The sequence below is a fragment of the Pseudomonas plecoglossicida NBRC 103162 = DSM 15088 genome (genome assembly GCF_000730665.1).
In the GTDB taxonomy this organism is placed as follows: domain Bacteria; phylum Pseudomonadota; class Gammaproteobacteria; order Pseudomonadales; family Pseudomonadaceae; genus Aquipseudomonas; species Aquipseudomonas plecoglossicida.
Genome location: NZ_BBIV01000008.1, coordinates 1 through 57,671 on the forward strand (window position 1 = coordinate 1; position 57,671 = coordinate 57,671).

The window sequence follows — 57,671 nt, forward strand, 5'->3', positions numbered from 1 at the left end:
CGTGGGGTCGCGTTGCGGCGGCCTTGAGATCGAGCGCCGCCCGCGCGGCGCATCGCGAGCTCTGCTCGCTCCTACAGTTGTTGAAACGTACCTATGCCTGATATGCCATGGCTGCGAGCCTTGAAGGCTCGACGCGATATCTCGGCGGACGGCAAAAGCGGAAAACCATGGCCTGACAGGCCATGGCACGTTGCAACAAACGTAGGAGCGAGCAGAGCTCGCGATGCGCCGCGCGGGCGGCGCTCGATATGCGCTGCGCCACCCCACCAACCCCAAGACAGGCACCCAGCTGCCGTCAATTTTTTGCTTTGCCGCTTTTGCCGCCCGCCAATTGCCGCTTTCTCATCTTCAAGCGGAAGCACATTGCCGCTTTTCTGGCATCGCCATTTCCCCCGCAGCCTCCCAAGCCCAGCATTCACGGGCTTTCAAGACCTTGGCACAGCTCTTGCTCTACCTTCGCCAACGACATTCCGGTCAACCTTCGAAGGTTTCCCCGACATGAGCATCAGTTTCGACAAGGCCCTTGGCATCCACGAAAAAGCCCTGGGCTTCCGCGCCCAGCGCGCCGAAGTGCTGGCCAACAACATCGCCAACGCCGACACGCCCAACTACAAGGCGCGTGACATGGACTTCTCGTCGGTGCTCGCCGCCGAGAGCCAGAAGCAGCAAAGCGGTGGCCGCTTCGCCATGGACCGTACCAACAGCCGCCACATCGAGGCCGAAGGCCTGGCGATGGCCGACGACACCCTGCAGTACCGCACCCCTACGCAGCCGTCGATCGACCAGAACACCGTGGATGCGCAGATCGAGCAATCGAACTACACCGAGAACGCCATCGGCTTCCAGGCCAGCTTCACCTTGCTCAACAGTAAATTCAAAGGGCTGGTTTCGGCCCTGCGCGGAGAGTAGTCATGTCCCTTGCCAGTGTCTTCCATATCGCCGGTAGCGGCATGAGCGCGCAGAACACTCGCCTCAACACCGTCGCCTCCAACATCGCCAACGCCGAGACCGTCTCGTCGAGCATCGACCAGACCTATCGCGCCCGTCATCCGGTGTTCGCCACTACCTTCCAGGACGCCCAGGCCGGCACCAGCCAGTCGCTGTTCGAGGATCAGGGCGGGGCGTGCAGGTCAAGGGCATCGTCGAGGACCAGAGCAACCTGGAGGCGCGTTACGAGCCCAATCACCCGGCGGCGAACAAGGACGGCTACGTCTACTACCCGAACGTCAATGTGGTCGAGGAGATGGCCGACATGATCTCCGCCAGCCGCTCGTTCCAGACCAACGCCGAGCTGATGAACACCGCCAAGAACATGATGCAGAAAGTCCTGACCTTGGGTCAGTGATAAGGAATCCAGACCATGGCAGTCGATAGCACCAACGGTGTGAACCTCAACGATGTCCTTTCGGCATCGGGTGTCGGTGCGCCCACCAAGAAGACCACCGATACCGCTTCCAAGACCGGCTCCGACGCGCTCGGCAAGGACGCGTTCCTGCAGCTGCTGGTTACCCAGATGCAGAACCAGAACCCGCTCGATCCTCAGGACAACAGCGAGTTCGTCGCCCAGTTGGCGCAGTTCAGCAGCCTCGAAGGCATCACCAACCTCAATGACTCGGTGACCAGCATCACCAACGCCCTGGCCTCGTCCCAGGCGCTGCAGGCTTCGTCGCTGGTCGGGCGCTCGGTGATCGCGCAGAACGACAAGGCGGTGGTCGATACCGCCGAAAGCTTCAACGGCCAGTTCATCGTGCCGCAGGCGATCAGCGAAGCGAAGATCACCATCAAGGACAAGGACGGCAACACCGTCAAGACCATCGAGCTGGGCGAGCAGAAAGCCGGTTATGCCGACTTCATCTGGGATGGCACCAATGCCAGTGGCGAGAAAGTCGACCCGGGCACCTACACCTTCACCGCCAGCACCACCGTCGATGGCCAGAGCGTGCAGATGAACACCCTGCTGCCGGCCAAGGTGACCAGCGTCAGCTTCAACGCCACCGGCGAAATGGTGCTGAACCTCGCAGGTGTCGGCAAGGTTTCCCTCTCCGACGTACAAACCATCGGTATCTAAGACCCGCTAGCGCGGCACAGGAGCAAATTCATGTCTTTCAATGTCGGCCTTAGCGGTCTGTACGCAGCAGAAAAACAACTGGACGTTACCGGCAACAACATTGCCAACGTCAATACCACCGGTTTCAAGTCCTCGCGCGCCGAGTTCGCCGACGTCTATGCCGGTGCCAACCGCCTGGGTGTGGGCAAGAACCAGGTCGGTGCCGGTGTGCGCCTGGCGGCGGTGTCGCAGCAGTTCTCCCAGGGTGACGTCAACTCCACCGGCAACGTGCTGGACATGGGCATCCAGGGCCAGGGCTTCTTCGTGCTGTCCGACAACGGTTCGCGCGTCTATACCCGCGCAGGTGCCTTCCAGGCGGACAAAGACAACTTCGTGGTCACCTCGGACGGCCTGCGCCTGCAAGGCTATGCCGCCGACTCCACCGGCAAGATCCAGAAGGGTGTGCTGACCGACCTGAAGATCGACACTTCGGCGCTGCAGCCCAAGGCCACCACCCTGATCGACCAGGGCATCAACCTCAACTCCTCGGCTGCCGACATTCCGCTGCAGGTCTATGACAGCAACACGCCACCCGTGCTGGTGCCGAACAAGGTGTTCGACCCATCCGACGAGACCACCTACACCAAATCGTTCCCGACCAAGGTCTACGACAGCCAGGGCAACGAGCACACCATGGAGCAGTTCTACCGCAAGACCGGCACCAACGAGTGGACCATGTACACCCTGGTCGACGGGCGCAACCCGTTCGACCCGTCGTCCACCACGCCGCTCACCGGTACCATCAACTTCAACAGCGATGGCTCGGTTGCCAGCATGACCGCCGATAACACCGGCCACCCGGCGGGTGCCTCGTTCACGGTGACCAACAACACCTTCACCATGACCGGCTGGGTGCCTGCCGTGGAAGATTCCGCGGGCAACTGGGCAGGCAACGGCGCCGCTGGCAATGCCGCAGGCATGAAGCTGTCGATGAACAGCACCACCTCCTACAACACCGAGACCGCGCGCATGTCGCAGTCCCAGGACGGTTATGCCACCGGCATCCTGTCGAGCCTGAGCATCGACTCGACCGGCGTGCTGTTCGCCAGCTTCAGCAACCAGCAGTCGCGTGCCATCGGCCAGGTGGCCCTGGCCAGCTTCGCCAACGAGCAAGGCCTGCAGCAGATTGGCGGTACGCGCTGGACCGAGACCTACACCTCGGGCATCCCGGGTATCGATGCGCCGAAGACCGGCACCCTGGGCAGCGTCGAGTCCAATGCGCTGGAAGGCTCCAACGTCAACCTGACCCAGGAGCTGGTCGAGCTGATCAAGGCGCAGAGCAACTACCAGGCGAACGCCAAGACCATCTCCACCGAAAGCACAGTGATGCAGACCATCATCCAGATGACCTGATGGTCGCTGCTTGATGGTGTGTGGACGAACCCCTTTGTCGTGAAGGGGTTCGTCGTTTTTGCCGGAGGACTCATGAAGAAGCTGCTGGTCGCGATGCTGGGTGCTTTCTGCCTGTACCAGGCGCAGGCAGGTACTGCGCCGTGGTGGCGTTGGGAGAGCCAGGTGGATGGGCGCCTGGTGTGCTCGCAATGGTCGCCGGGGGAGGGCTGGAAGCGGTTTGCCGGGCCCTACAACAATGGTGGCTGTCGCGATAGGTGATTGCCGTTCTGGCCTTATCGCGTTGCCGCCACCGGCAACCCGGCGCCGGATAACCGTCGTCCAGGCGCCCGCCCGATATCGCAAGGCCCGTATTCACGGGCTTTTTCACGCTTTCAAGAAGTTGGTTCGGAACTTGCTTTAGTGCCTGCACAGCAACGGCAGGCGGCAAACGCTCGCCAGTGCAGCGGAGGATGACTGTGGACAAGATGCTTTACGTGGCCATGACCGGCGCCAGCCAGAACGCGCTGGCGCAGAAGGCCCACGCCAACAACCTGGCGAATATTTCCACCAATGGCTTCCAGCGCGACCTGGAGCAGGCGCGCTCGATGCCGGTGTTTGGCGACAGCTTTCCGTCACGGGCGTTCGCCATGACCGAACGGCCGGCCACCGACTTCAGCGAAGGCCCGATGGTCGAGACCGGGCGCGACCTGGACGTGGCCGTGGCCGGGCAGGGCTTCATCGCCGTGCAGGCGCCCGATGGCAGCGAAGCCTATGTGCGTACCGGCAGCCTCAACATCGATGCCCTCGGCGTGCTGCGTGCCGGCAACGGCATGCCGGTGATCGGCAACGGTGGTCCGATCGCCATTCCCCCCGAGCAGAAAGTCGAGATCGGCGCCGACGGCACCATCAGCATCCGCTCCATGGGCGAAGACCCACGGGTGATGGCCGAGGTCGACCGCATCAAGCTGGTCAACCCCGACACCAAAGGCCTGAACAAGGGCCTGGACGGTCTGATCCACACCGAAAATGGCCAGCCGGCCGCTGCCGACGTCAACGTCCGGGTGGTCTCGGGCTTCCTGGAGGGCAGCAACGTCAACGCCGTGGAAGAAATGGCCTCGGTGCTGACGCTGTCCCGTCAATTCGAACTGCACGTGAAGATGATGAACGCGGCCAAGGAAGGCGACGAAGCCATGGCGCGTGTTTTGCAACTCGGCTAACCACACTTGAACGGGTGCCGTAAAACAGGCGCACGAGGAGAAAACTGATGCTTCCGGCTCTTTGGGTCGCTAAAACCGGCCTGTCCGCCCAGGACACCAACCTCACGGTCATTTCCAACAACCTGGCCAACGTTTCGACCACCGGTTTCAAGCGTGACCGTGCCGAATTCCAGGACCTGCTGTATCAGATCAAGCGCCAGCCAGGTGCCCAGTCGACCCAGGACAGCGAACTGCCGTCGGGCCTACAGGTCGGTACCGGCGTGCGCATCGTCGGCACCCAGAAAAACTTCCAGACCGGCAGCCTGCAGACCACCGAAAACCCCCTGGACATGGCGGTCAACGGCCGTGGCTTCTTCCAGGTGCTGCAGCCCGATGGCACCGTCTCGTACACCCGTGACGGTACCTTCCACCTGAACTCCGACGGCCAGATCGTCACCGCCAACGGCTTCGCCCTGGAGCCTGCGATCGTGGTGCCGAACGACGCCCAGACCTTCACCGTCGGCCAGGACGGCACCGTGTCGATCACCACCGCCGGCAACCCGGCCGCGCAGGTCATCGGCAACCTGCAGACCGCCGACTTCATCAACCCGGCCGGCCTGCAGGCGATCGGCGACAACCTGTTCCTGGAAACCGCCGCCAGCGGCGCGCCCCAGGTCGGTACCCCGGGTTTGAACGGTTTCGGCACCACCCTGCAGCAGACCCTGGAAAACTCCAACGTCAGCACCGTCGAAGAGCTGGTGAACATGATCACCACCCAGCGCGCCTACGAGATGAACTCCAAGGTCATCTCCACCGCCGACCAGATGCTTTCGTTCGTCACCCAGCAGCTGTAAGCCCAAGGCCTAGTCCCTGTTACACCGTGAGGTAAGCGTCATGAAACGTTCGTTGTCCGTCTTCGCCCTGGGGGGGGCGGTGTTGCTGGCTGGTTGCGTCGCGCCGACGCCCAAGCCCAACGACCCGTACTATGCGCCGGTCCTGCCGCGCACCCCGTTGCCGGCGGCGGCCAACAACGGTTCGATCTACCAGGCCGGCTTCGAGCAGAGCCTGTACACCGACCGCAAGGCCTTCCGGGTCGGTGACATCATCACCATCACGCTCAACGAGAAGACCTCTGCGAGCAAGAACGCCGGCTCGCAGATCCAGAAGAACAGCAAGGCCGACATCGGCCTGACCTCGCTGTTCGGCACCACCCCGAGCACCAACAACCCGTTCGGCAGCGGTGACCTGTCCCTTGAAGCCGGCTACAGCGGTGACCGCGCCACCAAGGGCGACAGCAAGGCGACCCAGGGCAACACCCTGACCGGCTCGATCACCGTCACCGTCGCCGAAGTGCTGCCCAACGGCATCATTGCCGTGCGCGGCGAGAAGTGGCTGACCCTGAACACCGGCGAAGAGCTGGTGCGCATCGCCGGCATGGTGCGTGCCGACGACATCGCCACCGACAACACCGTGCCGTCGACCCGGGTGGCCGATGCACGCATCACCTATTCGGGCACCGGCTCGTTCGCCGACGCCAGCCAGCCGGGCTGGCTGGACCGCTTCTTCATCAGCCCGCTCTGGCCCTTCTGAGTACGGATGAACATGTTCAACCTAAGGCAGCTGATTGCCGCGACCTTGCTTCTGTCCTGCGCGTTCGGTGCCCATGCCGAGCGCCTCAAGGACATCGCCAGCATCTCTGGCGTGCGTTCCAACCAGTTGATCGGCTACGGCCTGGTGGTGGGGCTCAACGGCACGGGTGACCAGACCACCCAGACGCCGTTCACCCTGCAGACCTTCAACAACATGCTGTCGCAGTTCGGCATCAAGGTGCCGGCCGGCTCCGGCAACGTGCAGTTGAAGAACGTCGCCGCGGTGTCGGTGCATGCCGACCTGCCGGCCTTCGCCAAGCCTGGCCAGGTGGTGGACATCACCGTGTCGTCGATCGGAAACTCCAAGAGCCTGCGCGGCGGCAGCCTGCTGATGACGCCGCTCAAGGGTATCGACGGCAACGTCTATGCCATCGCCCAGGGCAACCTGGTGGTCGGCGGCTTCGACGCCGAGGGTCGCGACGGTTCGAAGATCACCGTCAACGTTCCGTCGGCCGGTCGCATTCCTGGTGGCGCCTCGGTAGAGCGCGCGGTGCCGAGCGGTTTCAACCAGGGCAACACCCTGACCCTGAACCTCAACCGCCCGGACTTCACCACCGCCAAGCGCATCGTCGACAAGGTCAACGAACTGCTCGGCCCGGGTGTGGCGCAGGCCGTCGACGGTGGCTCGGTACGGGTCAGCGCACCGATGGACCCGAGCCAGCGCGTCGACTACCTGTCGATCCTGGAGAACCTCGAGATCGATCCGGGCCAGGCCGTGGCCAAGGTCATCATCAACTCGCGTACCGGCACCATCGTCATTGGCCAGAACGTCAAGGTCTCGCCGGCGGCGGTGACCCACGGCAGCCTGACCGTGACCATCACCGAAGACCCGATCGTCAGCCAGCCGGGGCCGTTCTCCAATGGCCAGACCGCCGTGGTGCCGCGCTCGCGAGTCAATGCCGAACAGGAAGCCAAGCCGATGTTCAAGTTCGGCCCGGGCACCACGCTGGATGAGATCGTCCGTGCGGTGAACCAGGTCGGCGCCGCGCCCAGCGACCTGATGGCCATCCTCGAAGCCCTGAAGCAGGCCGGCGCGTTGCAAGCCGACCTGATCGTGATCTGAGGAGCCAGCCGATGAACTCCAAGAGCCTGGTGTCCAGCAGCGCCGACAGTGGCGCCTACACCGACCTCAATCGACTGAGCTCGCTCAAGCACGGCGACCGCGATAGCGATGCCAACGTGCGCAAGGTAGCCCAGGAGTTCGAGTCGCTGTTCATCAGCGAGATGCTCAAGGCCTCGCGCAAAGCCGGTGATGTGCTGGCCGACGACAACCCGATGAACAGCTCGACGGTCAAGCAGTACCGCGACATGTACGACCAGCAGCTGGCCGTGAGCATGTCCCGCGAAGGGGGCGGTATCGGCTTGCAGGACGTGCTGGTGCGCCAGCTGTCGAAGCACAAGGGCGCTTCGGTCAACACCAGCCCGTTCCCGCGGATCGAAGGCGCTGCCCCGACGCTGTGGGGCAACAAGGTGGCCGAACCCGTGCACACCGCCCAGTCGGCCAGCCGCAATGACGTGGCCGCGTTGAATTCGCGCCGCCTGGCCTTGCCCGGCAAGCTTACCGACCGCCTGCTGGCCGGTATCGTGCCGTCCGCCGCAAACCCGGCCGCAGCCATCAATAGCGCCGCCGTGCCGGCCCGTGACGGGCAGCAGGTGGCAAGAGCCATCGCCGTGCCTGACAACGGCCTGCGCATCACCGGCCGCGCCGTGGCCCAACCACCGCTGGCGCCGAAGAAAGCTTTCGCCGACAGCGACGCCTTCGTCGCCACCATGCTGCCGATGGCCGAGCAGGCGGCCAAGCGCATTGGCGTCGACCCGCGCTACCTGGTGGCCCAGGCGGCGCTGGAAACCGGTTGGGGCAAGTCGGTCATGCGCAACAGCGATGGCAGCAGCAGCCACAACCTGTTCGGCATCAAGGCCACCGGCAACTGGGAAGGCGATTCGGCGCGGGCGATCACCAGCGAGTTCCGCGACGGCCAGTTCGTCAAGGAAACGGCGGCGTTCCGTTCCTACGATTCCTACCAGGACAGTTTCCACGACCTGGTCAGCCTGCTGCAGAACAACGCCCGCTATCAAGATGCGGTGAAGGCGGCCGATAAACCAGAACAGTTCGTGCAAGAGTTGCAGAAGGCCGGGTACGCCACAGACCCGAACTACGCCAGCAAGATCTCGCAGATCGCAAGACAGATGAAGTCGTACGAGCAATACGCAGCGCTCGGTACCACAACGAAACTTTAAGGGTATGGAACCATGGCGAGTCTGATCAACATTGGCATGTCGGGGCTTGGCGCCGCGCAGTCGGGGATGTACACCCTCGGCAACAACATCGCCAACGCCGACGTCGAGAGCTACTCGCGCCAGCAGAACGTGCAGAGGACCAAGGGCGGCCAGCAGGTCGGCCAGGTCTTCATGGGCAGCGGCACCACGCTGGCCGATGTGCGCCGGGTGTACAACTCGTTCCTCGAGAACCAGCTGCGCACCACGACTTCGCTGAGCAGCGATGCGTCCTCGTACCTGGAACAGATCTCGCCACTGGACACCGCCCTGTCCGGCAGCGACACCGGCATCACCGCCGCGCTGCAGAGCTTCTTCAGCGCCATGCAGGACGCTGCGGCCAAGCCCACCGAGGATGCCTCGCGCCAGCTGCTGCTGACCAGCGCCCAATCCCTGAGCAAGCGCTTCAATACCCTGTCGGCGCAGCTCAACCAGCAGAACAGCAACATCAACGCCAACATGGCGTCGCTGGCCGATCAGGTGAACAACCTGACCAAGACCATCGCCGAGCTCAATGAGCAGATCTCTCGCGTCAGCTCCATCACCGGCCAGCCCAACGACCTGCTCGACCAGCGCGATGGCGCAGTGCGCGAGCTGAACAAGCTGATCGGCACCGACGTGGTCGAGCGCGACGGCAACTACGACATCTACCTGAAGAACGGCCAGGCCCTGGTGCTGGGCAAGACCACCCAGACCCTGGGCGTTGCCCCGAGCGCGGCCGACCCGACGCGCATGAGCCTGATCCTCAATCGCGGCTCGACCAAGATGGACATCACCAGCAGCACCACCGGTGGCGAGCTGGGCGGCCTGATTCGCTACCGTAGCGAAACCCTCGACCCTGCGCTCAACGAGCTGGGTCGTGTGGCCCTGGTGGTGGCCGACGCAATCAACAGCCAGCTGGCCCAGGGTATCGACAAGAACGGTGAATTCGGCGCCGCGCTGTTCGGCGACATCAACAGCGCCAAGGCCATCAGCGAGCGCAGCATCGCCAAGAACACCAACAGCGCAGGTTCCGGCAACCTCGATGTGACCATCAAGGACACCGGCAAGCTGAGTACCAGCGACTACCAGGTGACCTTCACCAGCGCCACCGGCTACAGCGTGCGCAAGCTGCCCGAAGGCACCGACATGGGCAGCTTCGACCTCAACGACACGCCGCCGCCGGTCATCGATGGGTTCACCCTGTCGCTCAACGGCGGTGGCCTGAGCGCCGGTGACAGCTTCAAGATCACCCCGACGCGCAATGCCGCGGCCAACATCGAAACCACCCTGACCGACCCCAAGCGTCTGGCCATGGCGGCGCCGTTGACCGGTACCAGCGGTTCGGGCAACAAGGGCACCGGCACCATCACCCAGCCGAACCTGACCTCGAAGCTGGACATCTACGACTCGGCCCAGCGCGCGCAGCTGCAGACCGGCCTGAAGTACTCCACCCCGGTCAAGCTGGTGTTCGGCGACGATACCAGCTCGCCCCAGGCCTACAAGATGTACGACGCCAAGGGCACCGAGATCGGCAGCGGCACCATCGTGCCGGGCCAGGACAACAAGCTGCAGCTGTCGGTGCCGATGGTCGATGCCAACGGCAACTCGCTGGGCAGCAGTTTCACCTTCGAGATGAACGTTTCCGGCGCCCCGAAAAACGGCGACAGCTTCACCGTCGGCATGACCGCGGCAGGGTCGGCCGACAACCGCAACGCCCAGTCGGTGATCGACCTGCAGACCAAATCCACTGTCGAGGTCGGCGCCGATGGCAAGGGCATCAGCTTCACCGATGCCTACGCCAAGCTGGTGTCCAACGTCGGCGGCAAGGCCGGCCAGGCGCAGATGGACAGCGACGCCACCACGGCGCTGCACACCTCGGCGCTGGAAAGCCGCAACAACCTGTCGGGTGTGTCGATCGACGAAGAGACCGGCAACCTGATCAAGTTCCAGCAGTACTACACCGCGTCGTCGCAGATCATCAAGGCGGCCCAGGAAACCTTCGCCACCCTGATCAGCAGTCTTTAAGGAGCCGTAGATCGTGAGCGTACGCATCTCTACTTCGCAGTTCTACAACACCAACCAGGCCAACTATCAGAAGAACTTCGCCAACACGGTGAAGACCCAGCAGGAGGCCAGCGACGGTATTCGCGTGCGCTCGGCCAAGGACGACCCGGTCGGCGCCGCGCGCCTGCTGCAGCTCGAACAGCAGCAGAACATGCTCAGCCAGTACCAGGGCAACATCACCAGCGTGCGCAACGCGCTGGGTACGGCCGAGAGCACCTTGAACTCGATCGGCACCATCCTCCAGCGGGTCAACGAGCTGGCGGTGAGCTCCGGCAACGCCAGCTTCACCGACGCCGACCGCAAGGCCAACGCCGCCGAGCTGGACTCATTGGAGCAGCAGCTGTTCACCCTGATGAACAGCAAGGACGAGAACGGCAAGTACCTGTTCTCCGGCTCCAAGGGCGATACCCAGCCCTATGTGCGCAATGCCGATGGCACCTACTCCTACCAGGGCGACCAGACCCAGTTGAAGCTGCAGGTAGGCGACATGATCAGCCTGGCCGCCAACGAGACCGGTTATGACGCCTTCGAGCAGGCCCTGAACACCAGCCGCAGCGAGACGCATCTGACCGCGCCGAGCACCGACGACGGTCGCGTCAGCCTGTCCAATGGCCAGGTGGCGGGCAGCGCCACCTACAACGATCGCTTCCGCAGCGGTGAGCCTTACAGTGTCGAGTTCACCAGCAGCACGCAGTTCAAGATCACCGACGCCAACGGCAACGACGTGACCATGGAAGCCACCCAGGGTGGCAAGTTCGACCCGAACGGCGATAACACCATGGTCAGCTTCCGCGGTGTCGACCTGCGCCTGGATGTCAGCTTCAAGCCGGGCGACGAGGCCAACCCGGATGCCGCCATTGCCGGCCACACGTTCAGCCTGAGTTCCAAGGCCGACGAGATTTCCGGCACCCGCAGCGCGGGCAACCCCTCGTCGACCCAGGTCACGGGCGCCAGGATCACCGACCAGGCCGCGTACAAGGCGGCCTTCCCGGAAGGCGCGGTGCTCAAGTTCACCAGCGCCACCGACTTCGAACTGTATGCCTCGCCAGTCAGTGCCAACAGCAAGCCGATCTCCAGTGGCACCCTCAGCGGCACCACCGCCACTGCCATGGGTGTGGAGTTCGAGCTGTCGGGCGCGCCGAGCGCAGGCGACTCGTTCGCCATCAAGGTCGACACCCACCAGACCCAGAACATCCTCGACACCCTCAGCCAGCTGCGTACCGCGCTCAATACGCCAGTCGACGGTGATCCGGCGGCCGCGCAGGCATTCAAGGCCGCGCTGGACTCGGCCATCGGCAACGTCAGCAGTGCCAGCAACCAGGTCACGTCGTCGATCGCTTCCATTGGTGGGCGTGGCCAGGCGCTGGATGTCCAGGCAGAAACCAACGACGCCCTGAGCACCGAGAACCTCAAGACCCAGAGCTCGATCCGCGAGAGCGACCCGGCCGAGGTAATGGTGCGTCTGCAGATGCAGACCAACATGCTGCAGGCCTCGCTGCAGGCCTATGCCAAGGTCGCCGGCCTGTCGCTGGTCAACTACATCTGATCACGCTGCGTGCGTAGTCAATCGTGCGCCGCCACCGTCAGGTGCGGCGCACTTTTTTTTCCAAGGTCGTCAACGTGAACGAAAAAACCCTCGTCAGTATCGTCATTCCAACCTACAACCCACGTTTCTTCGCGATGGCCTTGCACAGTGCCTTGGGGCAGACCTACGAGGCGCTGGAGGTGCTGGTCTGCGACGACAGCGAAGGCGATGAAATCGAGGCCATTGTCGCGGCTGTAGAAGGGGAGCAGCGGGCGCGCCTGCGCTATGTGCGCAATGTGCAGCGCCAGGGCTTCGTTGCCAATGTCGTGCGTGCAGTCGAGCTGGCCCGTGGCGAGTTGGTCAAAGTGTTGTGCGATGACGACCGCCTGTTCCCGCAATGTGTGGAGCGTCAGGCCGAGGCCTTGGCGCAGCATGATGAAGTCGGCCTGGTGCTGTCCCAGCGTGTGCTGTGTGACGAGAATAATTTCATTTTGCCAATGCGCCTGGCCAATGCGCGTTTTGCCAATGTCGACAGCCTGTTCAAGGGCGAGGACATGCTGGCGCTGCTGGATGGGCGGCCGATCAACTTCATTGGCAATTTTTCTGCAGCCCTGATGCGTCGCGAACAGGCCCTGCAATGGTTGCAAGCATTGACTGGCGAAGGGCAGTGCTTCGTGGCGCTGCTCGACCTGGCGCTGTTCGCCTGTCTGATGCGCCGGGCCAACATGGTCATGCTCAGCGAGCCCGGGTTGATCGAGCGCCTGCACCCGCAGCGCCTGAGCAAGCAGGAAGCCCTCGTCCAAGGCGCGCCCCAGGAATGGCGCTGGCTGATGCAGATGCTTGCGGCGCGCAGCGGTGAGGCTGCCCCCGCCAGCGGTTGGGTGCGCTATGTGCCTTTGCTTGAAGTGCACCAGCAGCCGCGGCAGTGGCAAGAGCAGTGCGTGGCGCGGATTATCAGCAACTGGCAGACACGCTTGAAAGGGCGAGTAGGCAGCGAGTGCGAGAGCTACGCCGAGTTGTATGAGCAATGGTTGGCGGTGCGACGCTTCAGTGATGTCCAGCGTCGGCTGCTGCCACAAGTGGTTGCCGCCTGGCCGCGGCAACCGCGCATCGTCCCGGTGGTGCTGGATGTCGACGGCGACGCCAAGGCTGTCGAAGTCACCCTCGACAGCCTGGCAGGGCAGCTCTATCCGGTGCATGCCTGTGTGGTGCTGGCTGACCAGGTCCCGGTCAGCAGTATTCCCCTGATACAGCAGCCGCTTCAGGTTGACTGGCCGCGACAATTGAACCCGTTGTTGGCCTCTTTGGAAGATGCCGACTGGGTCTACCTGTTGCGCGCCGGTGATCGACTGAGCGAATCGAGCATCTTGCTGCTCGCCGAGCGTGCCGCGGTGTTCCCGAACCTGGCCTGCGCCTACAGTGACGAGGGTGCCTGGCTCGACGGCAAGCCCGGCGAGCCGGTCTTCAAGCCGGATTTCAACCTTGATCTGCTGCGAAGCTACCCCTATGTCGGCCGTACCCTGGCCTTTGCCCGCGAAGCCCTGCTCGAACTGGGTGGCCTGGATGGCGAGTTCGGCGAACTGGCGCCCCATGATCTGCTCTGGCGCCTGGTCGAAACGCGCGGGCCGCAGGTGGTCGAGCATATCGCCGAAATCCAGGTGCAATCGCTTTTGAGCTTCGCCCAATGGCTGTCACTGCCAGAGGTGGTCACGCAGAGTGAGCCGGTGTTGGCTGCACACCTGCAGCGGCTGGGTGTAGCGCACCGCATTCGGCATGACGATCTGCCGTTGCTCAATCGGGTCGATTACCTGCATGCAGGCGCGCCGTTGGTGTCGATCATCCTCCCTGTCGGTAGCGATCTGGCCCGCTTGCAGGCCACTCTCCAGGGGGCGATCGAGCGCACCAGCAACAGCCATTACGAAGTGCTGCTGGTGGCAGGTGCCGAGGTGGCGCCAGATATGGCCGCCTGGTTGCAAGCCATGGACGAACTTGGCGCCGGAATGTTGCGCGTGGTCCGCGCCAACACTGGCAAGCTGCGTAGTCAGCTGATTGACGCGGCCGTCGCCGAGGCGCGAGGGGAGTATCTGCTGTTGCTTGATGCTTCGGTGCAGGTACTGGAGGGCCAATGGTTGGACGAAATGCTGCAGCACGCTCAGCGTGCCGAAGTGGCCGTGGTCGGAGCCAAACTGGTCAACACCTCAGGGCGCGTGGTCGAGGCGGGCAGGGTGCTGGGCGTTTCCAGTGTCGCAGGCCCGGCCTTCGCGGGTGAGGACCTGCAGGCCCGTGGTTACCTGCAACGCCTGCAAGTGGTTCAGGATTGGAGCGCCGTTGGGGGTGACTGCCTGATGGTGCGCAAGGCGGTGTTCGAGGAGCTGGGTGGGCTGAGTGCCCAGCCGCTTGAGCAGGGTCTTGCCGAGTTGGACCTGTGCCTGCGCGCAGGGCGACTGGGTTACCTGGTGGTGGGCACGCCTCACGCGGTGCTGCTCAAGTCGGAGCCTGTGGCCTCGGTAGAGCCAGTCGATCAGCAAGTGCTGCTTGAACAGCAGCAGGTATTCTGCGAGCGCTGGTTGGGCAAGGTCGTCCGCGACCCGGCCTACAACCCCAGCTTGGGCCTGGCGACCGCCGACTTCAGCCTTGAGCCCAGCCTGCGCGGTAGCTGGAACCCACTGTGTGCACGTGCAGTGCCTGCTGTTCTAGGGTTGCCTATCAATGACACGGCGGTGGGGCATTACCGAGTCGATCAGCCGTTCCGCCAGCTGGAGGCGGCGGGGCGAGTCGTGGGGCGAATTGTCTATGAATCGCCCACGGTCGTGCAGCTCGCGCGCATGGACCCGGACGTGATCATCCTGCAATTGCGTCATGCCGAAGATTCGGTGCGTGATATCGAGCGCATCGCACGCTTTTCCAATGCCCGGCGCATTTTTGAAATCGACGACTACGTGCTCAGTGCGCCGAAAAAGAATACTCATGCGCGCAACAAGCCTGCGGACATCGAGCAGCACCTGCGCCGTGGCATTGGTTTGTGCGACCGGCTTGTGGTCACCACCGAGGCGCTGGCCAATGCGCTTTCAAGCATGCATACCGATATCCGCGTGGTCCCCAACATGCTGGCGCCGCACCTGTGGGCAGACCTGCCGGCAAGCCGTCGCGGCAGCGCCAGCAAACCAAGGGTGGGCTGGGGCGGTGGTACCAGCCACAGTGGTGACCTGGAAATCATTGCCGAGGTGGTGCGCGAGCTGGCCAACGAGGTCGAGTGGGTGTTCTTCGGCATGTGCCCGGAAGCGTTGAAGCCTTACATCCACGAGTACCATCCAGGTGTTCCGCTGCATCTTTATCCCGCCAAGCTGGCAAGCCTGAATCTCGATCTTGCCTTGGCGCCGTTGGAGTTCCACATCTTCAACGACTGCAAGAGCAACCTGCGCCTGCTTGAGTATGGTGCTTGTGGCTACCCGACCATCTGCACGGATACCGCAGCCTACCGTGGCTACCTGCCCTGCACGCGTGTGTACAGCAACAGCACCGAGGAGTGGTTGGAAGCGATTCGCTCACACCTGGCCGACCCGGCTGCCAGCTACCGCATGGGCGATCAATTGCGCGAGGCGGTGATGCGCGACTTCGTGCTGCGCGATGACAACCTGCGGCATTGGGAGTGGGGCTGGCTGGCGGATTGACCTTTGCCAGGGGCCGCGTTGCGGCCCTTGTTGTTTCTGAATTCTACAGATTGGCGCATTTCCTGCAGTACCCCGTCGATATCGCCATAAATCCTTCACCCTGGCGGTCCGGGGGCGCGAAGTACATGAGGAAATCGATGAAGGCAGTCATTCTGGCGGGTGGCCTCGGCACCCGCATCAGCGAGGAGTCGCACCTCAAGCCCAAACCGATGATCGAGATCGGTGGCAAGCCAATTCTTTGGCACATCATGAAGCAGTATTCGGCGCATGGTATCCACGATTTCGTGATCTGCCTGGGCTACAAGGGCTATGCGATCAAGGATTTCTTCGCCAACTACTTCCTGCATACCTCGGACGTCACCTTCGACATGCGCGCCAACCGCATGGACGTGCACCAGAACTACAGCGAGCCATGGCGCGTGACCCTGGTCGACACCGGTGACGAAACCATGACCGGTGGCCGACTGCGCCGCGTCGCACGCTATGTGGAAGACGAACAGGCGTTCTGCTTTACCTACGGTGATGGGGTTTCCGACCTCAACATCGGTGCGCTGGTCGATTTCCACCTGGGCCACGGCAAGCTGGCCACCGTCACCGCCGTGCAGCCGCCGGGGCGCTACGGCGCCTTGCAGCTTGACGGTCAGCTGGTGCGCGGCTTCAGCGAGAAACCACGGGGTGATGGTGGCTGGATCAACGGCGGCTTCTTCGTCCTGTCGCCGAAAGTCATTCCCTATATTGCCGCCGATGCCACGCCATGGGAGGCCGAGCCGCTGGTGACGCTGGCCGAGCAAGGCCAACTGATGTCGTACGAGCACGATGGCTTCTGGCACCCGATGGACACCCTGCGCGACAAGAATCACCTGGAGCAGCTCTGGGCCAGCGGGGAGGCGCCATGGAAGCAATGGGACTGAGCGCCGCCTTCTGGGCCGGCAAACGTGTCCTCGTCACCGGCCACACCGGTTTCAAGGGCAGCTGGTTGGTGCTCTGGCTGCAGAGCCTTGGTGCCAAGGTCACAGGTTTTGCCCTCGACCCCTCGACCGAGCCCAGCCTGTTCGAACTGGCGCGGGTCGGCGAGGGTATCGACGACCGCCGTGGCGATGTGCGCGACCTGGGTGTGCTGCTGGAGCTGGTCGCCGAGGTCGAGCCGGAAATTGTCCTGCACCTGGCGGCCCAGCCGCTGGTGCGCGAAGGCTACCGTGACCCGCTGGGTACCTATTCGACCAATGTCATGGGTACCCTCAACCTGCTCGAAGCGGTGCGCCAGGTCGGTGGCGTACGGGCCTGCGTGGTGGTCACCACCGACAAGGTCTACGCCAACCAGGAATGGCCGTGGCCCTACCGCGAGAACGAAGCACTCGGCGGGCACGACCCGTACAGCAGCAGCAAGGCCTGCTGCGAGATTCTCGCGCAATCCTATGCCGCGTCCTTCTTCCCGGCCGAGGGCTTTGCCGAGCATGGCCTGAGCCTGGCCACGGCGCGTGCCGGCAATGTGCTGGGCGGAGGCGACTTTTCGCCTGAGCGGCTGATCCCGGATGTGCTCAAGGCCTGGTCCGATGGCGAGCCGGTGACCTTGCGTTGCCCGCAGGCGGTTCGCCCCTGGCAGCATGCCCTGGAGCCACTGGCGGGCTACCTGCAGCTGGCGGCCGGTTTGTACGAGCAGGGCCAGCGTTTCGCGGGTGCCTGGAACTTCGGCCCAGGCGAAGACGACATGTGCAGCGTCGGCGAAGTGGTGCAACTGCTCGCCGGCCTGTGGCCCGAGGCGCCTGGGGTCGAGTTCCGCAAAAGCGACATGCACGAAGCCGGGCTGCTGCGCCTGGACAGCTCGCGGGCGCGCCAGGCGCTCGGCTGGCGGCCGCGCTGGTCGTTGCACGAATGCCTCGACCGCACCCTGGGCTGGCACCTGGCCTGGCGCAAGGGCATGGACATGCGCGCCGTCAGCCTGACCCAACTGAGCCTGTACCAGGAGTCGTTGTGAGCGATTACACCTTGCACCCCTTGCCGCTGTGGGGCCTGGCTCGGGTCGAGCATTGCCGTCGCGAAGACCCGCGCGGTGCTTTCACGCGCCTGTATTGCGAAGACAGCCTGGAGCGTTTCGGCGCCCCGTTCCACATTCGTCAGATCAACCGTTCGCTGACCCGCGAGCGCGGCAGTGTGCGCGGCCTTCACTACCAGGCCGGGCCGCAGCCGGAAAGCAAGTACATCACTTGTCTGCAGGGCGAGGTGTGGGATGTGGTGGTCGACCTGCGCGCCGGCTCGCCCACCTTCCTGCACTGGCACGCCGAGCACCTCAAGGCCGGGGAGGGCAGCAGCCTGCTGGTGCCCGCCGGTTTTGCCCATGGCTTCCAGGCGCTCAGCGACGACGCCGAACTGCTCTACCTGCACAGCGCGGACTATGCCCCCGAGCACGAGGGGGGGGTGTCGGCGCTCGACCCGCGCCTGGCCATCGCCTGGCCGTTGCCGGTAATCAACCTCTCGGCCCGGGATCAGCAGCATCCTTGGCTGGACGAACGTTTCAGCGGAGTGACCCTATGACTTGCCGTGGTTGCGGCAGTGCCCTGCACCTGCCTTTGATCGACCTGGGCACCTCGCCGCCCTCCAACGCCTACCTGCGCCCCGAGCAACTGGCCGAGGCCGAGCAGTGGGTGCCGCTGAAGGTGGCGGTGTGCGAGCAGTGCTGGCTGGTGCAGACCGAGGACTACACCCGCGCCGAGCAGCTGTTCGATGCCGACTATGCGTATTTCAGCTCCTACTCCAGTTCCTGGCTGGCCCATGCCGAGACCTACGTAATGGGTATGGTCGAGCGTTTCGGCCTGGGGACGCACAGCCGCGTGGTGGAGATCGCCGCCAACGACGGCTACCTGCTGCAGTACGTGGCCCGGCGTGGCATCCCCTGCCTGGGCGTGGAGCCGACCCGCAGCACGGCCGATGCGGCACGCGCCAAGGGGCTGGAGATCCGCGAAGTGTTCTTCGGTCGCGAGGTGGCGGCGGGGCTGCTGGCAGACGGGTGGGGCGCCGACCTTATGGCGGCCAACAACGTGCTTGCCCATGTGCCGGACATCAACGACTTCCTGGGTGGTTTCGCCACCCTGCTCAAGCCCACAGGCGTGGCGACGTTCGAGTTTCCGCACCTGCTGTCGCTGATTGCCGAGCACCAGTTCGACACGCTGTATCACGAGCACTACTCGTACCTGTCGCTGACGGCGGTGAAGACCCTCTGCGAGCGCAACGGCCTGGAGATCTTCGACGTCGAGGAGCTGCCGACCCATGGCGGCTCGCTGCGGGTGTTCGTGCAGCGTGTCGATGGCGAGCGCCGTGCGCTGGCCCCTGCAGTGGCCGACCTGCTGGCGATGGAAGACCGCGTAGGCGTGCGCACGGCCGCGTTCTACGCGTCCCTGGCGCCCGCCGCCGAGCGCATCAAACTGCAGCTGCTGCGGTTCCTGCTCGAGGCCAAGGCCGCCGGCAAGCGCGTGGTCGGCTATGGCGCCGCCGCCAAGGGCAACACCTTGCTCAACTATGCCGGGGTCAAGGCCGACCTGCTGGCCTGGGTGGCCGACGCCAACCCGCACAAGCAAGGCAAGTTCCTGCCTGGCAGTCGCATCCCGGTGGTCGCGCCCGAGCGCCTGCTGCAGGAGCAACCGGACTATGTGCTGGTACTGCCGTGGAACCTGTTGCGCGAGGTCAGCGAACAACAGGCCGTGGTCCGCCAGTGGGGAGGGCAGTTCGTCATCGCCGTCCCCGAGTTGACCGTACTATGAGCCCTCGGCATGTGCTGGTGACCGGCGCCACCGGGTTTGTCGGCAGGCACCTGGTGGCCGAACTGCTGGCGCGCGGCTGCCGTGTCCGCGCGCTGGCGCGTGACGCTCGGCGAGCCCGCAGCCTGCCGTGGTTCGACCGGGTGCAATTCGTCGCCGGCGACTTGCAGCAGGCCAGCGCCGAGCAAGTGGCTGGCTGGGTCGAGGACATCGATGCATTGGCGCACCTGGCCTGGCCGGGGCTGCCCAACTACCAGGCGCTGTTCCACCTGGAACAGAACCTGATGGCCGACTACCACTTCATCAAGCATGCGCTGCAAGGTGGGGTAGGGCAGGTGCTGGTCACAGGCACCTGTTTCGAATACGGCATGCAGAGTGGCCCGCTGGACGAGCAGTGCCCGGCGCGCCCGGCCAATCCCTATGGCTTGGCCAAGCACAGCCTGCATCTGTTTCTCCAGGCCTTGCAGCAACAGCACCCGTTCACCTTGCAATGGGCGCGGCTGTTCTACCTGCACGGCGAGGGGCAGAACCCCGGCAGCTTGCTGGCGGCGCTCGACCGTGCCATCGACAGCGGTGCGACCGCGTTCGACATGTCCGGCGGCGAGCAGTTGCGCGATTTCCAGGCTATCACCGAGGCTGCGCGTCAGCTCGCGGGTGTGTTGCACTGCCGGCAGTTCTCGGGCGTGGTCAATTGCGCCAGCGGCCAGCCGGTCGCCGTGCGCAGCCTGGTTGAGCAACGTTTGCGCGAGCGCGGCGCAAGCCTGCAGCTGAACCTTGGTCATTATCCCTATCCGACCCACGAGCCCATGGCGTTCTGGGCGGTCACCGACCGTTTGCAACACGTGCTGAAATCCACTACCGAGCCCGTGCGCCACTAGCACCGCGCGGACACCACTTTCAAGAGGCTTCACATGAGCGACAAGACGCCACAGCAGGTATTCGCCGAAGAGTGCCAGGCCGAGATCCGCGACCAGGGCAACGATACCGCACTGTGCGAGCTGGCCAAGACCTTCTACAACGAGTCGGCCAAGCACAAGTACACCTACCATTTCAGCTGGATGGGCCGCCCGATCATCCAGCTGCCCCAGGACATGGTCGCCATGCAGGAGCTGATCTGGAAGCTCAAGCCTGACCTGATCATCGAATGCGGCATCGCCCACGGCGGCTCGATCATCTACTACGCGTCGATGATGGAGCTGGTGGGGCATGGCGAAGTACTCGGTATCGACCTGGACATCCGTTCGCACAATCGCGAGGCCATCGAAAGCCACCCGATGTTCAAGCGCATCAGCATGATCCAGGGTTCGAGCATCGACCCGGCGATTGTCGAGCGCGTGCGGGCGCTGGCCGAGGGCAAGAAGGTCATCGTCGTGCTCGACTCCAACCACACCCACGAGCACGTGCTCGCCGAGCTGCGTGCCTATGCACCACTGGTGTCGCCGGGCAGCTACTGCGTGGTGATGGACACCGTGGTCGAGGACATGCCCGAAGACGCCTTCCCCGATCGCCCCTGGGGCGTTGGCGACAACCCGCGCACCGCCGTGTGGGCTTACCTCAAGGAAACCGAGGACTTCGTCATCGATGCCGAAGTCCACGACAAGTTGCTGATTACCGTGGCCCGAGATGGCTACCTGCGCCGCGTGCGCTGAACCCTCGAACCAGTCGGACTACGGGCAGGAACACATATGCAGGCTCATGCGCAGCAGCCAAGCGACGCGTCGCTCAAGGACCGCCTCACCTTGGTGGTCATTACTCACAACCGCCCGGCGTTCCTGCGCCGGACCTTGTACTACTACCGCAACTATCCGGCGACCATTTTGGTGCTGGACTCGTCGCTGCAAGCCGATGACGAGGTCGTGCGCGATTACCCGCAGGTCGACTACCGTCACCTGCCGCAGTTCTCCTACACAGGCCTGCAGGAGAAGCTGACCTATGGCGTCAACGAGGTCCGCACGCCGTTCATGACCTTTGCGGCGGTCGACGACTTCCTGCTGCATGACGGCATGACCCGCTCGGTGGAGTTCCTTGAGCAGAACCCCGACTACGGTGTGTGCCACGGCTACGGCATGATGTACCTGGGGCGCGGTACCCAGGTGGATTTCTACAAGCGTGACAACCGGGTACAGGAAGACTACTGCGCCGAGCAGCCCGAGCAGCGCCTGATCGAGTTCATGGGGCAGTTCCTGCCGCCGTTCTACGCGGTAACACGCACCGATCTGCTGCAACAGTGGTATGCCTTGCTGCCGCCGGGCACCAACTTCGAGTGGCAGGAAATCGGCCATACCTTTTACTTGCTGGCCAACGCCAAGGCACGGATCCTGCCCATCCCTTACGCAGTGCGCGAGGTCAACTACGGCGGTTCCGAGCACAATACCAATGTGCTCACGGTGCTGGCCCTGCAGGATGACAAGTCTCGTCAGGACCGCGAAGACTTTGCCGAGTTTCTGGCATCGATACCGACAGGCTTGAGCGGGCAGGGTGCGGCGCAGGTCAAACGCATAGCGCTGGAAAGCTTCAAGGCCATGGCCGAAGGCCTGCTTACCAATCGTGCGCTGCGTGGCTGCCTGATCGTGCGCTCTCACTGGCGGTTGCCGGAAGCTGAGCCGCGGCGCATCTTCGGTGAGCATCAGTTCGTCGAGATGCCGTTCTACAACAAACCGATGTTCGATTTGCTGGCGGAGTTCGAATTCCTGATCCATACCATGCCAGCAGGCCGCCAGCAGCTTATCGAATTGGAGCCGATCCTGCTGCGCCAATGGCAATTGATGCAGGTCAACGCAAACGACGATGCGCGTACCCTGCGTAGCCGCCTGTGGGAGGCACTGACGCTTGGCCCGTTCAACCGTACGGTGGTTCAGCGCCTGGTGGCGTCGCTGGAGGAGGCGGGCGACGAGGCCGAGGCTGCCCCGTTGCGCGCCTGGCTGCATCAGCTTGAGTCGGTCCCGTGCTACGACAGCCAGGTATTGCTTGACAGCTTGCCCTCGGGCCAGCTTCTCAGCTGGTTGCAAGCTCGCGAGCCGAGTGCGGATCAGGCGCACCAGGCTGTGCAACACCTGGCTCGACACCAGGGTGGCCCGACCTTCGGCGTTCTGTTGCTCGACCTTACTGCCGACCGGGTGAAGTTGCAGGCGACGTTCGACAGCCTCATGAATGGCCACAGCCGGGCCTTCAAAGTAGTGGTGCTGACGACGGGCGAGTTGCCTGCAGTCACTCGGCCGCAGCAGACGGTGCATTTCGTCAAGGTCACGGCGCAGGATTATGTTCAGCGCATGAACGAGGCGGCCAGGCATCTGGGTACCGACTGGGTCATGCTGGCTGAAAGCGGCGACCGCTTCACTGCCTCTGGCCTGCTGCGCGCGGGGCTGGAATTGTTGGGTGTGGAAGGTGTGCGGGCAGTGGCAATGGACGAGCTGCAGAGCCAGGCGGATGGCTCGCTGCGCGAAGTCCTGCGCCCGGGCATCAACCTGGACTTGTTGCAGAGCGTGCCAGGCCAGATGGCCCGACACTGGCTGGTGCGCCGCGAGCTGTGGCTTGAAGCGGGCGGTTTCGATGCACGTTATCCGCAGGCGCTGGAATTCGATCTGTTGCTGCGCATGGTCGGTGAGTCCGGCATGGCCGGCTTGGCGCACCTTGCCGAGCCGCTGCTGATCTGCTCTGCGCCGGGCACCGAGGGCCATGACCAGGAACGGGCGGTGCTGGCCCATCATATTGCCCAGCGTGGCTACGGCGCCTCGGTCGGCTCGACCCACCCGGGTACGCTGCAGATCGATTACCGTCACTCGCAACGCCCCGTGGTTTCGATCCTGCTGCACTGTCAGGACAATTTCGAAGCACTGCAGGCATGTATGGTCAGCGTGTTGCAGCGCACCCGTTACCAGAACCACGAAATCCTCATCGCCGATAATGCCAGTCAGTCGCCTGCCTTGCGTGACTGGCTGGGCAGCCTCGAAGCGGTGGGCAACCGAGTCAGAGTGATCCGCAGTGAGCAGCCGCTGGTACCGGTGGCCATGCTTAATCGGGCCAGCCGCGAGGCACGTGGTGAGTACCTGGTGTTGCTCGACAGCTCGGCCGAAGTGCTCAATGCCAACTGGCTCGAGGGCTTGCTCAACCAAGCCCAGCGCCCGGAAGTCGGTGTGGTGGGTGGCAAGTTGCTGAGCAGCACCGGCAGCGTTGCCGAGGCTGGGCTGGTGCTGGCGGTGCAGGCTGGGGTGCGTGCCGCGTTCGCCGGTGCGGCCAAGGATGCGCCCGGCTACATGCAACGGTTGCAGGTGGAGCACAACGTGTCGGCGGTATCCGGCTGCTTGATGGTGCGGGCCGAAGTGCTGCAGGCGTTGGGCGGGCTGGATGAGCAGCAGGCGAGCTTGCGCGCAGCCCAGGTGGCGCTTTGCCTGCAGGTGGGCGGGGCCGGGTTGCTGGTGGTGTGGACACCGCAGGCTCAGGTAGTACGTCACGGTCCAGTGGATGAACTGGCTTGTGCGCAGCAGTCGCCAGACCCCTACTACAATGCCGGACACAGCCGCTCTGCAGCGCTGTTCAGCCTGGACTTAGACAGCCGAGTCGAATGGCAGGCACTGATCGCTTGAAACAGGGGCCGCGTAGCGGCCCCATTGTTTCAGACAGCCACTTTGTGGTTTCGACAAAAAGAGCGTGACTTGAGAGTCGGAGCGCGCATCTTCACTGTATATTGTCGAAACCGGGAACCGCCGCGTCGCCCCCGGACAAGCCGTCAGGGATCGGAACGTAACCGTATCGCCTGGCGTTTTGCCGTTAGCGTGGTGGGTATTTCGCTGTTACTGAATTGGGAAGCCATATGATTGGCATTAAAAGCATCGCCAGTTACGTGCCCACTGAAGGCGTGGACAACTACGCCCAGGGCGCGAAATTCGGCAAAGACCAGGATTTCATCTTTGGCAAGATCGGTTCGACCTTCTTGCCGCGCAAGGACGCCGCCCAGGAAACCTCCGACCTGTGTGTAGAGGCCGCGAAGAATCTATTCAATGCCAATCCATCGCTGGACCCGGCGTCCATCGATGCCGTGATCGTGGTCACCCAGAACGGTGACGCCGAAGGCCTGCCGCACACTGCCGCAATCGTCCAGCACAAACTGGGCCTGACCACGGCCGTTGCCGCCTTCGACATCTCCCTGGGCTGTTCGGGCTATGTCTACGGCCTGTACGCGATGAAGGGCTTCATGGAAGCCGCGGGCCTGAAGAATGGCCTGCTGATCACCGCCGACCCGTACTCGAAGATCATCGACCCGGAAGACCGCAACACCACCATGCTGTTCGGCGACGCCGCTACCGCCACCTGGATGGGCGAGGGTGCCACCTGGCAGCTGGGCAAGTCGCTGTTCGGCAGCGATGGTGCCGGCGCCGAGCACCTGCGCACCACCGACGGCAAGTTCTTCATGAACGGCCGCCAGGTCTACAACTTCGCCTTGGTCAAAGTGCCTGCGCACCTGCAGCAGTTGCTCGCAGCCAGTGACCTGCAGGCCGACGACATCGACCTGTACTGCCTGCACCAGGGTAGCGCGGCGATCGTCGATGCCGTCTCGGCGCGCTTCATCGAAGGCGAGCACCGGCAGAAATTCGTCAAGGACATGGTCGAGACCGGCAACACCGTGTCTTCGAGCATTCCGCTGCTGCTGGAAAAGCATGTCATCGGTTCGCAGCACAAGCGCATTGCCTTGAGTGGTTTTGGTGTGGGCCTGTCCTGGGGCTCTGCCATCATCGAGCGACGCGACTGACCCTTGCCCTGAAAGCAATGGGTACCCTGAGGGAGCCGGCTTTGCCTGTTCTGGCCTCATCGCCGGCAAGCCGGCTCCCACAGGAATCGCACGCACTGACCTGCGCCGCAATGGCGCTTGAATTTTGGTGTCAACTCCTTGATTTCATTGGGCTGGCACGATGCCAGCAATATTTTTTTGAAAATCCCCTAAAGCAACCTGCCCTGACGACGATAACTATTACGAAGGTTCTCTGTGCCACAGCCGGCGAATTGCCAAGGCCGGAAGCCGTAGTACCCAATCCAACGAGGAATTCGTCATGGCTTTGACCGTTAACACCAACACCACCTCTCTGGGCGTTCAGAAAAACCTGAACCGTGCTTCCGATGCACTGAGCACCTCGATGACCCGTCTGTCCTCCGGCCTGAAAATCAACAGCGCCAAAGACGACGCCGCCGGCCTGCAGATCGCTACCCGCATGACCTCGCAGATCCGCGGTCAGACCATGGCAATCAAAAACGCCAACGACGGTATCTCCATCGCCCAGACCGCTGAAGGCGCGATGCAAGAGCAGACCAACATCCTGCAGCGTATGCGCGAACTGGCAGTCCAGTCGCGAAACGACTCGAACAGCACCGAAGACCGCAAAGCGCTGAACAAAGAATTCGCTCAGATGTCCGACGAGCTGAGCCGTATTGCCAAGTCCACCCAGCTGAACGGCAAGAACCTGCTGGACGGCACCGCTGGCAAGCTGACCTTCCAGGTCGGTTCCAACTCGGGCGCTGACAACCAGATCAGCATCAGCCTGGACAGCGGCTTCGACGCCGCCAGCCTGAGCGTTGACTCGGCTACCATCGCGATCACCGGTTCCACCAGCGACGAAGCCGAAGCCAGCATGAACGCTGCCCTGGACGCTATCGACCTGGCTCTGCAGACCATCAACACCACCCGTGCCGACCTGGGTGCTTCGCAGAACCGTCTGACCAGCACCGTCAACAACCTGCAAAACATCAACGAAAACGCCGAAGCCGCTCGTGGCCGTGTACAGGACACCGACTTCGCTGCTGAAACTGCCCAGCTGACCAAGCAGCAGACCCTGCAGCAAGCTTCGACTTCGGTTCTGGCTCAGGCCAACCAGCTGCCATCCGCTGTACTGAAGCTGCTTCAGTAATCGCCGATGGTGACCGGCGGGGGAGTGCACATGTGGCGCTTCCCCGCCTTTTCATTGCGAGGTGGTAAGCCATGGACATGAGCGTCAAGCTGAACCTGTCCTACCCGGCTGCTCGTGCGACTGAATCGGTCGCCGACAAGCCGGTTGCCCGCTCGGCTGATGCGCCGCGCGGCAGTGATACGCTGGAACCCAAGGCAGTCAGTGCTGCCGAAAAAGGAACCGATAGCGAAAAGGTCAGGAACGCGGTTTCGCAGATCGAGAAGTTCCTCAGTTCGACCCGACGCAACCTGGAATTCTCCACGGATGAAGAATCCGGCAAGATCGTGGTCAAGGTCATCGCCAGCGAGACTGGTGAGTTGATTCGTCAGTTGCCCTCGGAAGAGGCGCTGCGGATTGCTCACAGCCTGAGCGATGTAAACAGTCTTTTGTTCGACGCCAAGGTCTGATTGGCGGCGAATGCCTTAAGGCGAGATTCATGTCAGTCTTGCAGGAGCAGGATTGACGTTTCACAAGAGGGATAACTGTCATGGCGAGTACCATTGTCTCCAGTATCGGCCAAGGTACAGGGCTGAACATCACCGAAATGGTAGAAGCGCTGGTGAGCGCCGATACTGCGGCCAAGAAGGCGCAGATTACCCGGCAGACCAGCAACAACTCCGCGATGATTTCGGGGGTAGGCTCGCTGCGCAGTGCCCTGACGACGTTCCAGGCCGCCATGAAGAAGCTCAACGACTCCACCGCGCCTTCATTCAATGCCTATGCAGCGAAGTCGGCCAATGAGTCGGTGGTCAAGGTCACTTCAGGCAACGCGGCGGTGCCGGGTAGCTACAACGTCGTGGTCAATCAGCTTGCAACGGGCTCCAAGGTGGCCAGCCAGCGGTTCGAGAACGGCTCGAGTTCCCCTATCAGCGCAGGCCAGTTGACGGTTAGCCAAGGCACCGGCGGCAATTCCTGGAAGATAGACATTCCAGCTGACGCGACCCTGGAAAGCGTGCGCAACCAGATCAACAAGGAGCTCGGTGTACAGGGTATCTCGGCCAACATCGTCAATGGTGAAGGTGGCGCTCGCCTGGTGGTCAGTTCAACCACCACCGGTGCCGGTTCCGACATATCCCTCTCCGGCATCCCCGAGCTGGTAGTCGATGGCACCCAGCCGATCGTCGGCGGCGGCGCTGGCTTCATCACGGCCAAGGCCCAGGATGCCGAGTTGACCATCGACGGCCTGACCGTCAAGAGCGCCAAGAACACCATCGAGAATGCCGTCAGCGGCATGAAGCTGGAGTTGACTGGCGTCAGCCCGCAGGCCAATGGCACGGGTACTCCGACCAACGTCACTGTCGCCCAGGACAACGAAGGGTTGCAGAAGTCCATCCAGTCGTTTGTCGATGCTTACAATACCCTGCAGAAAACCATCACCGCGTTGACTTCCACCTCCCGTGATGAAAACGACAACCTGGTGCTGGGCCCGCTGACCAACGACCCGACCACCCGTTCGTTGGTCAATGACGTGCGCAAGGTGCTCTCCGAAGTCGGCGCGGGCGATCAACTGACCTCGCTCAGCCAGCTGGGCATCAATACCACCAAGGATGGCACCTTGGAGTTCAATACCACCAAATTCACGGCGGCGATGAACGACAAGAAGCTGGGCTCGGAAGTGCAGGAGTTGTTCACCGGCACGAACGGTATCTTCGAGCGCATGAACAAGGCCATCGACCCGTACAACTCCACTGACGGCAGCTTGGCTACGCGCTCGGCCAACCTCAGCAAGGTGGCCAAGAACCTTGAAGACCAGCAGGCCGCGCTGGAGCGTCGTACCGCATCGCTGACCGAGTCCCTGACCAAGAAGTACGTGGCGATGGACACCATGGTGGCCAAGCTCAACGCCCAGGCGAACCAGATCAAGTCGGTGTTCGATGCGCTCAATGCCCAGGCCAAGAACTCCTGATTCAGCCTGAGCGACAAAAGCCCGGCAGCATCTCTTGATGCGCCGGGCTTTATGTTTTGGCCCTAAAGTTTTTTGACGGTGCGGCGATATACAAGGTACAAGCAACCTTTTTCGCTGCAACGAGGTAGATCCATGAACCCGATGTTGGCCCTTCGGCAGTACCAGAAAGTCAACGGTGTGGCCCAGACGTCCGAAGCCAGCCCGCACCGTCTGGTGCAAATGCTCATGCAGGGCGGCCTGGACCGCATGGCCCAGGCAAAAGGGGCCATCGCGCGCAACGACATCGCCCAGAAAGGCATTCTGATCGGCAAGGCCATCGACATCATCGGTGGCCTGCGCGAAGGTCTGGACCTGGAAAACCATGCTGAAAGCTTGGCCGAGCTGGACAGCCTGTACACCTACATGAGCCGCCGCCTGGTCGAAGCCAACGTGAATAGCGACCCCGCCATCATCGACGAAGTGGCGCGCCTGCTGATCACCGTGAAAGAAGGCTGGGATGCGATCGGCGACCCGTCGTCGGCATCCTGACCGAGGAGCGAGAGATGAGCGAGGTTATCGCCCGAATCGAACAGACCCGCGAGTTGCTGCTGGCCGCGTTGGCCAGTCGTGACTGGGATGCAGTGGGGGAGCTCGACCTGCAGTGCCGCCTGTGCATCGACGATGTGCTTGGCGAGGCGCAGGGCCATGAGGCAGACGTGCGCGATAGCCTGGAACAGCTCCTGCAGGTCTACAGGCAACTAATTGAGGTTGCAAGTGACGAGCGTCAATCAATAGTCGACGAGATGACGCAAATCCGTCAGGCGAAAAACGCGGCCAAGGTATACCATCTGTTCAGCTGACCACAGATGAACAAAAAGCCGTGCGCCATTAATTTGACTGTATGCGTTTTTTTGACTTTACTAGTGGCTGTTTTCGAATTTCAGACGTCCGAACACTGACCATTCAGTCGGAATGATGTCGCGCAAGCCTTCGGGCGCCGATATGACTAGGGAAGTTGCTATTGCATGTGGCGTGAAACCAAGATTCTCCTGATCGATGACGACAGCGCCCGCCGCCGCGATCTGGCGGTGGTCCTGAACTTTCTCGGTGAAGAAAACCTCTCGTGCTCCAGCCAGGACTGGCAGCAGGGGGTGGAGTCGTTGTCTTCCAGTCGCGAAGTGCTCTGCGTACTGCTTGGTGCCGTGAATGCTCCAGGCGGGGTGCTTGGGCTGCTTAAGACAGTGGCAGGGTGGGATGAGTTCCTTCCGGTTCTGCTGATTGGTGAAATTTCTTCTGCGGACTACCCGGAAGAGCTTCGCCGTCGCGTGCTGTCCAACCTGGAGATGCCACCGAGCTACAGCCAACTGCTCGATTCGCTGCACCGCGCCCAGGTCTACCGCGAGATGTACGACCAGGCCCGTGAGCGCGGCCGCCAGCGCGAGCCCAACCTGTTCCGCAGCCTGGTCGGCACCAGCCGTGCCATCCAGCACGTGCGGCAGATGATGCAGCAGGTCGCCGACACCGACGCCAGCGTGCTGATCCTGGGTGAGTCCGGCACCGGCAAGGAGGTGGTGGCGCGCAACCTGCACTACCACTCCAAGCGCCGCGAAGCGCCGTTCGTGCCGGTCAACTGCGGTGCGATACCGGCAGAACTGCTGGAGAGCGAGCTGTTCGGTCATGAAAAGGGCGCGTTCACCGGGGCGATCACCAGCCGTGCCGGGCGCTTCGAGCTGGCCAACGGCGGCACCCTGTTCCTCGACGAGATCGGTGACATGCCGCTGCCGATGCAGGTCAAGCTGCTGCGCGTGCTGCAGGAGCGGACGTTCGAACGGGTGGGCAGCAACAAGACCCAGAGCATCGATGTGCGCATCATCGCGGCGACCCACAAGAATCTCGAGACCATGATCGAGGGCGGGACCTTCCGTGAAGACCTGTATTACCGCCTCAATGTGTTCCCCATCGAAATGGCGCCGTTGCGTGAGCGGGTGGAAGACATTCCGCTGCTGATGAACGAGCTGATCTCGCGCATGGAGCATGAAAAGCGCGGTTCGATCCGGTTCAACTCCGCTGCGATCATGTCGCTGTGCCGTCATGGCTGGCCGGGCAACGTTCGCGAACTGGCCAACCTGGTCGAGCGCATGGCCATCATGCATCCCTACGGGGTGATCGGTGTGTCCGAGCTGCCGAAGAAGTTCCGCTACATCGACGATGAAGACGAGCATTTGGTCGACACCCTGCGCAGCGACCTCGAAGAGCGGGTAGCGATCAATGGTCACCCGCCAAGTTTCTCCAACCAGGCCATGTTGCCTCCGGAAGGGTTGGACCTGAAGGACTACCTGGGCAGCCTGGAGCAGGGGCTGATCCAGCAGGCGCTGGACGATGCCAACGGGATCGTGGCGCGTGCCGCTGAACGTTTGCGTATCCGCCGTACCACGCTGGTGGAGAAAATGCGCAAGTACGGCATGAGCCGCCAGGGCGGCGAGGATCAGGCCGAAGATTGAGGGTGTCCTTGGGCGTTTTCGCCTTGGGTTTGGTGGAGGGGCGTAAATCGAGCGCCGCGCGGGCGGCGCTCGATCTCCCATCCGGCAAATCCCTCAGGGCGACCCCCCCCCCAGCCCCCAATCCCCGGCACGGCTATTGCTACATCGCTGGCACCACACCGTTTTTATGACGGTCAGCCACGCGAGAGAGCACGATGCCCCAGGCCGCCCACATTTCCCGAGTCCCCGATCCGCAGGGGCGAACCCCGGTCGAACAGGAAAGTCGAGCGGGCCTGGAGCAAGCGTTTGCCCTGTTCAGTCAGGTATCCAGCCAGCTCAACCAGTCCTACAGCATGCTCGAGGCGCGCGTCAGCGAGCTCAAGGGCGAGCTGGAGGTGGTCGGTGCCCAGCGCATGGCCGAATTGAACGAGAAGGAGCGTCTGGCCAACCGCCTGCAGAACCTGCTCGACCTGCTGCCCGGCGGCGTGGTGGTGATCGATGACCAGGGGCTGGTGCGCGAAGCCAATCCGGCGGCCTGCGAGTTGCTTGGCGAGCCCCTTGTCGGTCAGCTGTGGCGCCAGGTGATCGCCCGTTGCTTCGCCCCGCGCAAGGATGACGGCCACGAAGTGTCGCTGCGCGACGGCCGCCGCCTGTCCATCGCCACCCGCTCGCTGGACGCCGAGCCCGGCCAGCTGGTGCTGCTCAACGATCTGACCGAAACCCGTCGCCTGCAGGATCAGCTGGCGCGCCATGAGCGACTGTCGGCGCTGGGTCGCATGGTCGCCTCGCTGGCCCACCAGATTCGCACGCCGCTCTCGGCGGCCATGCTCTATGCCAGCCACCTGGCCGATGGCGAACGCGACCTTGCGCCAGAGACCCGTCAGCGTTTCGCCAGCAGCCTCAAGGAGCGCCTGCACGAACTCGAGCACCAGGTGCGCGACATGCTGGTGTTCGCGCGTGGCGAGCTGCCATTGACTGACCGACTGACCCCCAAGGGCCTGTTCCAGGCCCTGCAGCAGGCGGCCCAGACCCATGTCCAGGGGCATGCCGTGCGCTGGCAGTGCGACACCCATCTGGGCGAGCTGCTGTGTAACCGCGACACCCTGGTCGGCGCCTTGCTCAACCTGATCGAGAATGCCCTGCAGGCCAGCGAAGGCCCGGCGCGGCTGAAGGTGCACCTGTTCCGTCGTCAGCACAGCCTGCACTTGTGCGTCAGTGATGCCGGCTGTGGCATCGACGGCGAGCTGCTGGGGCGCCTGGGCGAGCCGTTCCTGACCACCAAGGCGACCGGCACCGGCCTGGGTCTGGCGGTGTTCAAGGCGGTGGTGCGAGCGCACCACGGCACCTTGCAGCTGCGTTCCAGGGTGGGCCGTGGCACCTGCGTCAAAGTCGTGCTGCCGCTGATCGGTGGGCAGCAGCTTGTGGAGGTCGGGTGATGGCTATCAAGGTGCTGCTGGTCGAAGATGACCGCGCCTTGCGTCAAGCGTTGGGCGACACTCTGGAAATCGGCGGCTTTGCCTGCCAGGCCGTAGGCAATGCCGAAGAGGCGCTGGAAGCAGTGGAGGGCGAGGCGTTCAGTCTGGTGGTCAGTGATGTGAACATGCCCGGCATGGATGGCCATCAGCTGCTCGCGCAATTGCGTCGCCATCAGCCGCAGCTGCCGGTGCTGCTGATGACCGCCCACGCGGCCGTGGAGCGCGCCGTCGAAGCCATGCGCCAGGGAGCGGCCGATTACCTGGTCAAGCCGTTCGAGCCCAAGGCGCTGCTGAGCCTGGTCGAGCGGCATGCGGCGGGGCGTCTGGCTGCGGACGAAGGGCCGGTGGCCTGCGAGCTGGCCAGCCGGCAATTGCTCGAGCTGGCCGCGAGGGTCGCGCGCAGTGACTCCACCGTGCTCATCTCGGGTGAGTCGGGTACTGGCAAGGAAGTGCTGGCGCGCTATATCCACCAGCAATCGCCGCGCTCGGCGCAGCCTTTCGTCGCGATCAACTGCGCGGCAATCCCCGACAACATGCTCGAAGCCACCTTGTTCGGCCATGAGAAGGGGGCCTTCACCGGCGCCATCGCCGCCCAGGCCGGCAAGTTCGAGCAGGCCGAGGGCGGCACCTTGCTGCTGGACGAGATTTCCGAGATGCCCCTCGGCCTGCAGGCGAAGCTGTTGCGTGTGCTGCAGGAGCGCGAGGTCGAGCGGGTAGGTGGTCGCAAGCCGATTGCCCTGGATATCCGCGTGCTGGCCACGAGCAACCGCGACATGGCGGGCGAAGTGGCGGCAGGGCGCTTCCGTGAGGACCTCTTCTACCGGCTGTCGGTGTTCCCCTTGGCCTGGCAGCCGCTGCGCGAGCGCCCGGGCGACATCCTGCCATTGGCCGAGCGCTTGCTGGCTCGGCACGTGGCGAAGATGAAGCACGCGCCGGTGCGCTTGTCAGCCGAGGCGCGGGCCTGCCTGCAGGCGCATGCCTGGCCGGGCAACGTGCGCGAGCTGGACAATGCCTTGCAGCGGGCCTTGATCCTGCAGTGTGGCGGTGTCATCGAGGCGGCGGATTTTTGTCTGGCCGGTGCCATTCCCTTGTCGGCCGGCACCCAGACAGAGCCAGTGTCTGCCGTTGAGGATGCCGGCGGCCTTGGCGACGACATGCGTCGCCTCGAATTCCAGTTGATCATCGACACCTTGCGCGCCGAACGCGGGCGCCGCAAGGAAGCGGCCGAACGCCTTGGCATCAGCCCGCGCACCCTGCGCTACAAGCTGGCGCAGATGCGCGACGCCGGGCTCGACGTGGAAGCCAGCCTGTACGGCTGACGCGGCCTTTTGCAGACTCGCGCAGTGGGCTGGCACTCTTGTTGCTAGTTCTGCGCTATCCGCCGCATGAGTGTCAAAAAAATGCGGCCGCCGGAGAGAGAAGTTCATGAGCCAAGGTGTTGAATTCAATCGTCTGATGTTGGACATGCGGGCCATGCAGGCAGACGCCATGTCTGTGCCCAAGGCCACTGTCGCGCCAGAGCTGGCGCCCGGGCAGAGCAGCTTTGCCGACATGCTTGGCCAGGCCATTGGCAAGGTGCATGAAACCCAGCAGGCGTCCACCCAGCTGGCCAATGCCTTCGAGATCGGCAAGAGCGGTGTCGACCTGACCGATGTGATGATCGCCTCGCAGAAAGCCAGCGTGTCGATGCAGGCCCTGACCCAGGTGCGCAACAAGCTGGTCCAGGCGTACCAGGACATCATGCAGATGCCGGTTTGAGGACGGAAGTGAGTCATGGCTGAAGCAGTCGTCGAAAACGCCCCCGCCAAGAGCGGTTCGCCCGCGAGCAAGCCGCCGCTGTTCGGCATGGCGTTTCTGGAAAACATCTCGCAGATGCCCATGCTGCGTCAGGTCGGCCTGCTGATCGGGCTGGCGGCGAGCGTGGCGATCGGCTTCGCCGTGGTGCTGTGGTCGCAGCAACCGGACTACCGCCCGCTCTATGGCAGCCTGGCGGGCATGGACACCAAGCAGGTCATGGATACCCTGGCCGCCGCTGACATTCCCTACAACGTCGAGCCCAACTCCGGTGCTCTGCTGGTCAAGGCCGACGACCTCTCCCGTGCGCGCCTGAAACTCGCAGCCGCTGGCGTGGCGCCCAGCGACGGCAACGTCGGTTTCGAGCTGCTCGACAAGGAGCAGGGCCTGGGCACCAGCCAGTTCATGGAAGCCACCCGTTACCGTCGCGGCCTGGAAGGCGAGTTGGCGCGTACCGTGTCGAGCCTGAACAACGTCAAGGCCGCACGCGTGCACCTGGCAATCCCGAAAAGCTCGGTGTTCGTGCGTGACGAGCGCAAGCCCAGTGCCTCGGTGCTGGTCGAGCTGTATCCAGGCCGCGCCCTGGAAGCCGGCCAGGTGATGGCCATCGTCAACCTGGTCGCCACCAGTGTGCCGGAGCTGGACAAGTCGCAGGTCACCGTGGTCGACCAGAAGGGCAACCTGCTCTCCGAACAATTGCAAGACACCGCGCTGACCATGGCCGGCAAGCAGTTCGACTACAGCCGCCGCATGGAAGGCATGCTCACCCAGCGGGTGCACAACATCCTGCAGCCCGTGCTGGGTAACGACCGCTACAAGGCCGAAGTGTCCGCCGACCTGGACTTCAGCGCGGTGGAGTCGACCTCCGAGCAGTTCAACCCGGACCAGCCAGCACTGCGCAGCGAGCAGTCGGTCAACGAGCAGCGCGCCAGCAGCCAGGGCCCACAGGGTGTGCCGGGCGCCTTGAGCAACCAGCCGCCAGGCCCGGCCTCGGCACCCCAGACCACCGGTGGCACTGCCGCGCCGGCCGGCGCGATCCAGCCGGGCCAGCCCCTGGTGGATGCTAACGGCCAGCAGATCATGGACCCGGCCACCGGCCAGCCGATGCTCGCCCCGTACCCTTCGGACAAGCGTCTGCAGACCACCAAGAACTTCGAGCTGGACCGCTCCATCAGCCACACCCGCCAACAGCAGGGTCGCCTGACCCGCCTGTCGGTGGCAGTGGTGGTCGATGACCAGGTCAAGGTCGACGCCAATGGCGAAACCACCCGTGCGCCCTGGGGCGCCGAAGACCTGGCGCGCTTCACCCGCCTGGTGCAGGACGCCGTAGGCTTCGATGCCAGCCGTGGCGACAGCGTGACGGTGATCAACGTGCCGTTCGCCGCCGACCGTGGCGAAGAGATCGCCGACATCGCCTTCTACCAGCAGCCCTGGTTCTGGGACATCGTCAAGCAGGTACTGGGCGTGCTGTTCATCCTGGTGCTGGTGTTCGGCGTGCTGCGCCCGGTGCTCAACAACATCACCGGCGGCGGCAAGCAGGCTACCGCGACAGACAGCGACATGGAGCTGGGCGGGATGATCGGTCTGGATGGCGAACTGGCCAACGACCGCGTCAGCCTGGGTGGCCCGACAAGCATTCTGTTGCCAAGCCCGAGCGAGGGTTACGAGGCGCAGCTCAACGCAATCAAAGGCCTGGTGGCCGAAGACCCGGGTCGCGTGGCCCAGGTCGTGAAAGAGTGGATCAACGCCGATGAGTGACAATCGAGCCATTACCGCCAAGCTCAGCCGCGTCGACAAGGCAGCCATCCTGCTGCTGTCGCTCGGTGAGACCGATGCTGCGCAAGTGCTGCGACACATGGGCCCGAAGGAAGTGCAGCGGGTCGGTGTGGCCATGGCGCAGATGGGCAACGTGCACCGCGAGCAGGTCGAGCAGGTGATGAGCGAGTTTGTCGAGATCGTCGGCGACCAGACCAGCCTGGGCGTGGGCTCCGACGGCTACATCCGCAAGATGCTCAATCAGGCGCTGGGTGAAGACAAGGCCAACGGCCTGATCGACCGCATCCTGCTCGGTGGCAACACCAGTGGCCTGGACAGCCTCAAGTGGATGGAGCCGCGTGCGGTGGCCGACGTCATTCGCTACGAGCACCCGCAGATCCAGGCCATCGTGGTCGCCTACCTCGACCCTGACCAGGCCGGCGAAGTGCTGAGCAACTTCGACCACAAGGTGCGCCTGGACATCATCTTGCGCGTGTCGTCGCTCAATACCGTGCAGCCGGCGGCGCTCAAGGAGTTGAACCAGATCCTCGAGAAGCAGTTCTCGGGCAACTCCAATGCCGCGCGCACCACCCTGGGTGGCATCAAGCGTGCCGCCGACATCATGAACTTCCTCGACAGCTCGGTGGAAGGCGCGCTGATGGATTCGATCCGCGAGGTCGACAGCGACCTGTCGGAGCAGATCGAGGACCTGATGTTCGTCTTCAACAACCTGGCCGATGTCGACGACCGCGGAATCCAGGCGCTGCTGCGCGAGGTGTCCTCCGACGTGCTGGTGGTGTCGCTCAAGGGCGCCGACGAGCGGGTCAAGGACAAGATCTTCAAGAACATGTCCAAGCGTGCCTCGGAGCTGCTGCGCGACGATCTGGAGGCCAAGGGCCCGGTGCGCGTCAGCGACGTCGAGACCGCGCAGAAGGAAATCCTCACCGTCGCCCGCCGCATGGCCGAGGCCGGCGAGATCGTGCTCGGTGGCAAGGGTGCCGAGGAAATGATTTAAGCGGCAAGCCTCAAGCTGCAAGCTGCAAGAAAAAGCGGACCTTTCATGGCGCCTTTTCTTGCGGCTTGCAGCTTGTAGCTAACCCAACCAGTAGGCATGCCAATGGCCAGCAAAGAATCCCACCCCAGTGACCTGATCCGCGCCCGCGACCTCGTGGGCGTCGACGTCTGGGCATTGCCCAGCTTCGACCCCGAGCCTGCGCCTGCGCCTGAACCTGAGCCGGAAGTCGTCGAGGAAGAAGTCGAAGAGGTGCCGCTGGAAGAAGTCCAGCCGCTGACCCTCGAAGAGCTCGAAGCGATCCGCCAGGAAGCCTACAACGAAGGCTTCGCCACCGGCGAGCGCGAGGGCTTTCACAGCACCCAGCTCAAGGTGCGCCAGGAGGCCGAGCAAGCCCTGGCGGCCAAGCTGGCCAGCCTGGAACAGCTGATGGGGCACCTGCTGGAGCCGATCGCCGAGCAGGACACCCAGATCGAAAAGACCCTGGTGCACCTGGTGGCGCACATGACTCGCCAGGTCATCGGCCGCGAGCTGCGCAATGATTCCAGCCAGATCACCCAAGTGCTGCGCGAAGCCCTGAAGCTGCTGCCCATGGGCGCAGACAATATCCGCATCCACTTGAACCCCCAGGACTTCGAGCTGGCCAAGGCCCTGCGCGAGCGCCACGAAGAGGGCTGGAAGCTGCTCGAGGATGGCGCCCTGTTGCCCGGGGGCTGCCGCATCGAGACCTTGCACAGCCGTATCGACGCGACCATGGAAACGCGCATCGAGAAGGCAGTCGCGCAACTGTTCGACCAACTGCACGACCAGGCCCTGCACCCGGCGGCGGCGGATCTGTCCATCGACCTGGACGTCTTTGATGCGCCTTGATCGCACCAGCTTCGGCAAGCGCCTGAGCGGTTACGCCGAGGCCATCGAGTTGCCGGTGCAGCCGGTGGTCGAGGGCCGCTTGCTGCGCATGGTCGGCCTCACCCTCGAGGCCGAGGGCCTGCGCGCCGCGGTCGGCGGGCGTTGCCTGGTGATCAACGACGACAGTTACCACCCGGTGCAGGTCGAAGCTGAAGTCATGGGTTTTTCCGGCAGCAAGGTGTTTCTCATGCCGGTCGGCAGCATCGCCGGCATCGCCCCCGGTGCGCGGGTGGTGCCACTGGATGACAGCGGTCGCCTGCCCATGGGCATGAGCATGCTCGGCCGAGTGCTCGATGGTGCCGGACGCGCCCTGGACGGCAAGGGCGGGATGAAGGCCGAAGACTGGGTGCCGATGGATGGCCCGATCATCAACCCGCTCAACCGCGACCCGATCAGCCAGCCCCTGGACGTGGGCATTCGCAGCATCAATGGCCTGTTGACTGTCGGGCGTGGCCAGCGTCTGGGGCTGTTCGCCGGTACCGGTGTGGGTAAATCGGTGTTGCTGGGCATGATGACCCGCTTCACCGAGGCCGAGATCATCGTGGTCGGGCTGATTGGCGAGCGGGGCCGGGAGGTCAAGGAGTTCATCGAGCATATCCTTGGCGAAGAAGGCCTCAAGCGCTCCGTGGTGGTCGCATCCCCGGCCGACGATGCGCCCCTGATGCGCCTGCGTGCGGCCATGTACTGCACGCGTATCGCCGAGTACTTCCGCGACAAGGGCAAGAACGTGTTGCTGTTGATGGACTCGCTGACCCGCTTCGCCCAGGCCCAGCGTGAAATCGCCCTGGCCATCGGTGAGCCGCCGGCCACCCGTGGCTATCCGCCGTCGGTGTTCGCCAAGCTGCCGAAGCTGGTCGAGCGTGCCGGTAACGGCGAGCGCGGAGGGGGTTCGATCACCGCGTTCTACACCGTGCTGTCCGAGGGCGACGACCAGCAGGACCCGATCGCCGACTCGGCGCGCGGGGTGCTCGATGGCCACTTCGTACTGTCCCGGCGCCTGGCCGAAGAAGGCCATTACCCGGCCATCGACATCGAAGCCTCGATCAGCCGGGTCATGCCCCAGGTGGTCGATGCCGACCACCTGCGCCAGGCGCAGAAATTCAAGCAGCTGTGGTCGCGTCTGTCGCAGAGCCGCGACTTGATCAGCGTGGGTGCCTATGTCGCCGGCGGCGACCCGGAAACCGACCTGGCCATCGCCCTGCAGCCCAAGCTGGTGGACTTCCTGCGTCAGGGGCTGGACGAGAATGTCGGCATGGAGCAGAGCCGCCAGCAGCTGGGGGCGATCTTCGTGCCGCCGGGCAATGGTCGATAGCCCATGAGCATGCCCAGCCGAGCCGCGCGTCTGGCGCCGGTGGTCAACATGGCCGAGGAAGCCGAGCGCAAGGCCGCCCAGCGCCTGGGGCATTTCCAGCAGCAGGTGGCCCAGGCTCAGGCCAAGCTGAGTGAGCTGGAATCGTTTCGCGAAGGTTACCAGGCGCAGTGGATCGAGCGGGGCGGGCAGGGTGTCGATGGCAGCTGGCTGCTCAACTACCAGCGCTTCCTGGCCCAGCTGGAAACGGCCATGACCCAGCAGCGGCAGAGTCTGGCCTGGCACGAGAACAACCTCAAGAACGCCCGAGGCACCTGGCAGCAGGCCTATGCCCGGGTCGAAGGGCTGCGCAAGCTGGTGCAGCGGTACATGGACGAGGCGCGGCGGGCCGAAGACAAGCGCGAGCAGCGCTTGCTGGATGAACTGTCGCAGCGGTTGCCCAGGCAGGGGCATCTGTAACCCGCTCTGGCCCTATCGCCTGTAGGAGCCGGCTTGCCGGCGATAGGGCCAGAGCAGGCAACCTTGATACTCGACCTACTGCCTGCTAAACCTTGAACTGTTGCACCCGCCATCATCGAAGGAATCGCTAGCATGGCCGTCGAGACCGATTTTTCGCAGGAAGGAAAAAAGCTCACGATCAAGATCAAGGGGCGTTTCGATTTCGGCAAGCACCAGGAGTTTCGCGAGGCCTATGAGCGCCAGCCCATGCGGCCCGACTCGGTGGTAGTCGACCTCAGGGACACCACCTACCTGGACAGCTCTGCGCTCGGCATGCTGCTGTTGCTGCGTGACCACGCGGGCGGCGACGAGTCGGACGTGCGCGTGGTGCATGCCAGCTCCGATGTGCGCAAGATCCTGGCGATTTCCAACTTCGAAAAGCTGTTCGACATCAGTTGAGCGCCCAGATGCCGGTCGAACAGGCGTTGACCGTGCTGGTGGCCGAGGACAGCGCCACCGATCGCCTGCTGCTGGCGCAGATCGTCCGGCGTCAGGGGCATCAGGTGTTCACCGCAGAGAACGGCGAGCAGGCCGTGGCGCTGTTCGCCGAGAAGCGACCACAACTGGTCTTGCTTGATGCTCTCATGCCGGTGATGGACGGGTTCGAGGCGGCGCGGCAGATCAAGGTACTGGCCGGCGAGGCGCTGGTGCCGATCATCTTCCTGACTTCGCTGAACGAGGAGGCTGCCCTGGTGCGCTGCCTGGAGGCCGGGGGCGACGACTTCATGGCCAAGCCCTACAGTGCGGTGATCCTTGGCGCCAAGATCCGCGCCATGGACCGCCTGCGCCGGCTGCAGGCGACCGTGCTCGAGCAGCGCGACCAGATCACCCGCCATCACCACCACCTGCTCAACGAGCAGCGGGTGGCCAAGGCGGTGTTCGACAAGGTCGCCCATTCCGGCTGCATTACCGCGCCGAACATCCGCTACCTGCAGTCGCCCTATGCGTTGTTCAACGGCGACCTGCTGCTGGCGGCGTTCACGCCCTCCGGCGACATGCACGTGCTGCTCGGCGATTTCACCGGGCACGGCTTACCCGCCGCCGTCGGCGCCATGCCCCTGGCCGAAGTGTTCTATGGCATGACCGCCAAGGGCTACGGCCTGGCGCAGATGCTTCGAGAGATGAACGCCAAGCTCAAGCGCATACTCCCGGTCGACATGTTCTGCTGCACGCTGCTGCTCAACCTGAGCGTGCAGCGCGGCACCGTGGAAATCTGGAATGGCGGCATGCCCGACGGCTACCTGCTGTCGTCTTCGGGGCAGGTGCTCTCGCCCCTGACTTCGCGCCACCTGCCGCTGGGCATCCTCGGCGCGGAGCGTTTCGACGACAGCACCGAGGTGTTGCCGATGGCGGCGGGCGAGCGGCTGTTGCTGCTGTCCGATGGCGTGGTCGATACCGCCGACGAGCACGACCGGCTGTTCGGCGTCGAACGCTTGCGCGCCGTGCTGACGGCCAACCGCGACCCGGCGCAGCTGTTCGGCGAGGTGATGCAGGCCCTGGAGCGCTTTGGTGGGCAGCCACGCGATGACATCAGCTTGTGCGATATCCGCATGTTCACCCCGCAGGAGCAGGTGCCGGCGCCGACGCTCTACTCCGACAGCGGGCGCTCCAGCCCACTGGATTGGGCGCTAAGCTTCGAATTGCGCAGTGAAAGCCTGAGGCGTTTCAACCCGGTCCCTTACCTGGTGCAACTGCTGCAGGAAATCCATGGCTTGCGGCCCCGTACCGGCGCCTTGCACAGCGTGCTCAGCGAGCTGTACTCCAATGCCCTGGAGCATGGCGTGCTGGGCCTGGATTCGCAGGTCAAGCGCGATGTCCAGGGCTTTGCCCATTACTACCGGGAGCGCACCCGCCGACTGGGCGCATTGGTCGACGGCTTCGTGCGCATCGACCTGAAAGTGGAACCGCAGGCCGCTGGCGGGCGTCTGACGATCGAGGTCCGTGACAGTGGCGATGGCTTCGACGTGCAGCACGTGCTGGCCCGCGCCCCGGCGGATCAGGGCCTGAGCGGTCGCGGCCTGGGTCTGGTACGCCGGCTTGGCAACAGTGCCGAGTGGTGCGAGGGCGGTCGTTGTGCGCGGGTGCGCTTCGAATGGTGAGCCGCCTGGCGGCTCAGGCATAATCCAGCTTGATCAAGGAGTGAACAAGTGACAGACATGCATATCGATCACAGGGTGCTCAGGGACCTGCAGGACGTCATGGAGGAGGGTTACCTGCAATTGCTGGAAACCTTTCTTCAAGACTCCGAGCAGCGCCTGAGCCAGCTGCACGGTGCTCGAACCACCACCGAGCTGAGCATGGCCGCCCACAGTTTCAAGGGCAGCAGCAGCAACATGGGTGCCATTGGCTTGGCCAACCTTTGCCAGCAATTGGAAGAGCGGATAAAAGAGCGCACGCCCTGCGGCATCGAAGAGCTGATCCATCGCATCGACCAGGAATACCTGGTGGTGCAGCGCTTCTACCGGGGCGAGCGTGAGCGGGTGTCCGCCAGCTGACAGGCAGGTTGGCGCGAGTTTTGCCTGTCTGTGCCAGGACGATTCAATGTTTCTGGCGCGGAGCCCCTTCTATGCCCAATCCTTTGTTGCAAGCCAGCCCCCTGAGCAAGCCCTCGAGTGCCGCTGCCTCGCGGCTGGACAAGCCGCAGCAGGCGGCGGGCGGGCAGGGCGGCGGCTTCGATCAGGTGATGGTCGGTCAGGGGCGCGACAAGCCGTCGATGCGCGACGACAAGATCAAGTCCACGGACAAGTCGCAAGTGCCTCAAGGCGGCAAGCAAGAGGCGGCAGACAAGCCCGACGTTGCCGATGACGGCAATGAATTGCCTGCGGGCATCCCGGACCAGGCTACCAGTGACGGCAGCTCGAGCACGCTGGATGCCAGCCTGGTAGCGGGCCAGGTCACCGATCCGCAGCCGGGTGCGCAATTGCTCCAGGCCCAGGCCCAGACCGTTTCGCCGGTGTTGCAGGCAGCGGCCCAGCAGCCATTGGTCGAGGCGTTGCCTGACACCGCCGCGGAGGAAACCTTCGACCCCGCCAGCGACCCCCTGGCCAACATGCCGACCCTGCGCCTGGCCCTGGAGCAAAGCGCCCAGGCCAAAGGCACGACTTCGGCCCATGCAGTGCAAGTAGCCGATGCATCCCAGCAACCGGCCGAGGATGGTCCGCTTGCCGTCAATCCATTGGCGAACCTGGTGGGAAAACTCGAAGACGAGGCGGGCCAGTCGGACTCGGGCGGCAAGGGCTTCGGCGCATTGCTCGACGAAGGCCTGAAGGACACCAAGAGCGCGAGTAGCGATACCCGTATCGATGATTTCGCCAACCGCCTCGCCAGCCTGACCCAGGCGGCCACGGCCAAGACCGCCAACGCCGTGCCGGTGAACACCAGCCCCCTGCACCAGCCGTTGGCGATGAACCAGGGCGCCTGGGCCGAAGGCCTGGTCAACCGGGTCATGTACCTTTCCAGTCAGAACCTCAAGTCGGCGGATATCCAGCTGGAGCCGGCCGAACTGGGGCGCCTGGACATTCGCGTCAATCTGGCGACGGATCAGTCGACCCAGATCACTTTCATCAGTGGCCATGCCGGCGTGCGTGATGCGCTGGACAGCCAGGTGCACCGCCTGCGCGAACTGTTTGCCCAGCAGGGGCTGGCGCAGCCGGACGTCAACGTCGCCGACCAGTCGCGTGGGCAGCATCAGCAGCATCAGCAGGCGCAGCAGGACGGGTCGCAGTTGTCCGGGGTAGCGGCGCGGCGGGCGCAGGAAGGCGGGCGTGTCGAGCAGGGTGAGCTTGCCGATGTTTCCAGGCCGGTCGAGCAGCAAGTGGTGATTGGCGATAGTGCAGTTGATTTCTACGCTTGAGATTTTTTTGGGTTTGAGATCGAGCGCCGCCCGCGCGGCGCTCGATCTCAACTGCACCACAACGTTTGCGACATGCCCTGCCAAGTGCCACCCAAAACCTGGCATAACACTTGCTCAAGCCACGTCATCCTCCTTTGAAACCCCGCTGGACGACGGATTATTGGCATGGCGAAGAGCGACGCAGTGAAAGACCCCGCCGCTAAAGGCAAACTCAAGCTGATCCTGCTGCTGGTGCTGGCCCTGTTGCTGGCAGTCGGCCTGTCGGTGGGCGCCACCTGGTTTGTCATGCACAAGAGCGAGTCGGCCCCGGTGGCCGACCCTGCGGCAAGCAACGTCAAGCCGGCGGCGATCTACGAGCCCCTGGCTCCCGCCTTCGTGGTCAACTTCAACCAGAACGGCCGCCAGCGCTACATGCAGGTGAGCATCACGATGCAAGGCCGCAGCCAGGCCGACCTCGATGCCCTCAAGGTGCACATGCCGGTGATCCGCAACAACCTGGTGATGATGTTCTCCGGGCAGGGTTTCGACACCCTCGCCAGCAGCCCGGTAGGGCTGGAGATGCTGCGTCAGAAAGCCACCGCGGTGGTGCAGGAAGTTGCCCAGAAAGAAGTCGGCAAACCGGTGGTCGACCAGTTGCTGTTCACCAATTTCGTATTGCAGTAGGAGTCCGCCATGGCCGTACAGGACCTGCTGTCCCAGGATGAGATCGATGCGCTGTTGCACGGCGTCGACGATGGGCTGGTACAGACCGAGAGCGTTGCCGAGCCTGGCAGCATCAAGGGCTACGACCTGACCAGCCAGGACCGTATCGTGCGGGGTCGCATGCCGACCCTGGAAATGATCAACGAACGGTTCGCCCGCTACACCCGCATCAGCATGTTCAACCTGCTGCGCCGTTCCGCCGACGTGGCCGTGGGCGGCGTGCAGGTGATGAAGTTCGGCGAGTACGTGCATTCGCTGTACGTTCCGACCAGTCTCAATCTGGTCAAGATCAAGCCCCTGCGCGGTACTTCGCTGTTCATCCTCGACGCCAAGCTGGTGTTCAAGCTGGTGGACAACTTCTTCGGCGGCGACGGCCGTCACGCCAAGATCGAGGGCCGTGAATTCACCCCGACCGAACTGCGCGTGGTGCGCATGGTGCTGGACCAGTGCTTCGTCGACCTCAAGGAGGCCTGGCAGGCGATCATGCCGGTCAATTTCGAGTACATGAACTCCGAGGTCAACCCGGCCATGGCCAACATCGTCGGGCCGAGCGAGGCAGTGGTGGTCTCGACCTTCCACATCGAACTGGACGGCGGTGGTGGCGACCTGCACGTGACCATGCCGTACTCGATGATCGAGCCGGTGCGGGAAATGCTCGATGCCGGCTTCCAGTCCGACCTGGACGACCAGGACGAGCGCTGGGTCAAGGCCCTGCGCGAGGACGTGCTGGACGTGTCCGTGCCGCTGACCGCCACGGTCGCCCGGCGCCAGCTGAAGCTGCGCGACATCCTGCACATGCAGGCCGGCGACGTGATCCCGGTGGAGCTGCCCGAGCACCTGGTACTGCGCGCCAATGGCGTGCCGTCGTTCAAGGCGCGCCTGGGCTCGCACAAGGGCAACCTGGCCCTGAAGATCATCGACCCGATCGAACGCCGCTGACGGTGTGCCGGTCGCTCTCTACGAATTGAATGCCTGTCGAGGACATCATGGCTAACGAAAACGAGATCACCTCCCCCGAGGACCAGGCCCTGGCCGACGAGTGGGCCGCAGCTCTGGAAGAAACCGGTGACGCCGGCCAGGCCGACATCGACGCGCTGCTTGGTGGCGACACTGGCAGTGGCCGCCTGCCCATGGAAGAGTTCGCAAGCTCGCCACGGCCGAAGGAAAATGTCAGCCTGGAAGGCCCGAACCTGGATGTGATCCTGGACATTCCGGTGAACATCTCGATGGAAGTCGGCAGCACTGAAATCAACATCCGCAACCTGCTGCAGCTCAACCAGGGCTCGGTGATCGAGCTTGATCGCCTGGCCGGCGAGCCGCTCGATGTGCTGGTCAACGGCACGCTGATCGCCCATGGCGAGGTGGTCGTGGTCAACGAGAAGTTCGGCATCCGCCTGACCGACGTGATCAGCCCCAGCGAACGCATCAAGAAGCTGCGCTGAGTGAAAGGCACGATGCGGGCCGTGACGGCCCTGGTTGCGCTGCTGGCCAGCGAAGTGGCCATCGCCACGGCCACTGTCACGCCGGCTGCGCCACCCGCCGCCGCGCCTGGCAGCCTGGGCGGGCAGTTGGCGCAGATGGTGTTCGGTCTGCTGCTGGTGGTCGGGCTGATCTTCTTTCTCGCCTGGTTGCTGCGCCGCATGCAGGGCGCCGCGCCCAAGGGCGGCCAGGTGATCGAGATCGTCGGCAGCCGCGCCCTCGGCCCGCGTGACCGGCTGCTGCTGGTGCAGGTCGGCAAGGAGCAGATTCTCATCGGCCACACCCCCGGCAGCATCGAGGCCTTGCATGTCATGGCCGAACCTGTGGAAGTGCCCGCCAGCGCCCGCCAGGCGACGCCGGAATTCGCCCAGCGGCTGATGGAGCTGATGGGCAAGGATCAGAAGGACAAGCAGTGATGAGCGGCGCCATGCGCATAGTGTTGACCCTGGTGCTGCTGCTGGCCGCGCCGCTGGCCCTGGCTGCCGACCCGCTGTCGATCCCGGCCATCACCCTGTCCAACGGCCCGGATGGCCAGCAGGAATATTCGGTCAGCCTGCAGATCCTGCTGATCATGACCGCGCTGAGCTTCATCCCGGCGTTCGTCATCCTGATGACCAGCTTCACCCGCATCATCATCGTGTTCTCGATCCTGCGCCAGGCCCTGGGCCTGCAGCAGACGCCTTCGAACCAGGTGCTGACCGGCATGGCGCTGTTCCTGACCATGTTCATCATGGCGCCGGTGTTCGACCGGGTGAACCAGGACGCCCTGCAGCCCTACCTGAAAGAGCAGATGACTGCCCAGCAAGCGATCGACAAGGCCCAAGGCCCGCTCAAGGACTTCATGCTGGCGCAAACCCGGCAGAGCGACCTGGACCTGTTCATGCGCCTGTCCAAACGCACCGACATCGCCGGCCCCGACCAGGTGCCGCTGACCATCCTGGTGCCGGCGTTCGTCACCTCGGAACTGAAGACGGCGTTCCAGATCGGCTTCATGATCTTCATCCCGTTCCTGATCATCGACATGGTGGTGGCCAGTGTGCTGATGGCCATGGGCATGATGATGCTGTCGCCGCTGATCATCTCGCTGCCGTTCAAGATCATGCTGTTCGTGCTGGTCGACGGCTGGGCGCTGATCATGGGCACCCTGGCCGGCAGTTTCGGCGGCGTCTGACGCCGTCAAGGAGAGACCTGCATGACCCCTGAAGTAGCTGTCGACCTGTTCCGCGATGCCCTCTGGCTGACCACGCTGATGGTCGCCATCCTGGTGGTGCCGAGCCTGCTGGTGGGCCTGGTCGTGGCGATGTTCCAGGCTGCCACGCAGATCAACGAACAGACCCTGAGCTTCCTGCCGCGTCTGCTGGTGATGCTGGTGACACTGATCGTCGCGGGGCCGTGGCTGGTGCAGAAGTTCATGGAGTACATCACCGGCCTGTACACCAGCATTCCGCAGCTGATCGGTTGAGGCGGCCATGCTGGAGCTGACCGACGCGCAGATCGGCACCTGGGTCGCGACATTCATCCTGCCGCTGTTCCGGGTGACGGCGGTGCTGATGACCATGCCGATCTTCGGCACGCGCATGTTGCCGGCGCGTATCCGCCTGTACGTGGCGGTGGCGATCACCGTGGTGATCGTGCCGGCGCTGCCGCCGTTGCCCGAGTTCGATCCGCTGAGCCTGCGTGGCCTGCTTCTGTGCGGTGAGCAGATCATTGTCGGTGCGTTGTTCGGGTTTTCCCTGCAGCTGCTGTTCCAGGCCTTCGTCATTGCCGGTCAGATCGTCGCGATACAGATGGGCATGGCCTTCGCCTCCATGGTCGACCCGGCCAACGGCGTCAACGTGGCGGTCGTCAGTCAGTTCATGACCATGCTGGTGAGCGTGCTGTTCCTGGTGATGAATGGCCACCTGGTGGTGTTCGAAGTGCTGACCGAGAGTTTCACCACCCTGCCGGTGGGCAACGCGTTGGTGGTCAACCACTTCTGGGAAATGGCCGGGCGCCTGAGCTGGGTGTTCGGCTCCGGGCTGTTGCTGATCCTGCCGGCGATCGCTGCGCTGCTGGTGGTGAACATCGCCTTCGGCGTGATGACGCGTGCCGCGCCGCAGCTGAATATCTTCTCCATCGGCTTTCCGCTGACCCTGGTATTGGGCATGGGCATCTTCTGGGTTGGCCTGGCCGATATCCTTTCCCACTACCAGGCATTGGCCAGCGAAGCGCTGCAGTGGCTGCGTGAACTGGCAAGGGCGCGCTGAGCATGGCTGAGAGCGAGAGCGGTCAGGACAAGACGGAAGACCCCACCGACAAACGCAAGCGCGACGCGCGCGAAAAAGGTGAGATTGCCCGCTCCAAGGAACTCAACACGGTCGCGGTGACCCTGGCCGGCGCCGGTGGCCTGCTGGCCTTCGGCGGGCACCTGGCCGAGACGCTGCTGGCAGTGATGCGCCTGAACTTCAGCCTGACCCGCGAAGTGATCGTCGACGAGCGGGCCATGGGTGCATTCCTGCTGGCCTCGGGCAAGATGGCGATCTGGGCGGTGCAGCCGGTGTTGATCCTGTTGTTCGTGATGGCCTTCATTGCCCCCATTGCCCTGGGGGGCTTCCTGTTCTCGGGCAGCCTGCTGCAGCCGAAATTCAGCCGCATGAACCCGCTGGCCGGGATCAAGCGGATGTTTTCGATGAATGCGTTGACCGAGCTGCTCAAGGCCATCGCCAAGTTCTTCGTCATCCTCGTGGTGGCGCTGGTGGTGTTGCTCAACGACCGTCAGGCGTTGCTGGCGATTGCCAACGAACCGCTGGAGCAGGCGATCATCCACAGCGTTCAGGTGGTGGGCTGGAGTGCCCTGTGGATGGCGGCGGGGCTGCTGTTGATCGCGGCGGCGGACGTGCCGTTCCAGCTCTACCAGACGCACCAGAAGCTGAAGATGACCAAGCAGGAGGTCAAGGACGAGTACAAGGACAGCGAAGGCAAGCCGGAAGTGAAGCAGCGCATTCGCCAGTTGCAGCGCGAGATGTCGCAGCGGCGCATGATGGCTGCCGTGCCGGAAGCTGATGTGATCATCACCAACCCGACCCACTATGCGGTGGCGTTGCAGTACGACCCGGAGAAGGGTGGGGCGGCGCCGTTGCTGCTGGCCAAGGGTACCGACTTCATTGCCTTGAAGATTCGCGAGATCGGTGTCGAGCACAAGGTGCAGATTCTTGAGTCCCCCGCGTTGGCGCGGGCGATCTACTACTCCACCGAAGTGGAGCAGGAGATCCCGGCGGGGTTGTACCTGGCGGTGGCGCAGGTGCTGGCCTATGTGTTCCAGATCCGCCAGTACCGCGCGGGCAAGGGCAAGCGGCCGGAGCCGTTGAAGGAAGATCTGCCGATTCCGCCGGACCTGCGCCGCGACAATTGATCGTGTTTCGCCGTCCTGGGCCTGGCGTCAGAGGTGTGGTGGTAGCGAGATCGAGCGCCGCCCGCTCCTACGTTTGTTTCGGGCCAGTAACGCCTGTGGCAGGCGCGCGCGACCGCCTTGTTTGTACGACGCGATATCGAGCCATGCGCGAAGGCGTCCGCGCGCAGATCCCACTGGCATATTTGGCCAGAAACAAACGTAGGAGCGAGCGCAGCTCGCGATGCGCCGCGCGGGCGGCGCTCGATCTCAAAACCACCCCACATGCAAAGTTGGAAAGCTTCTTGCAGAGCCCACGCCCAAGCGCCCCCCGGGCGTCAAAGTTTTGCATGAAGAGGACTCGCGGTGGATCGCACTCAGTTAATCAGCAACGCCCGCCAAAACCTGGCCGGTCTCGGCCGGGGCAACCTTGGGGTGCCGCTGTTGCTGCTGGTGATGTTGGCAATGATGATGTTGCCGATACCGCCGTTCCTGCTCGATGTGTTCTTCACCTTCAACATCGCCCTGTCGATCGTCGTCCTGCTGGTCTGCGTGTACGCTTTGCGCCCGCTGGATTTCGCCGCTTTCCCCACCATCCTGCTGGTCGCCACGCTGTTGCGCCTGGCCCTGAACGTGGCCTCCACGCGCGTGGTCATGCTCCATGGCCAGGAAGGCCATGGCGCTGCCGGCAAGGTGATCCAGGCCTTCGGTGAAGTGGTCATCGGCGGCAACTACGTTGTCGGTGCGGTGGTGTTCGCCATCCTCATGATCATCAACTTCGTGGTCGTGACCAAGGGTGCCGGGCGTATTTCCGAGGTGAGCGCGCGCTTCACCCTCGACGCCATGCCTGGCAAGCAGATGGCCATCGACGCCGACCTCAACGCCGGCCTGATCGACCAGGCCCAGGCCAAGGCGCGCCGCGCCGAGGTGGCCCAGGAAGCCGAGTTCTACGGTTCGATGGACGGTGCCAGCAAGTTCGTCCGCGGTGACGCCATCGCCGGCCTGCTGATCCTGTTCATCAACCTGATCGGCGGCATGCTGATCGGCATGCTGCAGCACGGCATGAGCTTCGGCGACGCCGGCAAGGTCTACGCCCTGTTGACCATCGGTGACGGTTTGGTGGCGCAATTGCCATCACTTTTGCTGTCCACCGCCGCCGCGATCATGGTCACCCGTGCCTCGGGTTCCGAGGACATGGGCAAGCTGATCAATCGGCAGATGTTCGATTCGCCCAAGGCGCTGGCGGTGTCGGCGGGACTGATGATCGTCATGGGCCTGGTGCCAGGGATGCCGCACATCGCCTTCCTCGGCCTCGGCCTGCTGGCCGCGGGTGGTGCCTACCTGGTATGGAAAAAGCAGCAGAAGACCAAGGTGGAGGCGCTGCAGGAAGCGCAGCGTCAGCAAGACCTGCTGCCCTCGCCGCAGCGTGCGATGGAAACCAAGGAGCTGGGCTGGGACGACGTCACCCCCATCGACATGATCGGCCTGGAGGTTGGCTACCGGCTGATTCCGCTGGTCGACCGCAACCAGGGCGGGCAGTTGCTGGCGCGGATCAAGGGGGTGCGCAAGAAGCTGTCCCAGGACCTGGGCTTTCTCATGCCCACCGTGCATATCCGCGACAACCTCGACCTGCAGCCCAGCGCCTACCGCCTGACGCTGATGGGCGTGATCCTGGCCGAAGCCGAGATCTACCCGGACCGGGAGCTGGCGATCAACCCCGGACAGGTATTCGGTACCCTCAACGGCATCGCCGCGCGCGACCCGGCGTTCGGCCTGGAGGCAGTGTGGATCGATATCGGCCAGCGTGCCCAGGCGCAGTCGCTGGGCTACACCGTGGTCGATGCCAGCACCGTGGTCGCCACCCACCTCAACCAGATCTTGCAGAAGCACTGCCACGAGCTGATCGGCCACGAAGAAGTCCAGCAATTGCTGCAGGTATTGTCCAAGGCTTCGCCTAAACTTGCCGAGGAATTGGTACCGGGTGTCATTTCCTTGTCGGGATTGCTCAAGGTCCTGCAGGCGTTGCTTGCCGAGCAGGTGCCGGTGCGCGACATTCGCAGCATTGCCGAGGCCATCGCGAACAGCGCCGGCAAGAGTCAAGATACCGCCGCGCTGGTGGCGGCAGTGCGCGTCGGCTTGTGTCGCGCCATCGTGCAAAGCATTGTCGGCGTTGAGTCCGAGCTGCCTGTCATCACCCTTGAGCCAAGGTTGGAACAGATTTTGCTCAATAGTCTGCAAAGGGCCGGGCAAGGTCAGGAAGACGGTGTTCTTCTGGAGCCGAGCATGGCCGAAAAGCTGCAGCGTTCGTTGATCGAGGCGGCCCAGCGTCAGGAGATGCAGGGCCAGCCGGCTATCCTTCTGGTGGCCGGCCCGATCCGCGCCATGCTGTCGCGCTTCGGTCGCCTGGCTGTACCGAATTTGCATGTTCTGGCGTATCAGGAAATACCGGATAACAAGCAAGTCACCATCGTTGCCACCGTGGGCCCCAACGGCTGAGGTAGTGGGTTATGCAAGTTAAGCGTTTTTTCGCCGCCGATATGCGTCAGGCCATGAAGCTGGTCCGTGATGAGCTGGGCGCCGATGCCGCCATCATCGGTAACCGCCGCATTGCCGGCGGTGTCGAACTGACGGCGGCGCTGGACTACAAACTGTCCGCGCTGGCCCCGCGCGTGCCCAACGCAGAACTCGAAGAAGAGCTGCGCAAGACCCAGACGCGCATCGCCACCGCCCAGGCCGAACTGGACAACCGCGAAGACGCCGCCGAAGGTAACCGCCAGTTGTTCGCCGGGCAGTCGCTGACCGCCTCGGAACCCTTGATCGAGCCCCACGTCGACATGCCGGCGGTGGCTGCCGCGCCAGCACCGGCGCCGGTCGACCCACGCCTGTTCGATGCCATGCGCTCGGAACTCTCGGGGCTGCGCGAATTGCTCGAGGTACAACTCGGCTCGCTGGCCTGGAACCAGCTGCAAGGCAGCAAGCCGGCGCAGGCCAACCTGTGGCGTCGCCTGCAGCGCATCGGCCTGTCCGGGCCGATCGCCCGCCAGTTGCTCGACCTCACTGCCGAGATCGAAGAGCCGCGCCATGCCTGGCGCATGCTGTTGGCGCACCTGGCACGGATGATCCAGGTACCAGAGGTGGAACCGGTCGAGGAGGGCGGGGTGATCGCCATGGTCGGCCCGGCCGGCATGGGCAAGACCACCACCTTGGCCAAGCTGGCGGCGCGCTACGTGCTCAAGTACGGCGCGCAGCACGTGGCCCTGGTGAGCATGGACAGCTTCCGCATCGGTGCCCAGGAACAGCTCAAGACCCTCGGTCGCATCCTCAACGTGCCGGTCACCTACGTCGACCCGGGGCAGTCGCTGGCCCAGGCCCTGGAGCCGCTGCTGCGCAAGCGCGTGGTGCTGATCGATACCGCCGGCCTGCAGGCCAGCGACCCGGCCCTGCGCATGCAGCTGGAAACCCTGGCCGGGCGCGGCATCGCCTCGAAGAACTACCTGGTGCTGGCCACTACCAGCCAGAAGCAGGTGCTGACCGCCGCCTACCACAGCTACAAGCGCTGCGGCCTGTCCGGTTGTATCCTGACCAAACTCGATGAAACGGCAAGCCTCGGCGATGTGCTGAGCCTGGCCATCAGTCATGAACTGCCCGTGGCCTACCTGACGGACGGCCCGCGTATTCCTGACGATCTGCACCTGCCGCGCCCGCACCAGCTGGTAACCCGCGCGGTCAACGTGCAATTGCAGGATGAGCCCAGCGAAGAGGCCATGGCCGACATGTTCGCTGATCTCTACCACAATCCGCGACGAGCGGGTTGAAGATGAAATGTGTGCAAAGTACCTACACCAAAGGGGCGCCCTAGTGCTCCGTGTGTGGCTTGGGTCCAAGCGAGACAAGGTAAACAACGAACATGGGTAGCATGCATCCCGTACAGGTGATCGCCGTCACCGGTGGTAAAGGTGGCGTCGGCAAGACTAACGTTTCAGTGAACTTGTCCCTGGCGCTGGCCGAGCTTGGCCGCCGGGTCATGCTGCTGGACGCCGACCTGGGCCTGGCCAATGTCGACGTGTTGCTTGGGCTGACCCCGAAACGCACCCTAGCCGATGTGATCGAAGGGCGCTGCGAGCTGCGCGACGTGTTGTTGCAAGGGCCGGGCGGCGTGCGCATCGTGCCGGCGGCTTCGGGCACCCAGAGCATGGTGCACCTGGCCCCGGCCCAGCATGCCGGGCTGATCCAGGCGTTCAGCGAAATCGGCGACAACCTCGATGTGCTGGTGATCGACACGGCTGCGGGCATTGGTGACTCGGTAGTCAGTTTCGTCCGTGCGGCCCAGGAAGTGCTGCTGGTGGTCTGTGACGAGCCGACCTCCATCACCGACGCCTACGCGCTGATCAAGCTGCTCAACCGCGACTACGGGATGAACCGTTTCCGCGTACTGGCCAACATGGCGCAGAGCCCGCAGGAAGGGCGCAACCTGTTCGCCAAGCTGACCAAGGTCACCGACCGCTTCCTCGACGTTGCCCTGCAGTACGTGGGTGCCGTGCCTTACGACGAGTGCGTGCGCAAGGCGGTACAGAAGCAGCGCGCCGTGTACGAAGCCTTCCCGCGCTCCAAGTGTGCGCTGGCCTTCAAGGCCATCGCCCAGAAGGTCGACAGCTGGCCGCTGCCGGCCAACCCGCGGGGGCACCTGGAGTTCTTCGTCGAGCGCCTGGTGCAACCCACCAGCGCAGGGCCGGTGCTATGAACGCCAGCGGTTTCCAGATGTACAGCAAGGCGTCCAAGGATGCCCAGTACGAATTGATCGAACGCTACGCCCCGTTGGTCAAGCGCATTGCCTACCACCTGCTGGCGCGCCTGCCGGCCAATGTGCAGGTCGAGGACCTGATCCAGGCCGGTATGATCGGCCTGCTGGAAGTTGCCAACAAATACGACGCCAGCAAGGGCGCCAGCTTTGAAACCTACGCCGGCATCCGCATCCGCGGGGCCATGCTGGACGAGGTGCGCAAGGGCGATTGGGCACCACGTTCGGTGCACCGCAACACCCGCATGGTCAGCGATGCGATGCGCGCCGTTGAAGCCAGAACCGGCCGCGACGCTAAAGATCATGAAGTTGCTGCCGAACTCCAATTGAGTCTCGATGATTACTACGGGATCTTGAACGATACCCTGGGCAGCCGCCTGTTCAGTTTCGACGACCTGTTGCAGGACGGCGAACACGAAGGGTTGCACGAGGACGGTGCCAGTGGCCAGGTCGAGCCATCGCGTGACCTGGAGGACGAGCGCTTCCAGGCCGCCCTGACCGATGCCATCGCCAACCTGCCGGAGCGCGAGCGACTGGTGCTGGCGCTGTACTACGACGAAGAGCTGAACCTCAAGGAAATCGGTGAGGTGCTGGGGGTCAGCGAATCGCGTGTCAGCCAGCTGCACAGCCAGTGCGCCGCGCGACTGCGCAGCCGGCTTGGGGAATGGCGGGCGCGCTGAGCCGGGGATCGTTGCAGTCGTTTTCCACGTTGTACCGAATTGAACGAATGCGCGCTCGCAGCCGAGCGCGTTTGAGACTGCTTGGAGGTCTACTTGAACAAAGACATGAAAATCCTCATCGTTGACGACTTTTCGACGATGCGGCGGATCATCAAGAATCTGTTGCGTGACCTTGGCTTCACCAACACCGACGAAGCCGACGACGGCATCACGGCGCTGCCGATGCTCGAAAGCGGCCATTACGACTTCCTGGTGACCGACTGGAACATGCCTGGCATGTCCGGCATCGACCTGCTGCGCAAGGTGCGCGCCCACGAACGCCTGAAGGGCATGCCGGTGCTGATGGTGACCGCCGAAGCCAAGCGCGACCAGATCATCGAAGCGGCCCAGGCCGGCGTCAATGGCTACGTGGTCAAGCCGTTCACCGCCCAGGTGCTCAAAGAAAAGATCGAGAAGATCTTCGAACGCGTCAACGGCTGAGTCACGTCAGGGGGCGCCATGGAATCAACACAAACGTCTTTGGGGGAGTTCGAAACGACCCTGAAGAAGCATGCCCAGGAGCTGGTCGAGAGCCTGGAGCGGGGGCGTTTCGGCGAGGCGGTGGAGCTGATCCATCAGCTCAACCAGACCCGCGACCGTGGCCTGTACCAGGAAGTCGGCAAGCTCACCCGTGAGCTGCACAGCGCGATCGTCAGCTTCCAGATCGACCCGGCCATGCCGCAGGCCGAGGAAGTCTCGCAGATCACCGACGCTACCGAGCGCCTGTCCTACGTGGTCAAACTCACCGAAGGTGCCGCCAACCGCACCATGGACTTGGTGGAGGAGAGCACGCCCGTGCTCAACGACCTGGCGGCCGAAGCGCAGAACCTTAGCGTCGACTGGCAGCGCTTCATGCGCCGCGAAGTCGCCGCGCCGGAATTCCGCGAGCTGGTCAAGCGCGTCGACAGTTTCCTGACGCACAGCGCCGAGGGTAACCGCAAGGTGTCCGGCCACCTCAACGATATTCTCCTGGCCCAGGACTACCAAGACCTGACTGGCCAGGTGATCAAGCGCGTCACTGCGTTGGTGACCGAAGTCGAAAGCAATCTGCTCAAGCTCGTGCTGATGGCCAGTCAGGTCGACCGCTTTGCCGGCATCGAACATGACCACCAGCAGCTGCGCGCTGAAAAAGATCAAGAAAAACATCCGACTCGGGGTGAAGGTCCGCAGATTCATGCCGATAAGCGTGAAGACGTCGTGTCCGGTCAGGACGATGTCGATGATCTGCTGTCCAGCCTGGGTTTTTAAGGAGCACGTTTAATGAGCTTCGGCGCCGATGAAGAAATCCTTCAGGATTTCCTGGTAGAAGCCGGCGAAATTCTTGAGCAACTGTCCGAGCAACTGGTCGAGCTGGAAAGCCGGCCCGACGATGCCGACCTGCTCAATGCGATCTTTCGCGGTTTCCACACTGTAAAAGGGGGCGCCGGCTTCCTTCAGCTCAACGAACTGGTGGAGTGCTGCCATATCGCCGAGAACGTGTTCGACATCCTGCGCAAAGGTGAGCGCCGGGTCGACGCGGAACTGATGGATGTGGTGCTCGAGGCACTGGATACGGTCAACAGCATGTTCGGCCAGGTCCGCGAGCGCAGCGATGTGACCCCGGCCACGCCCGAACTGCTGGCGGCCTTGTCGCGCCTGGCCGAGCCGCCTGCTGCCGAGGCGCCTGCGGCAGTGGCCGCACCGGTGGCCGAGGCACCTGCTGACGAGGTGGACATCACCGACAGCGAGTTCGAGCAGTTGCTCGACTCGCTCGATGCGGTCAAGGCCGAGGCCGAGGCTGCTGCCGAACAGTTGCAGGGTGAAACCCTCGGCGGTTCGGGCGACGAGATCACCGACGCCCAGTTCGAATCGCTGCTCGACCAGTTGCACGGCAAGGGCCAGTTCTCGCCCGAAGTCGCCGCGGCCGAGCCACAGCTCGCGGCTGCCATTGCGCCGGTGAGCGACGAGATCACCGACGAGGAATTCGAGTCGCTGCTCGACCAGTTGCATGGCAAAGGCACCTTCCAGGCCGATGCGCTGCCTGCGGCCGCGGCCGTGGCCAGCGAAGCACCTGCCGCCAGCAGCGAGGAAATCAGCGAGCACGAGTTCGAGGCACTGCTCGACCAGTTGCACGGCAAGGGCAAGTTCTCCGGCAGCGCTGCTGCCGCCGAAGTGCCTGCCGCGGTGGCGGCGCCGGTCGCTGCCAGGGCTGAGGTCGCGCCTGTGGCCAAGCCGGCACCGGTGCCGGCCCCAGCCCCAGCAGCCGCAGCCGCCAAGCCTGCCGCAGCGCCCCGGGCGCCGGCGCCTGCCGCCGAGAAGCACGCGCCCAGCGAAGCGGAAACCACCGTGCGCGTGGACACGGCACGCCTGGACGAGATCATGAACATGGTCGGCGAACTGGTGCTGGTGCGTAACCGCCTGGTGCGCCTGGGCCTGAACAGCGGCGACGAGGCCATGTCCAAGGCCGTGTCGAACCTTGACGTGGTCACCGCCGACCTGCAGACCGCGGTGATGAAAACCCGCATGCAGCCGATCAAGAAAGTCTTCGGCCGCTTCCCACGCCTGGTTCGCGACCTGGCCCGCCAGCTCAAGAAGGAAATCAACCTGGAGCTGGTCGGCGAAGAGACCGATCTCGACAAGAACCTGGTCGAGGCCCTGGCCGACCCGCTGGTGCACCTGGTGCGCAACGCCGTCGACCATGGTGTGGAAATGCCTGACGAGCGTGAAGCCGCCGGCAAGGCCCGCACCGGCCGCGTGGTGCTGTCGGCCGAGCAGGAAGGCGACCATATCCTGTTGTCGATTTCCGACGACGGCAAGGGCATGGACCCCAACATCCTGCGCGCCAAGGCCGTGGAAAAAGGCCTGATGGACAAGGACGCCGCCGAGCGTCTGAGCGAGTCGGACTGCTACAATCTGATCTTCGCCCCAGGCTTCTCGACCAAGACCGAGATCTCCGACGTGTCCGGCCGTGGCGTCGGCATGGACGTGGTCAAGACCAAGATTTCCCAGCTCAACGGCTCGATCAACATCTTCTCGGCCAAGGGCCAGGGTTCGAAGATCGCCATCAAGGTACCGCTGACCCTGGCGATCATGCCGACCCTGATGGTGATGCTGGGCAACCAGGCATTCGCCTTCCCGCTGGTCAACGTCAACGAGATCTTCCACCTCGA

53 protein-coding genes and 1 pseudogene (1 of these 54 running past the window's edge) are annotated in these 57,671 nt (G+C 63.7%); all 54 read left to right on the forward strand.

Annotated features, from left to right (window positions below; genetic code table 11):
• Positions 1-498 precede the first annotated feature (498 nt).
• Positions 499-909, forward strand: a complete 411-nt coding sequence (gene flgB, locus PPL01S_RS05740) for a flagellar basal body rod protein FlgB (protein WP_012315562.1) — start codon at positions 499-501, stop codon at positions 907-909.
• Positions 910-911: 2 nt separating this feature from the next.
• Positions 912-1,345 (forward strand): annotated as a pseudogene (gene flgC, locus PPL01S_RS05745) (flagellar basal body rod protein FlgC).
• 15 nt (positions 1,346-1,360) lie between these two features.
• Positions 1,361-2,068, forward strand: a complete 708-nt coding sequence (gene flgD / locus PPL01S_RS05750; protein ID WP_016393857.1) for a flagellar hook assembly protein FlgD — start codon at positions 1,361-1,363, stop codon at positions 2,066-2,068.
• Between the two features lie 30 nt (positions 2,069-2,098).
• Positions 2,099-3,460 carry a flagellar hook protein FlgE gene (gene flgE / locus PPL01S_RS05755; RefSeq protein WP_028625144.1) on the forward strand — a complete coding sequence of 454 codons (1,362 nt, stop codon included), beginning with the start codon at positions 2,099-2,101 and terminating at the stop codon, positions 3,458-3,460.
• 72 nt (positions 3,461-3,532) lie between these two features.
• A complete protein-coding gene (locus PPL01S_RS05760; protein WP_016393855.1) occupies positions 3,533-3,718 on the forward strand; it encodes a hypothetical protein in 186 nt (61 codons plus the stop codon).
• Between the two features lie 197 nt (positions 3,719-3,915).
• A complete protein-coding gene (flgF, locus tag PPL01S_RS05765; RefSeq protein ID WP_016393854.1) occupies positions 3,916-4,656 on the forward strand; it encodes a flagellar basal-body rod protein FlgF in 741 nt (246 codons plus the stop codon).
• A gap of 47 nt (positions 4,657-4,703) precedes the next feature.
• Entirely contained in the window at positions 4,704-5,489 is a 786-nt protein-coding gene (flgG, locus tag PPL01S_RS05770; RefSeq protein WP_008098720.1) for a flagellar basal-body rod protein FlgG, read from the forward strand.
• A gap of 40 nt (positions 5,490-5,529) precedes the next feature.
• A complete protein-coding gene (flgH, locus tag PPL01S_RS05775) occupies positions 5,530-6,225 on the forward strand; it encodes a flagellar basal body L-ring protein FlgH (protein WP_008098722.1) in 696 nt (231 codons plus the stop codon).
• A gap of 12 nt (positions 6,226-6,237) precedes the next feature.
• The gene (locus PPL01S_RS05780; RefSeq protein ID WP_016393853.1) at positions 6,238-7,347 is read left to right on the forward strand and encodes a flagellar basal body P-ring protein FlgI; all 1,110 of its coding nucleotides are present in this window, start codon (positions 6,238-6,240) and stop codon (positions 7,345-7,347) included.
• An 11-nt stretch (positions 7,348-7,358) separates the two neighbouring features.
• Positions 7,359-8,522, forward strand: coding sequence for a flagellar assembly peptidoglycan hydrolase FlgJ (flgJ, locus tag PPL01S_RS05785; RefSeq protein WP_016393852.1), 1,164 nt, complete (start codon positions 7,359-7,361; stop codon positions 8,520-8,522).
• A 12-nt stretch (positions 8,523-8,534) separates the two neighbouring features.
• Complete coding sequence (gene flgK, locus PPL01S_RS05790; protein WP_016393851.1) at positions 8,535-10,565, forward strand: flagellar hook-associated protein FlgK; 2,031 nt, start codon at positions 8,535-8,537, stop codon at positions 10,563-10,565.
• 13 nt (positions 10,566-10,578) lie between these two features.
• A complete protein-coding gene (locus tag PPL01S_RS05795) occupies positions 10,579-12,150 on the forward strand; it encodes a flagellar hook-associated protein 3 (RefSeq protein WP_028625143.1) in 1,572 nt (523 codons plus the stop codon).
• Positions 12,151-12,224: 74 nt separating this feature from the next.
• Complete coding sequence (locus tag PPL01S_RS05800) at positions 12,225-15,800, forward strand: glycosyltransferase (RefSeq protein ID WP_028625142.1); 3,576 nt, start codon at positions 12,225-12,227, stop codon at positions 15,798-15,800.
• 137 nt (positions 15,801-15,937) lie between these two features.
• On the forward strand, positions 15,938-16,711 hold the full coding sequence (rfbF, locus tag PPL01S_RS05805; protein WP_016393848.1) for a glucose-1-phosphate cytidylyltransferase: 774 nt from the start codon (positions 15,938-15,940) through the stop codon (positions 16,709-16,711).
• Positions 16,693-17,775, forward strand: coding sequence for a CDP-glucose 4,6-dehydratase (gene rfbG, locus PPL01S_RS05810; RefSeq protein ID WP_028625141.1), 1,083 nt, complete (start codon positions 16,693-16,695; stop codon positions 17,773-17,775). The genes rfbF and rfbG overlap by 19 nt, the downstream gene beginning before the upstream one ends.
• Complete coding sequence (locus PPL01S_RS05815; RefSeq protein ID WP_016393846.1) at positions 17,772-18,332, forward strand: dTDP-4-dehydrorhamnose 3,5-epimerase family protein; 561 nt, start codon at positions 17,772-17,774, stop codon at positions 18,330-18,332. Before rfbG ends, PPL01S_RS05815 begins: the two co-directional genes overlap by 4 nt.
• Complete coding sequence (locus PPL01S_RS05820) at positions 18,329-19,555, forward strand: class I SAM-dependent methyltransferase (RefSeq protein ID WP_016393845.1); 1,227 nt, start codon at positions 18,329-18,331, stop codon at positions 19,553-19,555. Before PPL01S_RS05815 ends, PPL01S_RS05820 begins: the two co-directional genes overlap by 4 nt.
• The gene (locus PPL01S_RS05825; RefSeq protein WP_028625140.1) at positions 19,552-20,430 is read left to right on the forward strand and encodes an NAD-dependent epimerase/dehydratase family protein; all 879 of its coding nucleotides are present in this window, start codon (positions 19,552-19,554) and stop codon (positions 20,428-20,430) included. The genes PPL01S_RS05820 and PPL01S_RS05825 overlap by 4 nt, the downstream gene beginning before the upstream one ends.
• 33 nt (positions 20,431-20,463) lie before the next feature.
• On the forward strand, positions 20,464-21,201 hold the full coding sequence (locus tag PPL01S_RS05830) for a cephalosporin hydroxylase family protein (protein WP_016393843.1): 738 nt from the start codon (positions 20,464-20,466) through the stop codon (positions 21,199-21,201).
• A 36-nt stretch (positions 21,202-21,237) separates the two neighbouring features.
• Positions 21,238-24,135, forward strand: coding sequence for a TIGR00180 family glycosyltransferase (locus tag PPL01S_RS05835; RefSeq protein WP_028625139.1), 2,898 nt, complete (start codon positions 21,238-21,240; stop codon positions 24,133-24,135).
• A gap of 227 nt (positions 24,136-24,362) precedes the next feature.
• Positions 24,363-25,298 (forward strand): ketoacyl-ACP synthase III, encoded by a 936-nt coding sequence (locus PPL01S_RS05840; protein ID WP_016393841.1) that lies wholly within the window; start codon positions 24,363-24,365, stop codon positions 25,296-25,298.
• Positions 25,299-25,596: 298 nt separating this feature from the next.
• Entirely contained in the window at positions 25,597-26,448 is an 852-nt protein-coding gene (locus PPL01S_RS05845) for a flagellin domain-containing protein (RefSeq protein ID WP_016393840.1), read from the forward strand.
• A 71-nt stretch (positions 26,449-26,519) separates the two neighbouring features.
• Positions 26,520-26,894 carry a flagellar protein FlaG gene (locus tag PPL01S_RS05850; RefSeq protein ID WP_016393839.1) on the forward strand — a complete coding sequence of 125 codons (375 nt, stop codon included), beginning with the start codon at positions 26,520-26,522 and terminating at the stop codon, positions 26,892-26,894.
• An 80-nt stretch (positions 26,895-26,974) separates the two neighbouring features.
• Entirely contained in the window at positions 26,975-28,393 is a 1,419-nt protein-coding gene (fliD, locus tag PPL01S_RS05855) for a flagellar filament capping protein FliD (RefSeq protein ID WP_016393838.1), read from the forward strand.
• Positions 28,394-28,525: 132 nt separating this feature from the next.
• Positions 28,526-28,921: a flagellar export chaperone FliS gene (fliS, locus tag PPL01S_RS05860; RefSeq protein ID WP_016393837.1), complete on the forward strand. Its 396-nt coding sequence runs from the start codon at positions 28,526-28,528 to the stop codon at positions 28,919-28,921.
• Between the two features lie 14 nt (positions 28,922-28,935).
• Positions 28,936-29,232: a flagellar protein FliT gene (gene fliT, locus PPL01S_RS05865; RefSeq protein WP_016393836.1), complete on the forward strand. Its 297-nt coding sequence runs from the start codon at positions 28,936-28,938 to the stop codon at positions 29,230-29,232.
• 165 nt (positions 29,233-29,397) lie between these two features.
• Positions 29,398-30,873, forward strand: coding sequence for a transcriptional regulator FleQ (gene fleQ, locus PPL01S_RS05870; RefSeq protein WP_016393835.1), 1,476 nt, complete (start codon positions 29,398-29,400; stop codon positions 30,871-30,873).
• 194 nt (positions 30,874-31,067) lie between these two features.
• Positions 31,068-32,288, forward strand: coding sequence for a sensor histidine kinase (locus tag PPL01S_RS05875; protein ID WP_016393834.1), 1,221 nt, complete (start codon positions 31,068-31,070; stop codon positions 32,286-32,288).
• A complete protein-coding gene (locus PPL01S_RS05880; protein ID WP_016393833.1) occupies positions 32,288-33,646 on the forward strand; it encodes a sigma-54-dependent transcriptional regulator in 1,359 nt (452 codons plus the stop codon). The genes PPL01S_RS05875 and PPL01S_RS05880 overlap by 1 nt, the downstream gene beginning before the upstream one ends.
• A gap of 106 nt (positions 33,647-33,752) precedes the next feature.
• On the forward strand, positions 33,753-34,085 hold the full coding sequence (gene fliE / locus PPL01S_RS05885) for a flagellar hook-basal body complex protein FliE (RefSeq protein ID WP_016393832.1): 333 nt from the start codon (positions 33,753-33,755) through the stop codon (positions 34,083-34,085).
• Between the two features lie 15 nt (positions 34,086-34,100).
• Positions 34,101-35,879 carry a flagellar basal-body MS-ring/collar protein FliF gene (fliF, locus tag PPL01S_RS05890; protein ID WP_016393831.1) on the forward strand — a complete coding sequence of 593 codons (1,779 nt, stop codon included), beginning with the start codon at positions 34,101-34,103 and terminating at the stop codon, positions 35,877-35,879.
• Positions 35,872-36,891: a flagellar motor switch protein FliG gene (fliG, locus tag PPL01S_RS05895; protein ID WP_016393830.1), complete on the forward strand. Its 1,020-nt coding sequence runs from the start codon at positions 35,872-35,874 to the stop codon at positions 36,889-36,891. The genes fliF and fliG overlap by 8 nt, the downstream gene beginning before the upstream one ends.
• 102 nt (positions 36,892-36,993) lie before the next feature.
• Positions 36,994-37,758, forward strand: coding sequence for a flagellar assembly protein FliH (gene fliH, locus PPL01S_RS05900; protein WP_016393829.1), 765 nt, complete (start codon positions 36,994-36,996; stop codon positions 37,756-37,758).
• Positions 37,748-39,109 carry a flagellar protein export ATPase FliI gene (gene fliI, locus PPL01S_RS05905; RefSeq protein WP_016393828.1) on the forward strand — a complete coding sequence of 454 codons (1,362 nt, stop codon included), beginning with the start codon at positions 37,748-37,750 and terminating at the stop codon, positions 39,107-39,109. Before fliH ends, fliI begins: the two co-directional genes overlap by 11 nt.
• A 3-nt stretch (positions 39,110-39,112) precedes the next feature.
• Positions 39,113-39,565: a flagellar export protein FliJ gene (gene fliJ / locus PPL01S_RS05910; protein ID WP_028625138.1), complete on the forward strand. Its 453-nt coding sequence runs from the start codon at positions 39,113-39,115 to the stop codon at positions 39,563-39,565.
• Positions 39,566-39,697: 132 nt separating this feature from the next.
• Entirely contained in the window at positions 39,698-40,003 is a 306-nt protein-coding gene (locus PPL01S_RS05915; protein ID WP_016393826.1) for an STAS domain-containing protein, read from the forward strand.
• A gap of 8 nt (positions 40,004-40,011) precedes the next feature.
• The gene (locus PPL01S_RS05920; RefSeq protein WP_016393825.1) at positions 40,012-41,703 is read left to right on the forward strand and encodes an ATP-binding SpoIIE family protein phosphatase; all 1,692 of its coding nucleotides are present in this window, start codon (positions 40,012-40,014) and stop codon (positions 41,701-41,703) included.
• 48 nt (positions 41,704-41,751) lie between these two features.
• Positions 41,752-42,099 (forward strand): Hpt domain-containing protein, encoded by a 348-nt coding sequence (locus tag PPL01S_RS05925; RefSeq protein WP_028625137.1) that lies wholly within the window; start codon positions 41,752-41,754, stop codon positions 42,097-42,099.
• 71 nt (positions 42,100-42,170) lie between these two features.
• Positions 42,171-43,457: a flagellar hook-length control protein FliK gene (locus tag PPL01S_RS05930; RefSeq protein WP_016393823.1), complete on the forward strand. Its 1,287-nt coding sequence runs from the start codon at positions 42,171-42,173 to the stop codon at positions 43,455-43,457.
• 165 nt (positions 43,458-43,622) lie between these two features.
• Positions 43,623-44,120 carry a flagellar basal body-associated protein FliL gene (fliL, locus tag PPL01S_RS05935; protein ID WP_016393822.1) on the forward strand — a complete coding sequence of 166 codons (498 nt, stop codon included), beginning with the start codon at positions 43,623-43,625 and terminating at the stop codon, positions 44,118-44,120.
• A gap of 9 nt (positions 44,121-44,129) precedes the next feature.
• Entirely contained in the window at positions 44,130-45,098 is a 969-nt protein-coding gene (fliM, locus tag PPL01S_RS05940; protein WP_016393821.1) for a flagellar motor switch protein FliM, read from the forward strand.
• 47 nt (positions 45,099-45,145) lie between these two features.
• Positions 45,146-45,601, forward strand: coding sequence for a flagellar motor switch protein FliN (gene fliN / locus PPL01S_RS05945; protein WP_016393820.1), 456 nt, complete (start codon positions 45,146-45,148; stop codon positions 45,599-45,601).
• A 12-nt stretch (positions 45,602-45,613) separates the two neighbouring features.
• Positions 45,614-46,054: a flagellar biosynthetic protein FliO gene (gene fliO, locus PPL01S_RS05950; protein WP_033743146.1), complete on the forward strand. Its 441-nt coding sequence runs from the start codon at positions 45,614-45,616 to the stop codon at positions 46,052-46,054.
• The gene (fliP, locus tag PPL01S_RS05955; protein ID WP_028625136.1) at positions 46,054-46,809 is read left to right on the forward strand and encodes a flagellar type III secretion system pore protein FliP; all 756 of its coding nucleotides are present in this window, start codon (positions 46,054-46,056) and stop codon (positions 46,807-46,809) included. Before fliO ends, fliP begins: the two co-directional genes overlap by 1 nt.
• A gap of 21 nt (positions 46,810-46,830) precedes the next feature.
• Positions 46,831-47,100 carry a flagellar biosynthesis protein FliQ gene (fliQ, locus tag PPL01S_RS05960; protein WP_016393817.1) on the forward strand — a complete coding sequence of 90 codons (270 nt, stop codon included), beginning with the start codon at positions 46,831-46,833 and terminating at the stop codon, positions 47,098-47,100.
• A gap of 7 nt (positions 47,101-47,107) precedes the next feature.
• A complete protein-coding gene (gene fliR / locus PPL01S_RS05965; RefSeq protein WP_016393816.1) occupies positions 47,108-47,884 on the forward strand; it encodes a flagellar biosynthetic protein FliR in 777 nt (258 codons plus the stop codon).
• Between the two features lie 2 nt (positions 47,885-47,886).
• Entirely contained in the window at positions 47,887-49,029 is a 1,143-nt protein-coding gene (gene flhB / locus PPL01S_RS05970) for a flagellar biosynthesis protein FlhB (protein WP_016393815.1), read from the forward strand.
• A gap of 342 nt (positions 49,030-49,371) precedes the next feature.
• Positions 49,372-51,501: a flagellar biosynthesis protein FlhA gene (flhA, locus tag PPL01S_RS05975; RefSeq protein WP_016393814.1), complete on the forward strand. Its 2,130-nt coding sequence runs from the start codon at positions 49,372-49,374 to the stop codon at positions 51,499-51,501.
• A gap of 11 nt (positions 51,502-51,512) precedes the next feature.
• Positions 51,513-52,820, forward strand: a complete 1,308-nt coding sequence (flhF, locus tag PPL01S_RS05980) for a flagellar biosynthesis GTPase FlhF (RefSeq protein ID WP_028625135.1) — start codon at positions 51,513-51,515, stop codon at positions 52,818-52,820.
• Between the two features lie 92 nt (positions 52,821-52,912).
• Positions 52,913-53,746: a flagellar synthesis regulator FleN gene (gene fleN, locus PPL01S_RS05985; protein WP_016393812.1), complete on the forward strand. Its 834-nt coding sequence runs from the start codon at positions 52,913-52,915 to the stop codon at positions 53,744-53,746.
• On the forward strand, positions 53,743-54,483 hold the full coding sequence (fliA, locus tag PPL01S_RS05990; RefSeq protein WP_016393811.1) for an RNA polymerase sigma factor FliA: 741 nt from the start codon (positions 53,743-53,745) through the stop codon (positions 54,481-54,483). The genes fleN and fliA overlap by 4 nt, the downstream gene beginning before the upstream one ends.
• A 105-nt stretch (positions 54,484-54,588) precedes the next feature.
• Entirely contained in the window at positions 54,589-54,963 is a 375-nt protein-coding gene (locus PPL01S_RS05995) for a chemotaxis response regulator CheY (RefSeq protein WP_100933487.1), read from the forward strand.
• An 18-nt stretch (positions 54,964-54,981) separates the two neighbouring features.
• Positions 54,982-55,770, forward strand: a complete 789-nt coding sequence (locus PPL01S_RS06000; RefSeq protein ID WP_028625134.1) for a protein phosphatase CheZ — start codon at positions 54,982-54,984, stop codon at positions 55,768-55,770.
• Between the two features lie 12 nt (positions 55,771-55,782).
• Positions 55,783-57,671, forward strand: the 5' portion of a protein-coding gene (locus PPL01S_RS06005) for a chemotaxis protein CheA (protein WP_016393808.1). It continues 334 nt past the right edge of the window; the window shows 1,889 of its 2,223 coding nt (coding positions 1-1,889); it begins with the start codon at positions 55,783-55,785; its stop codon lies beyond the right edge, outside the window.

What these genes read in the sequence shown, in the direction of transcription:
- flgB (WP_012315562.1), top strand. Translation starts at nt 499, where the DNA reads ATGAGCATCAGTTTCGACAAGGCCCTTGGCATCCACGAAAAAGCCCTG.
- flgD (WP_016393857.1), top strand. Translation starts at nt 1,361, where the DNA reads ATGGCAGTCGATAGCACCAACGGTGTGAACCTCAACGATGTCCTTTCG.
- flgE (WP_028625144.1), top strand. Translation starts at nt 2,099, where the DNA reads ATGTCTTTCAATGTCGGCCTTAGCGGTCTGTACGCAGCAGAAAAACAA.
- PPL01S_RS05760 (WP_016393855.1), top strand. Translation starts at nt 3,533, where the DNA reads ATGAAGAAGCTGCTGGTCGCGATGCTGGGTGCTTTCTGCCTGTACCAG.
- flgG (WP_008098720.1), top strand. Translation starts at nt 4,704, where the DNA reads ATGCTTCCGGCTCTTTGGGTCGCTAAAACCGGCCTGTCCGCCCAGGAC.
- flgH (WP_008098722.1), top strand. Translation starts at nt 5,530, where the DNA reads ATGAAACGTTCGTTGTCCGTCTTCGCCCTGGGGGGGGCGGTGTTGCTG.
- PPL01S_RS05780 (WP_016393853.1), top strand. Translation starts at nt 6,238, where the DNA reads ATGTTCAACCTAAGGCAGCTGATTGCCGCGACCTTGCTTCTGTCCTGC.
- flgJ (WP_016393852.1), top strand. Translation starts at nt 7,359, where the DNA reads ATGAACTCCAAGAGCCTGGTGTCCAGCAGCGCCGACAGTGGCGCCTAC.
- flgK (WP_016393851.1), top strand. Translation starts at nt 8,535, where the DNA reads ATGGCGAGTCTGATCAACATTGGCATGTCGGGGCTTGGCGCCGCGCAG.
- rfbF (WP_016393848.1), top strand. Translation starts at nt 15,938, where the DNA reads ATGAAGGCAGTCATTCTGGCGGGTGGCCTCGGCACCCGCATCAGCGAG.
- rfbG (WP_028625141.1), top strand. Translation starts at nt 16,693, where the DNA reads ATGGAAGCAATGGGACTGAGCGCCGCCTTCTGGGCCGGCAAACGTGTC.
- PPL01S_RS05820 (WP_016393845.1), top strand. Translation starts at nt 18,329, where the DNA reads ATGACTTGCCGTGGTTGCGGCAGTGCCCTGCACCTGCCTTTGATCGAC.
- PPL01S_RS05825 (WP_028625140.1), top strand. Translation starts at nt 19,552, where the DNA reads ATGAGCCCTCGGCATGTGCTGGTGACCGGCGCCACCGGGTTTGTCGGC.
- PPL01S_RS05830 (WP_016393843.1), top strand. Translation starts at nt 20,464, where the DNA reads ATGAGCGACAAGACGCCACAGCAGGTATTCGCCGAAGAGTGCCAGGCC.
- PPL01S_RS05835 (WP_028625139.1), top strand. Translation starts at nt 21,238, where the DNA reads ATGCAGGCTCATGCGCAGCAGCCAAGCGACGCGTCGCTCAAGGACCGC.
- PPL01S_RS05840 (WP_016393841.1), top strand. Translation starts at nt 24,363, where the DNA reads ATGATTGGCATTAAAAGCATCGCCAGTTACGTGCCCACTGAAGGCGTG.
- PPL01S_RS05845 (WP_016393840.1), top strand. Translation starts at nt 25,597, where the DNA reads ATGGCTTTGACCGTTAACACCAACACCACCTCTCTGGGCGTTCAGAAA.
- PPL01S_RS05850 (WP_016393839.1), top strand. Translation starts at nt 26,520, where the DNA reads ATGGACATGAGCGTCAAGCTGAACCTGTCCTACCCGGCTGCTCGTGCG.
- fliD (WP_016393838.1), top strand. Translation starts at nt 26,975, where the DNA reads ATGGCGAGTACCATTGTCTCCAGTATCGGCCAAGGTACAGGGCTGAAC.
- fliS (WP_016393837.1), top strand. Translation starts at nt 28,526, where the DNA reads ATGAACCCGATGTTGGCCCTTCGGCAGTACCAGAAAGTCAACGGTGTG.
- fliT (WP_016393836.1), top strand. Translation starts at nt 28,936, where the DNA reads ATGAGCGAGGTTATCGCCCGAATCGAACAGACCCGCGAGTTGCTGCTG.
- fleQ (WP_016393835.1), top strand. Translation starts at nt 29,398, where the DNA reads ATGTGGCGTGAAACCAAGATTCTCCTGATCGATGACGACAGCGCCCGC.
- PPL01S_RS05875 (WP_016393834.1), top strand. Translation starts at nt 31,068, where the DNA reads ATGCCCCAGGCCGCCCACATTTCCCGAGTCCCCGATCCGCAGGGGCGA.
- PPL01S_RS05880 (WP_016393833.1), top strand. Translation starts at nt 32,288, where the DNA reads ATGGCTATCAAGGTGCTGCTGGTCGAAGATGACCGCGCCTTGCGTCAA.
- fliE (WP_016393832.1), top strand. Translation starts at nt 33,753, where the DNA reads ATGAGCCAAGGTGTTGAATTCAATCGTCTGATGTTGGACATGCGGGCC.
- fliF (WP_016393831.1), top strand. Translation starts at nt 34,101, where the DNA reads ATGGCTGAAGCAGTCGTCGAAAACGCCCCCGCCAAGAGCGGTTCGCCC.
- fliG (WP_016393830.1), top strand. Translation starts at nt 35,872, where the DNA reads ATGAGTGACAATCGAGCCATTACCGCCAAGCTCAGCCGCGTCGACAAG.
- fliH (WP_016393829.1), top strand. Translation starts at nt 36,994, where the DNA reads ATGGCCAGCAAAGAATCCCACCCCAGTGACCTGATCCGCGCCCGCGAC.
- fliI (WP_016393828.1), top strand. Translation starts at nt 37,748, where the DNA reads ATGCGCCTTGATCGCACCAGCTTCGGCAAGCGCCTGAGCGGTTACGCC.
- fliJ (WP_028625138.1), top strand. Translation starts at nt 39,113, where the DNA reads ATGAGCATGCCCAGCCGAGCCGCGCGTCTGGCGCCGGTGGTCAACATG.
- PPL01S_RS05915 (WP_016393826.1), top strand. Translation starts at nt 39,698, where the DNA reads ATGGCCGTCGAGACCGATTTTTCGCAGGAAGGAAAAAAGCTCACGATC.
- PPL01S_RS05920 (WP_016393825.1), top strand. Translation starts at nt 40,012, where the DNA reads ATGCCGGTCGAACAGGCGTTGACCGTGCTGGTGGCCGAGGACAGCGCC.
- PPL01S_RS05930 (WP_016393823.1), top strand. Translation starts at nt 42,171, where the DNA reads ATGCCCAATCCTTTGTTGCAAGCCAGCCCCCTGAGCAAGCCCTCGAGT.
- fliL (WP_016393822.1), top strand. Translation starts at nt 43,623, where the DNA reads ATGGCGAAGAGCGACGCAGTGAAAGACCCCGCCGCTAAAGGCAAACTC.
- fliM (WP_016393821.1), top strand. Translation starts at nt 44,130, where the DNA reads ATGGCCGTACAGGACCTGCTGTCCCAGGATGAGATCGATGCGCTGTTG.
- fliN (WP_016393820.1), top strand. Translation starts at nt 45,146, where the DNA reads ATGGCTAACGAAAACGAGATCACCTCCCCCGAGGACCAGGCCCTGGCC.
- fliO (WP_033743146.1), top strand. Translation starts at nt 45,614, where the DNA reads ATGCGGGCCGTGACGGCCCTGGTTGCGCTGCTGGCCAGCGAAGTGGCC.
- fliP (WP_028625136.1), top strand. Translation starts at nt 46,054, where the DNA reads ATGAGCGGCGCCATGCGCATAGTGTTGACCCTGGTGCTGCTGCTGGCC.
- fliQ (WP_016393817.1), top strand. Translation starts at nt 46,831, where the DNA reads ATGACCCCTGAAGTAGCTGTCGACCTGTTCCGCGATGCCCTCTGGCTG.
- fliR (WP_016393816.1), top strand. Translation starts at nt 47,108, where the DNA reads ATGCTGGAGCTGACCGACGCGCAGATCGGCACCTGGGTCGCGACATTC.
- flhB (WP_016393815.1), top strand. Translation starts at nt 47,887, where the DNA reads ATGGCTGAGAGCGAGAGCGGTCAGGACAAGACGGAAGACCCCACCGAC.
- flhF (WP_028625135.1), top strand. Translation starts at nt 51,513, where the DNA reads ATGCAAGTTAAGCGTTTTTTCGCCGCCGATATGCGTCAGGCCATGAAG.
- fleN (WP_016393812.1), top strand. Translation starts at nt 52,913, where the DNA reads ATGGGTAGCATGCATCCCGTACAGGTGATCGCCGTCACCGGTGGTAAA.
- fliA (WP_016393811.1), top strand. Translation starts at nt 53,743, where the DNA reads ATGAACGCCAGCGGTTTCCAGATGTACAGCAAGGCGTCCAAGGATGCC.
- PPL01S_RS05995 (WP_100933487.1), top strand. Translation starts at nt 54,589, where the DNA reads ATGAAAATCCTCATCGTTGACGACTTTTCGACGATGCGGCGGATCATC.
- PPL01S_RS06000 (WP_028625134.1), top strand. Translation starts at nt 54,982, where the DNA reads ATGGAATCAACACAAACGTCTTTGGGGGAGTTCGAAACGACCCTGAAG.